Source organism: Microbacterium invictum (assembly GCF_014197265.1).
Classification (GTDB): Bacteria; Actinomycetota; Actinomycetes; order Actinomycetales; family Microbacteriaceae; genus Microbacterium; species Microbacterium invictum.
On the sequence record NZ_JACIFH010000001.1, the window covers coordinates 3,136,802 to 3,194,472 of the forward strand.

Annotated in this window: 46 protein-coding genes and 1 pseudogene (2 of these 47 running past the window's edge); 31 read left to right on the top strand and 16 right to left on the bottom strand. The window is 70.1% G+C overall.

The annotated features are described in order from the left end of the window. The 8 genes from BKA10_RS14550 to BKA10_RS14585 all read left to right on the top strand — a co-directional run. A protein-coding gene (locus BKA10_RS14550) for an FtsX-like permease family protein (RefSeq protein WP_183500626.1) crosses the window boundary here: on the top strand, positions 1–947 show its 3' portion. It extends 1,819 nt beyond the left edge of the window; only the last 947 of its 2,766 coding nucleotides appear in the window; its start codon lies off the left edge, out of view; it ends in the stop codon at positions 945–947. Next, positions 944–1,948: an ATP-binding cassette domain-containing protein gene (locus tag BKA10_RS14555; RefSeq protein WP_183500627.1), complete on the top strand. Its 1,005-nt coding sequence runs from the start codon at positions 944–946 to the stop codon at positions 1,946–1,948. Before BKA10_RS14550 ends, BKA10_RS14555 begins: the two co-directional genes overlap by 4 nt. Next, a complete protein-coding gene (locus tag BKA10_RS14560; RefSeq protein WP_183500628.1) occupies positions 1,945–2,859 on the top strand; it encodes an ABC transporter ATP-binding protein in 915 nt (304 codons plus the stop codon). Before BKA10_RS14555 ends, BKA10_RS14560 begins: the two co-directional genes overlap by 4 nt. A 105-nt stretch (positions 2,860–2,964) precedes the next feature. Then, on the top strand, positions 2,965–3,594 hold the full coding sequence (locus tag BKA10_RS14565; protein ID WP_183500629.1) for a GntR family transcriptional regulator: 630 nt from the start codon (positions 2,965–2,967) through the stop codon (positions 3,592–3,594). Next, on the top strand, positions 3,591–5,117 hold the full coding sequence (locus BKA10_RS14570; protein ID WP_183500630.1) for an MmgE/PrpD family protein: 1,527 nt from the start codon (positions 3,591–3,593) through the stop codon (positions 5,115–5,117). The genes BKA10_RS14565 and BKA10_RS14570 overlap by 4 nt, the downstream gene beginning before the upstream one ends. Positions 5,118–5,231: 114 nt before the next feature. After that, entirely contained in the window at positions 5,232–6,134 is a 903-nt protein-coding gene (prpB, locus tag BKA10_RS14575) for a methylisocitrate lyase (RefSeq protein ID WP_183500631.1), read from the top strand. Between the two features lie 3 nt (positions 6,135–6,137). Then, complete coding sequence (locus BKA10_RS14580; RefSeq protein WP_183500632.1) at positions 6,138–7,328, top strand: bifunctional 2-methylcitrate synthase/citrate synthase; 1,191 nt, start codon at positions 6,138–6,140, stop codon at positions 7,326–7,328. Positions 7,329–7,565: 237 nt separating this feature from the next. Then, positions 7,566–8,747: an acetyl-CoA C-acyltransferase gene (locus BKA10_RS14585; RefSeq protein ID WP_183500633.1), complete on the top strand. Its 1,182-nt coding sequence runs from the start codon at positions 7,566–7,568 to the stop codon at positions 8,745–8,747. 122 nt (positions 8,748–8,869) lie between these two features. On the opposite strand, the gene BKA10_RS14590 is transcribed toward BKA10_RS14585, so the two are convergent. Both BKA10_RS14590 and glsA read right to left on the bottom strand, forming a co-directional pair. Next, entirely contained in the window at positions 8,870–12,541 is a 3,672-nt protein-coding gene (locus BKA10_RS14590; RefSeq protein ID WP_183500634.1) for a choice-of-anchor I family protein, read from the bottom strand. A 112-nt stretch (positions 12,542–12,653) separates the two neighbouring features. Then, positions 12,654–13,667: a glutaminase A gene (glsA, locus tag BKA10_RS14595; protein WP_183500635.1), complete on the bottom strand. Its 1,014-nt coding sequence runs from the start codon at positions 13,665–13,667 to the stop codon at positions 12,654–12,656. A 132-nt stretch (positions 13,668–13,799) separates the two neighbouring features. Between glsA and BKA10_RS14600 the strand changes: the two genes are divergently transcribed. Both BKA10_RS14600 and BKA10_RS14605 read left to right on the top strand, forming a co-directional pair. Further along, positions 13,800–14,954 (top strand): acyl-CoA dehydrogenase family protein, encoded by a 1,155-nt coding sequence (locus tag BKA10_RS14600; RefSeq protein ID WP_183500636.1) that lies wholly within the window; start codon positions 13,800–13,802, stop codon positions 14,952–14,954. 4 nt (positions 14,955–14,958) lie between these two features. Beyond that, a complete protein-coding gene (locus BKA10_RS14605) occupies positions 14,959–15,735 on the top strand; it encodes an enoyl-CoA hydratase (RefSeq protein WP_183500637.1) in 777 nt (258 codons plus the stop codon). Between the two features lie 170 nt (positions 15,736–15,905). Here the strand turns inward: BKA10_RS14605 and BKA10_RS14610 are convergent, their stop codons facing one another. After that, complete coding sequence (locus BKA10_RS14610) at positions 15,906–16,430, bottom strand: MarR family winged helix-turn-helix transcriptional regulator (RefSeq protein WP_372491435.1); 525 nt, start codon at positions 16,428–16,430, stop codon at positions 15,906–15,908. 256 nt (positions 16,431–16,686) lie between these two features. On the opposite strand from BKA10_RS14610, the gene BKA10_RS14615 reads away from it, so the two are divergent. Genes BKA10_RS14615 through panC form a run of 5 tightly spaced genes read left to right on the top strand, consistent with a single transcriptional unit; the run spans position 16,687 to position 22,218 of the window. Then, positions 16,687–17,463 carry an electron transfer flavoprotein subunit beta/FixA family protein gene (locus tag BKA10_RS14615; RefSeq protein ID WP_183500638.1) on the top strand — a complete coding sequence of 259 codons (777 nt, stop codon included), beginning with the start codon at positions 16,687–16,689 and terminating at the stop codon, positions 17,461–17,463. 10 nt (positions 17,464–17,473) lie between these two features. Continuing rightward, positions 17,474–18,466, top strand: coding sequence for an electron transfer flavoprotein subunit alpha/FixB family protein (locus BKA10_RS14620; protein WP_183500639.1), 993 nt, complete (start codon positions 17,474–17,476; stop codon positions 18,464–18,466). Continuing rightward, positions 18,466–20,430, top strand: coding sequence for a cytochrome b/b6 domain-containing protein (locus tag BKA10_RS14625; RefSeq protein WP_183500640.1), 1,965 nt, complete (start codon positions 18,466–18,468; stop codon positions 20,428–20,430). The genes BKA10_RS14620 and BKA10_RS14625 overlap by 1 nt, the downstream gene beginning before the upstream one ends. Positions 20,431–20,434: 4 nt before the next feature. Continuing rightward, entirely contained in the window at positions 20,435–21,352 is a 918-nt protein-coding gene (locus BKA10_RS14630; RefSeq protein ID WP_183500641.1) for an MBL fold metallo-hydrolase, read from the top strand. After that, positions 21,349–22,218 carry a pantoate--beta-alanine ligase gene (gene panC / locus BKA10_RS14635; RefSeq protein ID WP_183500642.1) on the top strand — a complete coding sequence of 290 codons (870 nt, stop codon included), beginning with the start codon at positions 21,349–21,351 and terminating at the stop codon, positions 22,216–22,218. The genes BKA10_RS14630 and panC overlap by 4 nt, the downstream gene beginning before the upstream one ends. 130 nt (positions 22,219–22,348) lie before the next feature. Here panC and BKA10_RS14640 read toward each other — a convergent pair whose 3' ends face one another. The 3 genes from BKA10_RS14640 to BKA10_RS14650 form a co-directional block, all read right to left on the bottom strand. Beyond that, positions 22,349–23,128 (bottom strand): SDR family oxidoreductase, encoded by a 780-nt coding sequence (locus tag BKA10_RS14640; protein ID WP_206686704.1) that lies wholly within the window; start codon positions 23,126–23,128, stop codon positions 22,349–22,351. Then, positions 23,125–24,048 (bottom strand): 3-methyl-2-oxobutanoate hydroxymethyltransferase, encoded by a 924-nt coding sequence (gene panB / locus BKA10_RS14645; protein WP_248199204.1) that lies wholly within the window; start codon positions 24,046–24,048, stop codon positions 23,125–23,127. Before panB ends, BKA10_RS14640 begins: the two co-directional genes overlap by 4 nt. A 105-nt stretch (positions 24,049–24,153) precedes the next feature. Next, complete coding sequence (locus BKA10_RS14650; protein WP_183500643.1) at positions 24,154–25,134, bottom strand: aldo/keto reductase; 981 nt, start codon at positions 25,132–25,134, stop codon at positions 24,154–24,156. A 309-nt stretch (positions 25,135–25,443) separates the two neighbouring features. Between BKA10_RS14650 and BKA10_RS14655 the strand changes: the two genes are divergently transcribed. Further along, positions 25,444–26,301: a pyruvate, water dikinase regulatory protein gene (locus BKA10_RS14655; RefSeq protein WP_183500644.1), complete on the top strand. Its 858-nt coding sequence runs from the start codon at positions 25,444–25,446 to the stop codon at positions 26,299–26,301. Positions 26,302–26,335: 34 nt separating this feature from the next. Then, positions 26,336–28,720 carry a phosphoenolpyruvate synthase gene (ppsA, locus tag BKA10_RS14660; protein WP_183500645.1) on the top strand — a complete coding sequence of 795 codons (2,385 nt, stop codon included), beginning with the start codon at positions 26,336–26,338 and terminating at the stop codon, positions 28,718–28,720. Positions 28,721–28,771: 51 nt separating this feature from the next. Here ppsA and BKA10_RS14665 read toward each other — a convergent pair whose 3' ends face one another. Next, positions 28,772–29,614 (bottom strand): SDR family NAD(P)-dependent oxidoreductase, encoded by an 843-nt coding sequence (locus BKA10_RS14665; RefSeq protein WP_183501233.1) that lies wholly within the window; start codon positions 29,612–29,614, stop codon positions 28,772–28,774. A gap of 59 nt (positions 29,615–29,673) precedes the next feature. Continuing rightward, a complete protein-coding gene (locus BKA10_RS14670) occupies positions 29,674–30,180 on the bottom strand; it encodes a GNAT family N-acetyltransferase (protein WP_183500646.1) in 507 nt (168 codons plus the stop codon). Between the two features lie 263 nt (positions 30,181–30,443). On the opposite strand from BKA10_RS14670, the gene BKA10_RS14675 reads away from it, so the two are divergent. The 3 genes from BKA10_RS14675 to BKA10_RS14685 all read left to right on the top strand — a co-directional run bounded on the left by BKA10_RS14675 (position 30,444) and on the right by BKA10_RS14685 (position 33,956). Beyond that, positions 30,444–31,856, top strand: coding sequence for an HNH endonuclease signature motif containing protein (locus tag BKA10_RS14675; RefSeq protein ID WP_183500647.1), 1,413 nt, complete (start codon positions 30,444–30,446; stop codon positions 31,854–31,856). A gap of 41 nt (positions 31,857–31,897) precedes the next feature. Continuing rightward, positions 31,898–32,458, top strand: coding sequence for a thioesterase family protein (locus tag BKA10_RS14680; protein ID WP_183500648.1), 561 nt, complete (start codon positions 31,898–31,900; stop codon positions 32,456–32,458). Between the two features lie 109 nt (positions 32,459–32,567). Further along, positions 32,568–33,956, top strand: coding sequence for a hypothetical protein (locus BKA10_RS14685; protein WP_372491438.1), 1,389 nt, complete (start codon positions 32,568–32,570; stop codon positions 33,954–33,956). Between the two features lie 386 nt (positions 33,957–34,342). On the opposite strand, the gene BKA10_RS14690 is transcribed toward BKA10_RS14685, so the two are convergent. Continuing rightward, the gene (locus BKA10_RS14690; protein WP_183500650.1) at positions 34,343–34,981 is read right to left on the bottom strand and encodes a hypothetical protein; all 639 of its coding nucleotides are present in this window, start codon (positions 34,979–34,981) and stop codon (positions 34,343–34,345) included. After that, positions 34,956–35,696 (bottom strand): hypothetical protein, encoded by a 741-nt coding sequence (locus BKA10_RS14695; protein WP_248199199.1) that lies wholly within the window; start codon positions 35,694–35,696, stop codon positions 34,956–34,958. Before BKA10_RS14695 ends, BKA10_RS14690 begins: the two co-directional genes overlap by 26 nt. A gap of 36 nt (positions 35,697–35,732) precedes the next feature. Between BKA10_RS14695 and BKA10_RS14700 the strand changes: the two genes are divergently transcribed. From BKA10_RS14700 to BKA10_RS14735, 8 genes and pseudogenes are all read left to right on the top strand, one after another. Next, the gene (locus BKA10_RS14700; protein WP_183500651.1) at positions 35,733–39,449 is read left to right on the top strand and encodes a proline dehydrogenase family protein; all 3,717 of its coding nucleotides are present in this window, start codon (positions 35,733–35,735) and stop codon (positions 39,447–39,449) included. Positions 39,450–39,753: 304 nt separating this feature from the next. Further along, positions 39,754–41,088 carry an ABC transporter substrate-binding protein gene (locus tag BKA10_RS14705; RefSeq protein WP_183500652.1) on the top strand — a complete coding sequence of 445 codons (1,335 nt, stop codon included), beginning with the start codon at positions 39,754–39,756 and terminating at the stop codon, positions 41,086–41,088. A gap of 10 nt (positions 41,089–41,098) precedes the next feature. Beyond that, positions 41,099–42,070 (top strand): carbohydrate ABC transporter permease, encoded by a 972-nt coding sequence (locus tag BKA10_RS14710; protein WP_206686705.1) that lies wholly within the window; start codon positions 41,099–41,101, stop codon positions 42,068–42,070. 8 nt (positions 42,071–42,078) lie between these two features. Then, complete coding sequence (locus tag BKA10_RS14715) at positions 42,079–43,035, top strand: carbohydrate ABC transporter permease (RefSeq protein WP_183500653.1); 957 nt, start codon at positions 42,079–42,081, stop codon at positions 43,033–43,035. Further along, positions 43,032–44,330: an arabinan endo-1,5-alpha-L-arabinosidase gene (locus BKA10_RS14720; protein ID WP_183500654.1), complete on the top strand. Its 1,299-nt coding sequence runs from the start codon at positions 43,032–43,034 to the stop codon at positions 44,328–44,330. The genes BKA10_RS14715 and BKA10_RS14720 overlap by 4 nt, the downstream gene beginning before the upstream one ends. Next, on the top strand, positions 44,327–44,989 hold the full coding sequence (locus BKA10_RS14725) for a YesL family protein (protein WP_183500655.1): 663 nt from the start codon (positions 44,327–44,329) through the stop codon (positions 44,987–44,989). The genes BKA10_RS14720 and BKA10_RS14725 overlap by 4 nt, the downstream gene beginning before the upstream one ends. Positions 44,990–45,066: 77 nt before the next feature. Then, positions 45,067–46,567, top strand: a pseudogene (gene arfA, locus BKA10_RS14730) (arabinosylfuranosidase ArfA). A 44-nt stretch (positions 46,568–46,611) separates the two neighbouring features. Further along, positions 46,612–47,607, top strand: coding sequence for an arabinan endo-1,5-alpha-L-arabinosidase (locus BKA10_RS14735; RefSeq protein ID WP_183500656.1), 996 nt, complete (start codon positions 46,612–46,614; stop codon positions 47,605–47,607). A gap of 190 nt (positions 47,608–47,797) precedes the next feature. Here the strand turns inward: BKA10_RS14735 and BKA10_RS14740 are convergent, their stop codons facing one another. Next, complete coding sequence (locus tag BKA10_RS14740; protein WP_183500657.1) at positions 47,798–48,811, bottom strand: LacI family DNA-binding transcriptional regulator; 1,014 nt, start codon at positions 48,809–48,811, stop codon at positions 47,798–47,800. Positions 48,812–48,962: 151 nt separating this feature from the next. Between BKA10_RS14740 and BKA10_RS14745 the strand changes: the two genes are divergently transcribed. Next, on the top strand, positions 48,963–50,204 hold the full coding sequence (locus tag BKA10_RS14745) for an FAD-binding protein (protein ID WP_183500658.1): 1,242 nt from the start codon (positions 48,963–48,965) through the stop codon (positions 50,202–50,204). Positions 50,205–50,429: 225 nt separating this feature from the next. Here BKA10_RS14745 and BKA10_RS14750 read toward each other — a convergent pair whose 3' ends face one another. After that, the gene (locus BKA10_RS14750) at positions 50,430–51,167 is read right to left on the bottom strand and encodes a hypothetical protein (RefSeq protein WP_183500659.1); all 738 of its coding nucleotides are present in this window, start codon (positions 51,165–51,167) and stop codon (positions 50,430–50,432) included. 173 nt (positions 51,168–51,340) lie between these two features. On the opposite strand from BKA10_RS14750, the gene ddaH reads away from it, so the two are divergent. Both ddaH and rocD read left to right on the top strand, forming a co-directional pair. Beyond that, positions 51,341–52,210, top strand: coding sequence for a dimethylargininase (gene ddaH, locus BKA10_RS14755; protein ID WP_183500660.1), 870 nt, complete (start codon positions 51,341–51,343; stop codon positions 52,208–52,210). Further along, entirely contained in the window at positions 52,207–53,427 is a 1,221-nt protein-coding gene (gene rocD / locus BKA10_RS14760) for an ornithine--oxo-acid transaminase (RefSeq protein WP_183500661.1), read from the top strand. The genes ddaH and rocD overlap by 4 nt, the downstream gene beginning before the upstream one ends. Before the next feature lie 122 nt (positions 53,428–53,549). Here the strand turns inward: rocD and BKA10_RS14765 are convergent, their stop codons facing one another. From BKA10_RS14765 to BKA10_RS14780, 4 genes are all read right to left on the bottom strand, one after another. Next, complete coding sequence (locus BKA10_RS14765; RefSeq protein WP_183500662.1) at positions 53,550–55,160, bottom strand: molybdopterin-dependent oxidoreductase; 1,611 nt, start codon at positions 55,158–55,160, stop codon at positions 53,550–53,552. 47 nt (positions 55,161–55,207) lie between these two features. Then, a complete protein-coding gene (locus BKA10_RS14770; protein ID WP_183500663.1) occupies positions 55,208–55,348 on the bottom strand; it encodes a hypothetical protein in 141 nt (46 codons plus the stop codon). A gap of 49 nt (positions 55,349–55,397) precedes the next feature. After that, positions 55,398–56,720, bottom strand: coding sequence for an MFS transporter (locus tag BKA10_RS14775; RefSeq protein WP_183501236.1), 1,323 nt, complete (start codon positions 56,718–56,720; stop codon positions 55,398–55,400). Between the two features lie 74 nt (positions 56,721–56,794). Next, a protein-coding gene (locus BKA10_RS14780) for an NAD(P)H-dependent flavin oxidoreductase (protein WP_183500664.1) crosses the window boundary here: on the bottom strand, positions 56,795–57,671 show its 3' portion. Its footprint extends 158 nt past the window's final position; only the last 877 of its 1,035 coding nucleotides appear in the window; its start codon lies beyond the right edge, outside the window; its stop codon occupies positions 56,795–56,797.

The following is a 57,671-nucleotide window of genomic DNA, read 5'->3' on the forward strand; positions in this document are numbered from 1 at the left end:
TGACCGCTGTCGACGGCGTCGCCGCTGTCGCGCCCGTGTCCGTGCTGCCGGCGTCGGAACTCGAGGTGGATCAGCGCCGCGCGAGAGTGAACCTGTACCTGGCCGATCCGCAGCTGCTCGGCGACGCGCAGCGCGGATACCCGGCATCCATCCCCGACGATGTCGACCTCAGGTCCGTCGACGGCGTGCCCCGCCTGCTGTTCGCGCAGACCGTCGCCGATCGCGAGCGGGTCGAGGCGGACTCGGCGATCGAGATCATCGGCGCCCCGGCCCAGGCCGCGGGTGCCGCCCCGGGCACCGCGGCATTCGCGATCAGCAGCAACTGGGTGCTCACCGACATCGCCTCGCTCGAGCAGATCACCGACCGGGTGCCCACCGCCACGCATCTGTTCATCCGGATCGACGCCGATTCATCGGTGGATGCCGTGGTCGCCGGCATCCGGGACATCCTCGGGCACACGGTGACCGTGACCACCGCCGCCGACGCCCTCGCGCAGATCGACAGCGACCCCGCGGTGACCGGGCTGCGCGCCGTGCTGCTGGCCGGCATCGCCATCTCGGCGCTGCTCAGCGCCGTCGCGGTCGTGGTCACCCTGGTGCTCGGATCGCGTGCCCGCCAGCGCATTCTGGCGCTGCTGCAGACACTCGGAGCACCGCCGCGCACCGGCTCGCGCCTGCTCGCGTGGGAGCTGGTGCCCGCGGGGCTCGCCGCTCTCGTGGTCGGCGGGGTGTTCGGGGCGCTGCTGCCGCTGCTGCTGAGCGCCGTGATCGACCTGCGCTCCTTCACCACCGGCGACGTCGCACCGGCGTACCGGGTGGATCCGCTCATCCTGCTGCTGACGGTCGGCGGCTTCATCGCCGTCACCGCCGGCGCCACCCTGGCAGCTCTCGCGATCGCACGCCGCGCCCGCGCCGCCGCCATTCTGCGTACCGTGGAGGACACGTGACCGACACCGCTGGCATCCACAACCCCCCGGACATCGTCTGCTCCGACCTCGTGCGCATCTTCGCGACCGAGGGCGTCGAGGTGCAGGCGCTGCAGGGTCTCAGCCTCGTCGTCCAACGCGGGGAGCTCGTCGCCGTCGTCGGCGCCTCGGGGTCGGGCAAGTCGACCCTGCTGGCGATCCTGTCGGGCATGGACACTCCGACGGCCGGTGTGGCCCGCGTCGCCGACCGCGATCTGCTGACCATGTCGCGCCGCGACCGCGTCGCGTTCCGGCGGGAGTGCGTGGGCTTCGTGTGGCAGCAGACCTCCCGCAACCTGCTGCCGTATCTGACCGCCGCCGAGAACGTCGCCGCGGTGCTCGCGATCACCGGCACGGTGAAGTCGCGCGCGCGCGCCGAGCGCGCCCGCGACCTGCTCGACCTGCTCGGCATCGGCTACGGTGCCGATCGCCGCCCCGATCAGCTCTCCGGCGGCGAGCAGCAGCGGGTCGCGATCGCCGTCGGCATCGCCAACGAGCCCCGGGTCCTGCTCGCCGACGAGCCGACCGGCGAGCTTGATGACGACACGAGCGCCGAAGTGCTCGAGGCGATGCGGTCGGTCAACCGTGAGCTCGGCGTGACCACGCTGATCGTCACGCACGACCCGTCGGTGTCGGAGCATGTGGCCCGCACGGTGCAGATCCGCGACGGACGCACCGCCACCGAGGTGCTGCGTTCGACGCACACCGATGAGCACGGCGCCGAGCAGCACGTCGCGGAGGAGTACGCCGTGCTCGACAAGGTGGGCCGGCTTCAGCTGCCCGACGAGTTCGTCACCTCGCTCGACCTGCGCGAGCGGGTGCGACTTGCGCTCGAACCCGATCACGTCGGGGTGTGGCCGGGGGCACGGCCCCGCAACGAACCGGCGGCGTCCCCGGTGTCCACGCCACCGGCATCCCCACCAGCCGCGTCCCCGCCACCGGCTTCCACACCCCCGGCATCCACTTCGGAGGAGGCATCATGACCATCGCCCTGCGCGCCGAAGCACTGGTGCGGGTCTTCCCCTCGCCGGGCGGTGACGTGCACGCCTGCGACGGCATCGACCTCGCTCTGCATCCGGGCGAGATGCTCGTCGTCCGCGGCCGCTCCGGCGCCGGCAAGACCACGCTGCTCAATCTGCTGGGCCTGCTCGACCGGCCGACATCGGGCCGCGTCGTGATCGGCGACACCGAGACCACGGGCATGTCCGAGGCGCAGCTGGCGGGCATCCGGCGCGACCGGCTCGGCTTCATCTTCCAGTCGTTCGGGCTCGTTCCGGTGCTGTCGGCCCGTGAGAACGTCGAACTGCCGCTGCGGATCGCCGAGGTCGACCCGGCCGAACGAGACCGGCGGGTGGCTGAGGCGCTCGACCGGGTCGGCCTGGGCGGGCACGGCGAGCAGCGACCGGCCGAGCTGTCGGGCGGGCAGCAGCAGCGCGTGGGCATCGCCCGGGCGATCGTGGCGGATGCGCCCATCCTCATCGCGGACGAACCGACGGGACAGCTGGACTCGCAGACGGCGGCGACCATCATGGACCTGCTCGGCGAGCTCGCCCACGATCGGGGCCTCGCCGCGATCGTCTCCACGCACGACCCGTTGCTCGTCGCCCGCGCCGATCGGGTGCTCGAGCTGCACGACGGGCGCATCGTGGACGGCGGCTCCGGCGCGACGACTCCGGGTTCGGGGGCCGATGCGACCGTGGCCGTCGCACGCGGGGCTGCTCCGGCTTCGGGCGCCGACGCGCCCGGCACCGTCGCACGCGGAGCTGCTCCGGCTTCGGGCGCCGACGCGCCCGCCGCTGATGCGCCCGCCGCTGATGCCCCCGGCGTTGACGCCCCCGGCGCTGATGCGACGCTGACCCGCGCTGAGTTGCGACGTCGGCGCGAAGGGCGCTGACCAGAGGCCTTCTGTATACCGGATCGGGCGATCTTTCGCTCAATTTGCCCAAAATCGGCCCGTATGTATACACTAGCGGCATCCGATCATCGGGGAAGGGATGCCATGCGGGCCAGCGATCGCGCATACGACACCCTGCTCGAAGAGATCCAGTCGGGTGATCTCGGCCCCGGCACCGTTCTCGCCGAAGTCGAGCAGGCCACCCGCCTCGGGGTGAGCCGCACCCCGCTGCGCGAAGCACTCGGCCGCCTCGCCGCCGACGGCCTGGTCATGCAGGCCTCGCCCCGCGTCACCGTCGTCAGCGACATCGACGCCGACGACATCCGCGAGCTGTTCGAAGTGCGTCGCGCTCTCGAAGAGACCGCCGCCCGCCTGGCGGCCGTCCGCGCCGACACCGCCACGTTCGCCGCACTCGCCGCCGAATTCGGGCGCGCCGACACCGCGACCGACGCCGACGCGTACTACCGCCTCATCGCCCGCTTCGACGCGGCCCTGGACGGTGCTGTCACCAACGACTACCTGACCACCGCGCTGAAGAACGTGCGCACCCACCTCGTGCGCGTGCGGCGCCTTGCCCGCGACAACCCCGGGCGCCTGGCTGCATCGTCCGGCGAGCACCGCATCATCGCCGCAGCCATCGCCGCCCGCGACGCGGACCTCGCCGCACACGCCACCCATGTCCACCTGTACAACGCACTGACTTCGATCCTCGAGTCCCTGGAGGCCCAGCCATGACCGTCACCCATCACGTCCGCGTGTACCGCAGCGAAGAAGAGCTGCTCCGCGAAGACCAGCTCGCCTACAAGATCGCGCAGGTCGCCGTCGACCCGGTCGCCGTCGACCCCGAGGTCGTCGACATGATCATCAACCGCATCATCGACAATGCGTCCGTCGCCGCGGCATCCATCACCCGCGCTCCCGTCAGCGCGGCACGCCAGCAGGCGCTCGACCACGCCGTGTCGATCGGCGGAGTGGGCGCCACGGTGTTCGGCTGCGCGCTCGATCGCCGCTCCAGCCCGGAGTGGGCGGCCTGGGCGAACGGCGTCGCCGTGCGCGAGCTCGACTACCACGACACCTTCCTCGCTGCCGAGTACTCGCACCCCGGCGACAACATCCCGCCGATCCTCGCGGTCGCCCAGCACACCGGCGCCGACGGCGCCGCTCTCGTGAGGGGACTGGCCACCGGCTACGAGATCCAGGTCGACCTCGTGAAGGCCATCAGCCTGCACAAGCACAAAATCGACCACGTCGCCCACCTCGGCCCGTCGGCCGCGGCCGGCATCGGCACGCTGCTGGGCCTCGACGTCGACACGATCTACCAGGCCGTCGGCCAGGCGCTGCACACCACGACCGCAACCCGCCAGTCGCGCAAGGGCGAGATCTCCTCCTGGAAGGCCCACGCCCCCGCCTTCGCCGGCAAGATGGCCGTCGAAGCGGTCGACCGGGCGATGCGCGGCGAGACGTCTCCCAGCCCGATCTACGAAGGCGAAGACGGGGTGATCGCCTGGCTGCTCGACGGCAAGGATGCGGCCTACGATGTGCCGCTTCCGGATGCCGGAGAGCCCAAGCGCGGCATCCTCGACACCTACACGAAGGAGCACTCGGCCGAGTACCAGGCCCAGGCATGGATCGACCTGGCACGCAAGCTGCACGGCTCGAACCCCGAGCTGGCCGATCCGGCGAACGTCGAATCCATCGTGCTGCACACGTCGCACCACACGCACTACGTGATCGGCTCGGGTGCGAACGACCCGCAGAAGTACGATCCGACCGCCTCGCGCGAGACGCTCGACCATTCGATCCCGTACATCTTCGCCGTCGCGCTGCAGGACGGCGGCTGGCACCACGTCGACTCGTACGCGCCCGAGCGCGCGGCGCGTGAGGACACGGTCGCACTGTGGCACAAGATCACCACCGCCGAAGACGCGGAGTGGACGCGCCGCTACCACTCCGAAGACCCGAATGAGAAGGCGTTCGGCGGCCGCGTGGAGATCACGCTGACCGACGGATCGACCGTGGTCGACGAGATCGCCGTGGCCGACGCCCACCCGCTCGGCGCGCGGCCGTTCGCGCGCGAGAACTACATAGCCAAGTTCCGGCTGCTCGCCGAGCCCGTGCTCACCCCCGACGAGATCGAGCGGTTCCTCGACCTGGCCCAGCGGCTGCCCGAGCTCACCGCCGCCGAGGTCGCGCAGCTGACGATCGTGGCCAAGCCCGGCGTGCTGGCCGCGGCACCCGCCCCGAAGGGACTGTTCTGACATGCCGATTCGCGTAACTCCTTCGATCTGCCACGATTTCGGGCCGCACCACGCCATATCGGCCGCTGCGGCACCGGATCGAAGGAGTTACGTCGCCACCGAGGGAGAGAACTGATGCTGTACGCCACCACGCCGGCCGCCGAGAAGCGCCGCCTGCTGCGCGAACGCCTCGCCACCGGTGAGCTGCTGCGGTTTCCGGGCGCGTTCAACCCGCTGTCGGCCCGGCTCATCGAGCAGAAGGGGTTCGAGGGCGTCTACATCTCGGGCGCTGTGCTCTCGGCCGACCTCGGGCTGCCCGACATCGGCCTGACGACGCTGACCGAGGTGGCCGACCGGGGCCAGCAGATCGCGCGGATGACCGATCTGCCGGCGATCATCGACGCCGACACCGGCTTCGGCGAGCCGATGAACGTGGCGCGCACGATCCAGACCCTCGAAGACGCCGGGATCGCCGGCACCCACATCGAGGATCAGATCAACCCGAAGCGATGCGGCCACCTCGACGGCAAGGCCGTCGTCGACGCCGACACCGCGATCAAGCGCATCCGCGCCGCGGCCGACGCCCGCCGCGATCCGAACTTCCTGATCATGGCGCGCACCGACATCCGCGCGGTGGAGGGGATGGATGCCGCGGTCGACCGCGCGAAGGCACTCGTCGATGCGGGGGCGGACGCCATCTTCCCCGAGGCGATGCGCACGCTCGAGGAGTTCGCCGCGGTGCGGGCCGCGGTCGACGTGCCGATCCTGGCCAACATGACCGAGTTCGGCAAGAGCGACCTGTTCTCCGTCGACCAGCTGCGGGACGTCGGGGTGAACATCGTGATCTGGCCGGTGTCGCTGCTGCGCATCGCGATGGGCGCGGCCGGCCGGGCCCTCGATACGCTGATCGACGAGGGGCATCTCACCAGCAAGCTCGGCGAGATGCAGCACCGCGCCGACCTCTACGAACTGATCGACTACGAGCAGTACAACAGCTTCGACACCAGCATCTTCAACTTCACCATCACGAAGGACTGAACCATGACTGACACTGAGATCAAGAAGGGCCTCGCCGGCGTCGTCGTCGACTACACGGCCGTCTCGAAGGTCAACCCCGAGACGAACTCGCTGCTGTACCGCGGGTATCCCGTGCAGGAGCTGGCGGCGACGCAGTCGTTCGAGGCAGTGGCATACCTGCTGTGGCACGGCGAGCTGCCGACCGACGTGCAGCTCGCGCAGCTGCGCGCGACCGAGCGTCAGTATCGCGCGCTCTCGCCCGACGTGCGCGCCGTGATCGATCACGTGCCGCTCGACGCCCACCCGATGGACGAGGTGCGCACCGCGGTCTCGCTCATCGGTGCCAAGGATCTGGCGGGTTCGGGTTCGGTGATGGATGCCGGGGGCACGGCCGACGAGAACCTGGCGCGCAGCATCCGGCTGTTCGCCGCGCTGCCGGCCATCGTCGCGTACGGTCAGCGCCGCCGCCGAGGTCTCGAGCCGGTCGAGTCGCGGGACGACCTCGACTACGCCGCCAACTTCCTGTGGCTGACGTTCGGCAAGGAGGCCGACGAGGTCGTCGTCGATGCGTTCAACCGGTCGATGATCCTGTACGCGGAGCACTCGTTCAACGCGTCGACCTTCACGGCGCGCGTCGTGACCTCGACGCTGAGCGACCTGTACTCGGCCGTCGTCGCGGCCATCGGTGCACTGAAGGGCCCGCTGCACGGTGGCGCGAACGAGGCCGTGCTGCACATCTTCGACGAGATCGGCACTGCGTCGAATGTGGTGCCGTGGCTGGATACCGCCCTGGCCGAGAAGCGGAAGATCATGGGCTTCGGCCACCGGGTGTACAAGCGCGGCGACTCGCGCGTGCCGACCATGAAGGCCGCACTCGACACGCTCGTCGAGCACTACGACCGGCCCGAGGTCGCCGAGTTGTACGACACGCTCGAGTCGGAGTTCGTGTCGCGCAAGGGCATCTACCCGAACCTCGATTACCCGTCGGGTCCGGCATACAACCTGATCGGGTTCGACACCCTCACCTTCACGCCGCTGTTCGTGGCCGCGCGGGTGACGGGCTGGACCGCGCACATCATGGAGCAGGCGTCCGCGAACGCGCTGATCCGCCCGCTGTCCGAGTACAACGGCCCGGATGAGCGGCACATCGACGGGTATGTGCCCGATGAGGCCGTGCTCGCGGCCGCGGAACGGGCTGAGGAAGCGGCCGGCTGATCCGCCCGCCGGTCACCCGTGTTGCGGTCCTGATCCCTGCGCGAACTCGGCGCGCTCGCTCGCCCGCGCCGCATCGATCGCGTCGGCCCGCTGTTCACGGCGCCGGAGGGCAGCGGCCCCGGATTCTGAGCGCACACGATCCGGGTGGCGGTGTCGCACCGCCCGGGGAGCGGGCTGAACGATCGGTCGGGAACGATACGCTGGCGGTGACGTCCACCACTGAGCAAGGAGGCTGCCGTGCGCACTGCCGTGATCGTCGATGTCGTCCGCACCCCGTCGGGACGCGGCAAGCCCGGAGGTGCGCTGAGCGGCGTGCATCCGGTCGACCTGGCGGCGGCCACCCTGACCGCGCTGCTCGACCGCAGCGGACTCGAGTCGACGCAGATCGACGACGTCCTCATGGGCTGCGTGAGTCAGATCGGCGACCAGGCGATGAACATCGGCCGGCTGGCCGCGCTCGCCGCCGGATTCGACGAGAGCGTGCCCGCCGCGACCATCGACCGCCAGTGCGGCTCCAGTCAGCAGGCAGCCCACTTCGCCGCGCAGGGCGTGATCGCCGGCGCCTACGACATCGTCATCGCCGCGGGCGTCGAGTCGATGAGCCGGGTGCCGCTGGGCTCATCGCGGCAGGGCGGATCGACAGCGCCCGGCATCGCCGCGCGTTACCCGGACGGCCTCGTCAACCAAGGGGTGTCGGCCGAGCTCATCGCGCACAAGTGGGGCTTCTCGCGCGCCGAGCTCGACGGGTTCTCGGCACTGTCGCACCAGCGTGCGGCCGCAGCGTGGACGGCGGGCAGGTTCGACTCGCAGGTCATCCCGGTGCTGACGCCCGATCAGCCCGACGCCGTCGCCTTCGACGAGACCGTGCGCGCGGGCACCACCGCCGAGGGACTGTCGGGCCTGCCGACCGTCTTCCGGACCGACGAGATGGCCGCCCGGTTCCCCGAGATCGACTTCAAGATCACCCCCGGCAGCTCCTCTCCGCTGACGGATGCCGCGTCTGCCGCCCTCATCATGAGTGAAGACAGGGCGCGCGAGCTCGGGCTCACCCCGCGGGCGCGGTTCCACGCGTTCGCCGTGGTCGGCGACGATCCGCTCTTCATGCTGACCGGACCGATCCCGGCCACCCGGCGCATCCTCGAGCGCAGCGGCCTGTCGATCGACGACATCGACGCCTACGAGGTGAACGAAGCATTCGCCCCGGTGCCGCTGGCCTGGCTGCGCGAATTCGACGCCGACGCCGCCAAGCTCAACCCCTGGGGCGGTGCGATCGCGCTCGGCCACGCCGTGGGCGCCTCGGGGACCCGCCTGCTCGGCACGCTGCTCTCGTATCTCGAGGCGACCGGCGGACGTTACGGGCTGCAGACCATGTGCGAAGGCGGCGGCATGGCCAACGCCACCATCATCGAGCGCCTCTGACGCGCTGAGCAGGTCACGCTGCGGTCGGCTCGCCCACCCGCGCTCGATCAGCACGGTGAATGCCAGGACGCGACACGGCCCCGGAAGCCGAAGCTCCCGGGGCCGCCCGATGGATGCCGCTGTTACAGCGCGGCAGCCCGTCGACGCGTCGCGATCAGCACCGCTCCGCCGATCGCCGTCATCACGGCCAGCACCGTCACGAACCCGATCGGGAAGCTGCCGCCGGTCGCGGCCAGCTGACCGGCGGCGAGCACCTCGATGCTCACCGAGATCGGCTCCAGCCCGTCGGACTCGAGCACGAGCGTGTGCGCGCCGACCTCGAGATCCGCGGGGATCTGCACGGTGAACGCGGTGGCGCCCGCGGCATCCGCCGCCGGAATGCCCTCGATCACGATCGGGTCGCTGAACAGCGTCGCCGCGATCTGCTGGCCGGGGTTCAGCCCCGAGACGGCGACGGGCAGCGAACCGCCCTGCTCGACGCGTCCCGACCCGACGTCGATGGTTGCCCAGTCGGCGCCCGGCTCCGGCGAAGGCGTCGGCTCCGGCGTCGGGGTCGGCTCGGGCGTCGGAGTCGGCTCGGGCGTCGAGCCGCCGGCGACGACCGCGCGACCCAGCGGTGCCGGGTCGACGACGTCGTGCGCGGCGAAGTACGCCACCGTCGCGGTCAGGTCGGCCTGGCCGGTGTCGGCCCGGTCGGTGCCGGCTGCGAACGTGACGAAGTTGTCGCCGCCGGCCGCGACGAACGAGTTCGTCACGACCGTGAACTCGTCCGACGCGCCGACGGCCGCGCCGTTCAGCGCCATCGACACGATGCGCTCACCGCGCGCCGCGTCCGCGTCGTACTCGTAGGTGAACCCGTCCGAGATGCCCAGGTGCAGCTTCGGCCGCGACGAGCCGTCGGGCTGCCACTGCTCCTCGAGCACGTCCTTCAACTGGGCACCCGTGAGGGTCACCGTGACCAGGGTGTTGGCGAACGGCTGCACGTTCGCCACGTCGCGGTAGGTCATCGTGCCGTCGGTGCCGTACAGCAGGTCGGCGCGCAGGCCACCGGGGTTCATGATCCCGATCTCGGCGGGCGTGCCCGCGTAATCCGCGTTCGAGGTCGCCCACAGGTAGACATCGGCGACCAGGTTGCCCAGCGACGACTCCACACCGCGGTCATCGCCCGGGGGCGTCCCGCCGCGCACGATGTCGCCGCTGACCGCACCGACCTCGACCGACCCCTCGACCTCGGCAACCGCCACCGCGTCGGCGACGATCTCGGCGACCTCGGGCGCGTCGGCGTAGACCGCGGCGCCGTCGACGACCAGCGGAACCACCGAGCCGTCGATCGACACGAGCTGGTTCGTCGCGGCATCCACGGAGATGTCGAGCTTGCCCAGCGCCTTGCCGTACTCCTGCGCCTGGATCACCGGGCGGCCGTCGATCTCGCACGCGTAGTTCTGGTGCGTGTGTCCCGACACGATCGCGTCGATCTCGTCGGACGCGCCGTGGATCAGCTCACCGTACGCGGTCCCATCGGCGGCGATGTCTGCGCAGACATCACCCTCCGGGCCCTCGTGGGTGAGCAGCACGATCACATCGGCCAGGTCGCCCGTGACGATCTCGCCGGCCACGCGGTTCGCCGCCTCGAGCTGATCGCCGAACTCGATGTCGGCGATGCCGTCGGGGCTGACCATGGCCGCGGTTTGCGCGGTCACCGTGCCGATGAACGCGACGCGCACACCGTCGACGGTCTCGACCGCGTACTCCGGCAGCGCGGGGGTCTCGGTGCCCTTCAGGTACACGTTCGCACCCAGCCCGAACACGTCCGAGCCGTAGCGCGGCAGGACGCGATCGGTGAGGTCTGCGAACCCGGCGTCGAACTCGTGGTTTCCGACGGCGCTGACATCGAGTCCGGCGGCGACGAGTGCGTCGATCGTGGGGTTGTCCTGCTGGATGAACGACGTGAACGTCGAGGCGCCGATGTTGTCGCCGGCCGAGACGAACAGCGTGTTCGGGTTGACGGTCTCGAACGCGTCGACCGCACCGGCGAGGCTCGCAGCCCCCGCTTCGCCGTTGCCGATGTTCTGCTCGAGACGACCGTGGAAGTCGTTGATCGTCAGGACCTGGACATCCTTGGTCGCCGGCGCCAGGGCATCGTCGATCGCGAAGACGGTCGTGGTGCCCGACACTTCGTTGCCGACCGCGATCAGCGGAGCGCCGGTGGGTGAGTCAGCCGCCGCGATGAATGCGATCGACTCGGGCCCGAGGTCACCGGCCTGCGCGAGGTCGCCGCCGTCTTCGACGGACTGCGAGAAGTCGCGGTTGTTGATGTAGGTGACGAAGGTGGATGCCGCCGGCTCGGTCACGTCGTAGACCGCGATGCCCCCCACGCGCTCGAAGCCGACGAACGCGTAGGTCCGGCCGCTCAGCTCGCCGATGACGACCGACTCGGCCTCGGGACCCTTGTCCTCGCTGCGCCCCTCGAAGTTCGACTCGGAGTGGTTCGAGTTGAAGAACTCGGGCGCCGCGGCGTAGGTGATCTCCTCGAACGAGCTGCCCGAGTCCCAGACCAGGTCGCCGGTGGTCGTCCAGATCGAGAACGAGCGGGCGCCGAAGGCGTACAGCTCGGTGTAGCACTCGGCAGCGGCGTCGAACCCGTTCTCGATGGTGACGTTGAGGCGGCCGAGGTCGGCGTCGCCCAGCTTGCCGGCGAGCGGGCTGTCGGCGCAGACGGGGCCGTAGCCGTCGTCTTCGAGGTCCTTGACGCGCGACGGCTCGACGTAGTCGCCCCACTCGCGGGCATCGCCCTCGTTCGCGGTGACGAGGTAGGTCGTGCCGTCCGCGGTGTACGAGTCGATGGCGTCGGGCATGTACACGCCGTACAGGCCCTCGTAGGTGCGCAGGTCGAATCCGCTGTCGCGGTCGCTCGGGTCGAGGGCGTTCGCTTCGAGGCCGTGGTCTTTGAAGCCGAGCGGCTCGATGCCGGTGACCGTCGCCGAGTCGAGGTCGACGACCGCGATGGCGTTCGCCTCTTGCAGCGTCGCGTACGCGGTGCCGCCGTCGACGGTGATGTACTCGGGCTCGAGGTTGCGGCTGACCGGGAAGTCGGAGCCGACCGTCGGGCCGAACACGCGGACGTCCTCGGGCAGCGCCCCATCGGCCTCGAAGGCGTGGAAATCGGCGATGCGCACGTCGCCCTGCGCGGGGGCGGCCAGGCCGCTGGGCAATGCCACCACGGCGATCGAACCCTCGGGGTCGACAGTGAAGTCGTCGTCGGGCTCGCCCTCGTTCGCGACGACCGCGTAAGCGCCGTCGGCCGAGATGGTCACCATGTCGGGGAGCGCGCCGACGGTGACCGTGCCGAGGCGTGCGGCCCCGGCATCCATCGCATTCGCGTCGAAGAACACCAGGTGCCCGGCATCGGTCTTCGTCGGCGCCTCGACGGCGATGACGCCGAGGCCGTCGGCGCGGATGGCGACCGAGTTGGCCACGCCCTCGGACGTGATCGAGAACAGCTTCGTGATCGCAGTCGGGTCGGAGTAGTCGAGCACGTCGACCGACCCGGTCTGTGCGTTGACGACGAACAGACGGTCGCCGAAGGCCTGCACGATCTCGGCGGCCGACTCGTCGAACACGCCGGTCTCGAAGGTGCCGACAGGGGTCAGTGCCAGCGCGGCGTCATCTGCGGAGTAGGTGATCGGTGTCGCCACGACCTGCGCGGACGCGGCGACCGGGGCCAGTGCGAGAGTGCACAGGACCGCGGCGGCCGCGCCGAGCGCAACCGGACGGCGGAAGGATGGCAAGGGCATGGATATCCTCGTCGATTCGGGATCGGGAACGCGCGAATCTGCGCTCCTCAGTCCTAACGACGTCCGGTGTCCGGAACATGAACGGCGGGCGACGCGGAGGTTCCTCCATCGCTCACGCTTCTTCGCCGACGCGGGGCTCCGAGGCGAAGAGATTCAACCCGAGCGCGCGTGTGAGGTAGGCCGTCGCGATCTGGCCGCGCACGCTGTTGCCGGCGCTGTCCAGGGGAGGGGAGTAGGCGCCGAGTCCGCCCTTGCCGGGTGCGACGGTCACGATTCCTCCGGAGACACCCGATTTGCCGGGCAGGCCGATGTCGAACAGCCACTCGCCCGAGCGCTCGTACAGACCGCTCGCCGCCAGCACCGCGAGCGCATCGCGGCAGACGTCGGCCGACACCACCCGCTCGCCGGTCACCGGGTTCACCCCGCCGTGGGCGAGGGTCGCGCCCATGACGGCGAGGTCGCGGGCGTCGACGAGCAGCGAGCACTGGCGCGTGTACACGTCCAGCGCGGCGAGCGGGTCGCCCTCGATGCGTCCGTAGCTGCTGAGCAGCTCGGCGATCGCCCGATTGCGCTCGTTCGTCGCGGACTCGGATCGATACACCTCGTCGTCGACGATGAGGTCGCGGCCCGCGAAGCGCGAGAGACCGGTCTGCACGAGATGCCAGTTGGCCTCGGTGGTGGCGCCGGGGAGCATGGCGGTGGTGGCGATCGCGCCGGCGTTGACCATGGGGTTCATCGGGTGGCCGCGGTTGAGCTCGATCGCGATGACGGAGTTGAAGGCGGAGCCGGTGTTGTTGACGCCGACGACTTCGAGTGCACGTTGACGACCGATCGCGTCGCACAGCAGCGCGTACACGAACACCTTCGAGATGGACTGGATCGAGAACGGGATGCGGGTGTCGCCGACCTCGTGCAGCCGCCCGTCTCCCTGGGCGACGCACAGCCCGAACGCGTGCGCGTCGGCCCGCGCGAGGATGGGGATGTAGTCGGCGACCGCGCCCTCGTCGTGCCGGCGGGCGCGCTCGTAGGCTCCGGCCAGTGCCGCATCGATCCGGTCGCTGTCGGGGATGCTGCCCGTGCCCGCGCGCTGGGCGATGTCGCCGACGTCGAACTCATCTCCTCGCATCTGCTCAGCGTAGGGGCCGACGGTGCTGATCGAGCTTTCGGCTTTTCGAGCAGATAGTAGGACGTCCATGTAAAATGGAGCGTCGCCTCACCCCCGGCGCCGAATCGCACCTCTCACAAGGACGTGAATCCCATGAGCCTGACCCTCACACCCCCGCTCTCGCGCGAAGAGCGCGCCGCCATCCTCGACGCCGTGCGTGCTTTCGCCCAGCACGAGCTCGCGCCACATGCGCTGGAGTGGGACGAGCGGCAGCACTTCCCCAAGGATGTGCTCGCGGTCGGCGGCGAACTGGGTCTCGGTGGCATCTACGTGCGCGAGGACGTCGGCGGATCGGCGCTGAGCCGTCAGGATGCCGCCGCGATCTTCGAAGAGCTCGCCATGGGCGACACGACGATCGCCGCCTACATCTCGATTCACAACATGGTCGCGTGGATGATCGATTCGTACGGCACCGACGCGCAGCGGCAGGAGTGGCTGCCGACGCTCGTGGCGATGAGCCGGCTCGGCGCCTACTGCCTGACCGAGCCCGGTGCCGGATCGGATGCCGCCGCCATCACCACGACGGCGATCGCCGACGGCGACGAGTATGTGCTCACCGGTGTCAAGCAGTTCATCTCCGGCGCCGGTGACGCCGCCGTCTACGTGGTGATGGCGCGCACCGGCGAGCCCGGGTCGCGGGGGATCACCGCGTTCCTCGTGCCGGGGGATGCCGCGGGCCTGAGCTTCGGGGTGAACGAGAAGAAGATGGGGTGGAAGGCCCAGCCCACCCGGCAGGTGATCTTCGACGAGGTGCGCGTACCGGCATCCGCTGTCCTCGGCGAGATCGGCGGCGGGTTCAAGCTGGCCATGAGCGGGCTCAACGGCGGACGCATCAACATCGCGGCGTGCTCGCTCGGCGGTGCCCGATGGGCACTCGACCGCGCCACGCAGTATGTGCAGGAGCGGTTCACGTTCGGTGAGGCGCTCGCCGAACGGCAGTCCGTGGTGTTCGCGCTCGCCGACATGGCGACCCAGTTGCAGGCGGCGCGGGCCTTGGTGCGCGATGCCGCACGCGCCGTCGACGAGCACGCCGAGGATGCCGTGATGCAGTGTGCGATGGCCAAGCGATTCGCGACCGACGCCGCGTTCGACGTCGCCAACCAGGCGCTGCAGCTGCACGGCGGGTACGGCTACCTGCACGAGTACGGCATCGAGAAGGTCGTGCGCGATCTGCGGGTGCACCAGATCCTCGAGGGCACCAACGAGATCATGCGCGTGATCATCGGCCGCAGCGTTCTGGGAACATGAGGGCATGACTTCCTACGAGACGATCCTCACCGAGACGCGCGGACGCGTCGGCTGGATCACGCTGAACCGACCCGAAGCCCTCAACGCCCTGAACTCCCAGGTCATGCACGACGTCGTGACCGCCGCCGAGGCGTTCGACGCCGACGAGGGCATCGGCGCCATCGTCGTCACCGGCAGCGAGCGTGCGTTCGCGGCCGGCGCCGACATCAAGGAGATGAGCGACAAGACCGGGCTCGACATGCTGATGGGCGATCACTTCGGCGCGTGGGGACGGTTCGCCGCGGTGCGCACGCCCGTGATCGCCGCAGTGTCGGGCTATGCGCTGGGCGGCGGGTGCGAACTGGCGATGATGTGCGACATCATCCTCGCCGCCGACACCGCCCAGTTCGGTCAGCCAGAGATCAACCTCGCCGTGATCCCCGGGATGGGCGGCACGCAGCGCCTCATCCGCGCAGTCGGCTACTACAAGGCCGCCGAACTCGTGCTGACCGGGCGCACGATGCCCGCCGAAGAGGCGGAGCGCGCTGGGCTCGTGTCGCGCGTCGTCCCGGCCGCGGAGCTGCTGGACGAGGCGGGCAAGGTCGCCGACACGATCGCGTCGAAGTCGCTGCCGTCGGTGTTCGCAGCCAAGGCGGCGCTGGATGCCGCGATGGAGACCTCGCTCGCCGAAGGCCTGCGGTTCGAGCGGCAGGCCTTCGCCTCGCTGTTCGACACGGCAGACCAGAAGGAGGGCATGGCCGCCTTCCGCGAGAAGCGGAAGCCCGACTTCACCGGGCGCTGAACGGATGCCGGGTCAGCGCCGCCCCGGGATGCGGTCCACGAGCGGGGCGCTCATGCGCATCCACTCCGCCGAGATCGGCAACCTCGCCCCGGAGGCACGGCGTCGGCTGCGGTCGCCGCAGCGTGCGCGCATCGCCGCGTGTCTCTCGCGTCGAGTGCGCTGAGAACCGGTCAGCTGGTGGGGGCATCGACGTGATCGCCCGCATGCTGACGCAGGCGCGCGACGATCCGCACGAGATCGTCTGCATCGGTCGCGTCGATGCCCGGCTGTTCGAACACGTCGGCGTTCAGCGCCGCGGTCGCCCGGGCCGCGAGCGTGCGTCCGGCATCGGTGAGCGCAACCAGACGGCCGCGGCCGTCGGACGGATGCGCCTCGCGCCGCACGAGTCCGGCGGTCTCCAGTCGGTCGACGGTGTTCGTGACGCTCGTCGGATGCACCTGGAGTCGTGCCGAGGCGGACGACATCGGCATCCGGCCCTCGCGAGTGAAGCTCAGCAGGGTGAGCAGCTCGTAGCGTGCGAACGTGAGGCCGAACGGCTTCAATGCGTCGTCGACGCGCGCGAGCAGCAGCTGCTGCGCCCGCATGATCGAGGTGACCACGGTCATGCCGGTCGCGGCATCCATCCACCCGTGCGCCGTCCATTGGCGGCGGGCCTCGGCGATCGGGTCGATCGCGGGGCGTTCGTGGTGAGCCACAACCGGCCTCCTGTCATCGCTGAACACGGTAGTCGGCTTTCTCCTGGTGATTTCCGCGTGCCGACATCGGTCTGGTGCGCTTGTATTGGAGATGGGCGTACCCGCGTGCGGAGGTGGCCGCCCGGCCGAGGGTCGTGGTTCACGGCAGAGTGTATACATAGAGCCGCTTGACGAGGGCGGTGACGCGAGATATGACGCTGATTGGCTACATTCCCCCGGCCGACAGTAGACTCGCCGCAGGCGTGAGGAGTTGTCGATGAAGATCGTCGTGCTGGTCAAAGAGGTCCCCGATACGTATGGGGATCGCAAGTTGGATCTCGAGACCGGTCTGGCCGACCGAGACGCTTCCGAGCGCGTGCTCGACGAGATCGGGGAACGCGCCCTCGAGGTCGCGCTGTCGTACGCCGACAAGAACGCCGGGACCGAGGTCGTCGTCGCGTCGATGGCGCCGGAGGCGTCGGCCGCGACGATCCGCAAGGGCCTGGCGATGGGCGCCGCCTCGGCGCTGCAGGTCGTGGACCCGGCGCTCGCGGGTGCCGACCTCGGCGTCACCGCGAAGGTGCTCGCCGCCGCGGTGCAGCGGGCCGGGTTCGACCTGGTCATCACCGGCAACCTGTCCACCGACGGCTCGGGCGGTGTGATCCCGGCGATGCTGGCCGAGCACCTGGGCGTGCCGCACGCCACCGCGCTGGCGGAGGTTGAGATCTCCGAGACCGGTGTTTCGGGCACGCGGGCGACGGATGCCGGACAGGCGAAGGTCTCCACGGCTCTGCCGGCGGTCATCTCGATCACCGAGGCACTGCCCGACGCGCGCTTCCCGAACTTCAAGGGCATCATGGCCGCGAAGAAGAAGCCGTTCGAGACGGTGTCGCTGGCTGACCTCGGCGTCGACATCGACCCGGCGACGGCGCCGCAGTCGATCATGACGACGGTGAGTGAGAAGCCGCCGCGCGGCGCGGGCGTGAAGATCGTCGACGAAGGCGACGCCGGCGACAAGCTCGCCGCGTTCCTCATCGAGAACCGACTGGCATAAGGGGACTGTGATGACCGATTTCGCTGCGGACTCGATTCTCGTTCTGCTGGATGTGACCCCCGAGGGGGAGCTGGCCAAGTCGTCGGCGGGCCTGCTGGGTGCGGCCGCGCAGGTCGGCACCCCGGTGGCGCTGGTGGTCGCCGGTGACGATGCGCACGCCGCATTCGTGACGGCCGCGGGCCAGCTCGGTGCCGGAACCGTGCTGACGGCCGGGCTCGGCGGTGCCGACACGGCGCTGACCGCCCCTCTCGTAGACGCGCTCCAGGCCGCGGCCGCCCTCGTGCAGCCCGACGCCGTGCTCATCTCGAACTCGATCGAAGGCCGCGACATCGCCGGCCGCTACGCGGTGCGCTCGAACTCGGCCCTGTCGGTCGATGCGGTCGGCCTCGTCCGCGACGACGAGGGCATCATCGCCCAGCACTCCGTGTACGGCGGCGCCTTCAACGTCACCAGCGCCGCGACGTTCGGCGCCCCCGTGATCACGGTCCGGCAGGGTGCGGTCGACGCGCGCGCCGAAGTCGTGGCGACCCCCGAGGTCGTGGCGGTGGAGGCCCCGGCATCCAGTTCTCCGGCGGCGACCATCGAGTCGTTCGAAGCCGAGGTTTCCGCCTCGTCGCGCCCCGAGCTGCGTGGCGCGGCGAAGGTCGTCTCGGGCGGTCGCGGTCTGGGCTCCGAGGAGAAGTTCGTGCTCGTCGAGCAGCTCGCCGATGCGCTCGGCGCTGCGGTGGGCGCCTCTCGTGCCGCGGTGGATGCCGGATACATCCCCTACTCGCACCAGGTCGGCCAGACGGGTGTCTCGGTCTCGCCGCAGCTGTACGTGGCGCTGGGCATCTCCGGCGCGATCCAGCACAAGGCGGGCATGCAGACGGCAAAGACCATCGTCGCGATCAACAAGGACGGCGACGCCCCGATCTTCGACGTGGCCGACTTCGGCGTCGTCGGCGACCTGTTCACCGTGGTGCCGCAGCTGATCGCGGCGCTCGAGGCGAACAAGGCCAAGTAATGGCGACCTACGGCCGGACGCTCCGCCGCGGGCTCCCGCGTGTCACCGGTGGCGACGCGTGGCCGGCGGCCGGCGACGCTCCCGACGGCGTGGGGGTGGATGCCGGTGTGGCGCAGGCCGCAGGGTCGGAGGCGTCCGCTGCGCAGGTGGCTTCGGCTGAAGCCGGCACGTCCGCTGCGACGACGGCCGCCGCATCGGCGGCCGTCGCGGTCGCGCACGAGTCAGTCGCCGCTGCGAGCGAGTCGGTAGCCGGGGCGCACGAGTCGGTCGCCGGCGCGCGTGAGTCCGCGGACGCCGCGAGCGCCTCCGCCGTCGCCGCTGCGGGCGCGGCAGCGGTCGTGACGTCGATCCGTCGCGGGCTGCCGCGCGTGACCGGCGGCGAGCCCTGGCCCCCGGCATCCGTGACCCCGGTTCAGCAGTCAGTTGAGGCGGGTGTGGATGCCGGTGACCGTGCCCAAGCGACTGCTGCAGCGGTCGCGTCGGCTGGCGCTCCGGTTCAGCAGTCGGTTGAGGTGGGTGCCGGCGCTGACGACTATGCCCAAGCGACTGTCGAAACAGCCGCGACCGGCGCGGCGCACCCGACCGCAGCCACTGCGACTGCACACCCGGCCGACGGCGCCGTCGCGCGTCGCGGCCTGCCGCGCACGCCCGGTGGTGAGCCGTGGCCGCCATCCGGCACCGTCGCCCGCCTCACGGCCATCGCAACCGCATCCGCAGGGGTGCAGAGCTCCGCCGCATCCGCCGACGGCGCCATTTCCCTGCAATCGCGCCAAGAATCTCAGGCGCCGTTGCCGGAAAGTGGCGCGCCCGCAGCCGCTGAGCCCGCCGCGACGCTGCCCGCCGCGTCGCCGACCGCCCCCGGGGCCCCCGCGCAGACCGCGGGCGTCGCGGCACCGGCGCAGACCGCGGGCGTCGCGGCACCGGCATCCACCGCCATCGCAACGGCACCCGAAGGCCCGAAGCCGCCGCTGCCGTTCACGCCGTCGGTGTGGCCGGGCCGCTCTGCGACCCACCGCCCGAAGGCGAAGCCCGAACCCGAGCGCATCGGTCCGTTCACGAAGGTCCAGTGGGCGGGCGCCGTCATCGTCGGCGGTCTGGTCCTGCTGATCCTCGCGGGCATGGCGGTCGCGCTGGTGCGTGTGCTGCTGTCGAGCGCGTGGGGTCAGGACTTCCTGGCCGCGTTCCCCGGGGAGTACCACCTGCCCGAGGGCGCCCCGGTCGGGTTCCCGGGGTGGCTGGGCTGGCAGCACTTCTTCAACGTCTTCCTGATGGTGCTGATCATCCGGTCGGGGCTGACGATCCGCACCGAGAAGCGGCCCACCGCGTTCTGGACGCCGCGCGGCAACCCCAAGGGCAAGACGAGCCTGACGATCTGGTTCCACCAGTCGCTCGACGTCCTGTGGCTGGTCAACGGTGTCGTGTTCGTCGTGCTGCTGTTCGTGACCGGGCAGTGGATGCGGGTGATCCCCACCAGCTGGGAGGTCATCCCCAACGCGCTGAGCGCCGCCCTGCAGTACGTGTCGCTGGACTGGCCGACCGAGAACGGGTGGGTCAACTACAACTCGCTGCAGCAGATCGCGTACTTCACGACCATCTTCATCGCCGCTCCGCTGGCCGCGATCACCGGGGCGCGCATGAGCCTGATGTGGCCGAAAGACGCCAAGAGGCTCAACGCGGCCTACCCGATCGAGTGGGCACGCACGCTCCACTTCCCGGTGATGCTGTACTTCGTGGTGTTCATCGCCATCCACGTGTTCCTGGTGTTCGCGACCGGCGCGTTGCGCAACCTGAACCACATGTACGCCGCGCAGGGATCGGTCGACGGCGTCGCCTACGCCGACAACTGGACCGGCTTCTGGATGTTCGTCGCCTCGCTCGTGGTCATCGCCGCCGCCTGGGTCGCGGCCCGCCCGCTGGTGCTTGCCCCGATCGCGCGCCTGTTCGGCACGGTCAGCGGACGGTGAGCGGATGCCGGTGACCGAACGCTGGACGACGCTGGTCACCCGGGTGCTGGCGCCCAATGCCGGCCCGATGACCCTCGACGGCACCAACTCGCTCGTCGTCCGCGCGCCGGGCAGTCCCGCGGCGGTCGTGATCGACCCGGGGCCTGACGATGATGCGCACATGGAGGCACTCACTGCCGCCGGGGACGTCGAGCTGATCCTGCTCACACACCACCACCACGACCACACCGAGGCGGCGGCACGGTTCGCGCAGCTGACGGGTGCGCCGGTGCGCGCGTATGACCCGCGGCTGTGCATCGACGGGCCTCCGCTGGACGACGGTGAGGTCATCACCGCGGGCGGCGCCCGCATCGAGGTCGTCTTCACTCCCGGTCACACCGCCGACTCCGTCTCGCTGCATCTGCCGGAGGACGAGCCCCTGGCGTCCGATGCGACTTCCGCCCCCGCCGAAGCGCCCGCCCCCGCCGAGTCGCCGACGTCTGCCGCGCCCCCCGGTTCGACTGAGCCGACTGGTACCGCCGAGCCCCCGGCATCCACTCGCCGCGGATCGATGATCACCGGCGACACGATCCTCGGCCGGGGGACCACGATCATCGCGCACCCCGACGGATCGCTGGGCAGCTACCTGCGCTCGCTCGACCGGCTGAAGGCCTACGGGGCGATCACGGTGCTCCCCGCGCACGGGCCGATGCTCGGCAGCCTCGCCGACATCTGCCGCACCTACACCTCGCACCGGCGTATGCGGCTCGACCAGGTCCGCGCCACGCTCACCGACCTTGGGCTCGAGCCGTCGGGCGACCCCGCGGTCGTGAAGGCCGTCGCCGACACGGTGTACGCCGACATCGACACCTCGGTGCGCTTCGCTGCGGAGGCATCGGTGCGCGCGCAGCTCGAACATCTCGTGACCGGTCCGCTGGCGTGAAGGTCATCCGCACGATCCCCGAGCTCCGCGCATTCGTCGCGGACTCGCGGGCCCGGTCGCGTCGCGTCGGGTTCGTACCCACGATGGGTGCGCTGCACGAAGGGCACCTGTCGCTGATCCGATCGGCATCGGGCGCCTGCGACGACGTCATCGTCTCGGTCTTCGTCAACCCGACGCAGTTCAACGACGCGGGCGATCTGCAGGCGTATCCGCGCGACGAAGAGCACGACATCCGGCTGGCATCCGACGCCGGAGCCGACGTCGCGTTCGTGCCGGATCGCGCAGAGATGTATCCGCCGGGATTCGCGACCTCGATCCACGTCGGCGGTGTCAGCGAGCGCTGGGAGGGCGAAAGCCGCGGCGCCTCGCACTTCGACGGCGTCGCGGTGGTCGTCAGCAAACTGCTGCTCATGGTCATGCCCGACGCGGCATGGTTCGGTCAGAAGGATGCGCAGCAGGTCGCCGTCGTGCGGCGTCTCGTGAGCGACTTGAACGTCGACAGCGAGATCTTCGCCGGGCCGACGGTGCGCGACTCGGATGGCCTCGCCCTGTCCAGCCGCAACACCCGGCTGTCAGCCGAGGAGCGGGTCACGGCACTCGGCATCAGCCGCAGCCTGCGCAGCGTCGTCGCTCGCGCAGATGACGGCGAAGTGGATGCCGGGGTCCTTGCCGATCACGGCCGCGCCATCGCGCAGGATGCCGGCGTCGACGTCGAGTACTGGGCGATCGTGGATCCCGCGACGTTCGAGCCGGTCGAGCGGGTGGGCGAGAAGGTTGCCCTGGCGATCGTGGCCGGACGCGTGGGCTCGGTCCGCCTCATCGACAACATGACGATCCCCGCGGTGGGCGCCGCCGGGCGGGAGTGAAGGAGGGTCATGCAGCGGCGTGAGCGCATAGCCGACCGGGACACGGCCGCAGCCGGCTGGTGAGAGCACCTCCCGGCGGCGCGGACCGCCGTCGGTCCCGGGCACAGGCCGTCCCGAACGCGCGCAGCGGTCAGAACAGGACCGAGAGCCCGCCGTCGACCAGGACCGTCTGCCCCGTGATGAACGACGCGTCATCGGACGCGAGGAAGACCACGAGCGCCGCCACCTCGTCCGGACGTCCCCAGCGGCCCAGCGCGGTGCGGGTGCGGACGACATCGGAGATCCGTGCGTCCTTGATGAGCTCGGCGTTGGCATCGGTGACGATGGTGCCGGGGGCGACGGAGTTGACCCGGTATCCGCGCGGGCCGAGCTCCGCGGCGAGCGACCGGGTCATGCCATCGAGCCCGGCCTTCGCCGCGGCGTAGGCGACGTCGCCGGCCCGCCCGCGCAGCGCCGCGACCGACGATACGGTCACGATGCTCCCGGCTGACTCGACCGGGACCTCGTCATCGGCGTGCAGCGCCAGGAACTCCCGGATCACGTCGTAGACGCCGACGAGGCCGGCGCGGAGGTGGGTGTCGAAGCTCGCCGTGTCCATCTCGCCGACGCCGCGCCGATCGCGGATGCCCACGCTGTTCACGAGGATCCGCGGCACCAGCCCCGCGTCGCGCACGCGGGCGAATGCGGCGCCCACGGCATCGGAATCGGTGACGTCGGCGACGAACGGGTCGGCGCGCAGCCCCGCGGCGCGGAAGTCCGCGATCACCGGCTCGAGGGTCTGGGCATGGCGTCCGCCGACGAGCACGTGCGCGCCGCGTTCGGCGAGACGTCGTGAGATCGCCAGGCCGATCCCGGTGCGGCCGCCCATGATGAGGGCGGTGCGGCCGGCGAACTCGCCCGAGAATCTCACGCGTGTCCGTCCAGCGTCTCGCCGTCCAGCGTCTCGCCGTCCCGTGCATCGCCGTCCGGGTGATCGCCGTCGCTGTCGCCCGATCCGTCACCGAGGGCGCGCGCGAGCTCACCGGCATCCATCGTGCTGCTGTTCTCGGCCGTGGGAAAGGCGCCCTCGCGCACGTCGCCCGCGTACTGATCGAGGGCCGCGACCGCGTCGTCGGCGAAGGTGCGCAGCCGGTGCGCATGACGCGGCACGAACTCGTCGTACAGCCCGAGCAGGTCATGCCACACCTGCACCTGGCCGCTGCAGTCCGGGCCGGCGCCGATGCCGATGGTGGGGATCTCAAGCCGTTCGGTGATCGCGGCGGCGAGCGGCGCCGGTATCAGCTCCAGCACGACGGCCCAGGCCCCGGCATCCTGAACGGCGAGCGCATCCTCCAGCACACGACGCGCCTGATCCGCTTGGCGCCCCTGGGTGCGCATGCCGATCGCGTGCACGGACTGCGGGGTGAACCCGACATGGGCCATCACCGGGATGCCGGCATCGACCAGCCGGCGGATCGTCGGCGCGATCTGTGCACCGCCCTCGAGCTTGACCGCCTGGCTGCCACCCTCGGCCATCACCCGCGTCGCGGCCCGGATGGCATCGTCTTCGATCGTGTAGCTGCCGAACGGCAGATCGGTCACGACGAGCGGCCGATGCGCCCCGCGCATCACCATGCGCGTGTGGTAGATCATGTCGTCGACGGTCACCGGCAGGGTGCTGTCATGGCCCTGCATGACCATGCCCAGCGAATCGCCGACGAGGATCAGCTCCACCTCGCTGCGGTCGACGATGCGCGCGCTGGTGAAGTCGTATGCGGTCACCATCGTGAATCTCTCGCCGGCGGCGTGAAGCTTCGCGATCGTGTCCACGGTGAAGCGTCTCTGGTTCACGGGCTGCCCTCCGTCTCTCCGAGCGTATCGCGGCGCGCGCTCGCCCGGGCCCGGGCCGCGATACGCCCTCGGTGAGGCCGAACGCCTCCGGGTAGGGCCACCGGCTCAGACGAACGCCTCGGGGTGGCGCGGGGTGTACGGAGCTTCGATCCGCTCGACCTCGTCGGGGCTCAGGCGCAGCTGCGCAGCCGCGATCGCGTCGGCGATGTGGCCGGGACGCGTCGCACCGACGATGGGTGCGGTCACGGCCGGCTTCGTGAACTGCCAGGCCAGCGTCACCTGCGCGCGCGTCACGCCGCGAGCCTCGGCGATCTCGCCGATGGCGGCCGAGATCGCCCGGTCGGCGTCCTCATCCTGACGGTAGAGCCGCCGACCCGTCTCGTCGAGATCGCGCCGTGCGCTCGACTGGCCGTACGGTCGGGAGAGGTGCCCGCGGGCGAGGGGGCTCCACGTGAGCACCCCGACCCCGGTGTCCAGGCACAGCGGGTGCATCTCGCGCTCCTCTTCGCGCATGATGGGGTTGTACTGGTCCTGCATCGAGACGAACCGGGTCCACCCGTTCAGCGCGGCGGCGTGCTGCATGGCCTGGAACTGCCGTGCCCACATCGACGACGCCCCGATGTACCGGGCCTTGCCGGCGGTCACGACGTCGTGCAGCGCGGCCATCGTCTCCTCGATCGGCGTGTGCGGGTCGAACCGGTGGATCTGGTACAGGTCGACGTAGTCGGTGCCCAGGCGCTTCAGCGAGGCGTCGATCTGGGTCATGATCGCCCCGCGGGACAGCCCGCGGTCGTTCGGACCGGACCCCATCGACATGGCGAGCTTCGTGGCGATGACCACCTGGTCGCGCGTCGTGAATTCGCGGAGCATCCGGCCGGTGATCTCCTCGCTCGAGCCCAGGGAGTACACGTTCGCGGTGTCGAAGGTGGTGATTCCGGCCTCGACGGCCTCGCGGAAGAACGGCCGCGACTGGTCTTCGGGCAGCGACCACCCGTGCCCGCCCCGCGCCGGCTCGCCGTAGCTCATGCATCCGAGCACGATGCGTGAGACGGTCAGTCCGCTCGAGCCGAGACGCGTGTATTCCATGTGTTCTCCTCCGACGGGATCCAGCGGGTGAAGGCGCTCAGGCCGGTGATCGGCACGACCGACGATCAGCGAGTTCATCTCGTGGGTGCCCTCATAGGTGTATACCGCTCCGGCGTCGGCGAGGCGACGCGCGCGGTAACAATCGACACGGGCCGTCCGGTCAGGACCGCGACGACGAGAATTCTGTCATCACCGCAAGATTCGAGATTCTTGAACGGATGATCCGCTGAAGGAGTGCGGAATCAGCACATAGATTCAACCCATGACGGGATCTTCCGACCACTCTCACGCCAGCGAGGACGCGTCGGCATGATCGACCGCGACGTCCCGATCGCGACCGGCGCCATACCGGCGCAGACGGCGAAGCGACACGTCTACTTCGTGTCGGACAGCACCGGCATCACCGCCGAGACCGTGGGCAACGCGCTGCTGGCGAACTTCCCCGCCGTCGGGTTCATCCGGCGGACGATCCCGTTCATCGACACCGTCGAAGGAGCGCACAACGTCGTCCGCGAGATCGACGGCGTCAGCGCCGCGAACGGCCGGCCGATCGTCTTCACGACGGTCAAGGCTGCGGCACTGCGCGAGGTGATCGCGGGGGCGGATGCCGAGATCATCGATCTGCTCGCCGGGCACCTCATCGAGCTCGAGCGCGCGCTGGGGCTGACCGCCTCGGAGCAGCTCGGTCAGTTCCACAGCGTCGGCAACGTCGAACGGTACTTCGCCCGCATGCGCGCGGTCGAGTACGCCATCGAGCACGACGACGGCCAGAGCCGCCGCGCCCTCGACATCGCGGACGTCGTCATCATCGCGCCCAGCCGCTGCGGCAAGACCCCGACCACGATGTACCTGGCGCTGCAGTACGGCCTGCTCGTGGCGAACTACCCGCTCACCGATGAGGACTTCCCCACCGACGGCCTGCCGAAGTGGGTCGCCCCCTACGCGAACCGGTGCTTCGGGCTGACGACCACTCCGCTGCGCCTGAGCCAGGTGCGACATGAACGGCGCCCGAACTCGACGTACTCGAGCCTCGAGCAGTGCACGCTCGAGCTGCGCCGCGCCGAAGACCTCTACCGGCGCAACCGCGTCCCCTTCCTGAACTCCTCGACGAAAAGCGTCGAGGAGATGTCCGCGGTCATCCTGCAGGCCATGCGCCCGCGGGCATGACTCACACTCCACACCACGAGCGAGGTATCACACGATGAGCAGCATTGCATGGTTCGACGAGATCGGCATGGACGACCTCGCACAGGTCGGCGGCAAGAACGCCTCGCTCGGCGAGATGGTGTCGCACCTGTCCGATCTGGGCGTCCGGGTGCCCGGCGGCTTCGCGACCACGGCAGACGCGTACCGGTCGTTCCTGGCGGCAGACGGCCTGTACGACCGGATCAAGGAGGCCGTCGAGCAGGTCGACACCGACGACGTGACCGAGCTCGCCCGGGTCGGCTCGCTCGCGCGCACCTGGATCGAGCAGCAGCCGTTCCCGGCCGACCTCGAGACCGACATCCGCACGGCGTACGCGAGGCTGCTCGAGAACGACCCCGACCCCGAGGCGGTGACCTGGGCGGTCCGCTCGAGCGCGACGGCGGAGGACCTGCCCGACGCGAGCTTCGCCGGCCAGCAGGAGACCTTCCTCAATATCGGCGGCATCGACTCCATCCTGGGTGCGATCCGCAGCGTCTTCGCCTCGCTCTACAACGACCGCGCGATCGCCTACCGCGTGCACCACGGCTTCGAGCACCACGACGTGGCCCTGTCGGCCGGTGTGCAGCGCATGGTGCGGTCGGACGTCGGCGCCTCCGGCGTGATGTTCACCGTCGACACCGAGTCCGGCTTCGAGCGCGCCGTGTTCATCACGAGTTCGTACGGACTCGGTGAAGCGGTCGTGCAAGGTGCCGTGAACCCCGACGAGTTCTACGTCCACAAGCCCTCACTGCGCGACGGCAGACCGGCGATCCTGAAGCGCTCGATCGGCGAGAAGGCGATCGCGATGCGGTATGCCGAGAACACCGACGTCGGCGGCAGCACCGTCTTCCGCGATGTGGATGCCGCAGATCGCGCCCTGTTCAGCATCACCGACGCGGAGGTCGAGGAGCTCGGCCGCCAGGCGCTGACCATCGAGGAGCACTACGGACGCCCGATGGACATCGAATGGGGCAAGGACGGCATCGACGGGCAGCTCTACATCCTCCAGGCGCGACCGGAGACGGTCGTCTCGCGCGACGACGGCAACGTCATGCGCCGCTTCGTGCTCGAAGAGCACAGCGAGGTCGTCGCCACGGGCCGCGCGATCGGGCAGAAGATCGGCGCCGGCCCGGTGCGCGTGCTGACCTCGATCGACCAGATGCGCGACTTCCAGACCGGTGACGTGCTGGTGGCCGATATGACCGATCCCGACTGGGAGCCGATCATGAAGCGCGCGGCCGCCATCGTCACCGACCGCGGCGGCCGCACCTGCCACGCGGCGATCATCGCGCGCGAACTGGGCATTCCCGCCGTCGTCGGCACCGGCGACGCGACGCACTCGCTCGCCAACGGCCAGGAGGTCACCGTCTCGTGCGCCGAGGGCGACGAGGGGATCGTCTACGCCGGGCGGCTCGCGTTCGAGCAGAAGGAGACCCATCTGGATCGGATGCCGGAAGCTCCCGTCAAGATCATGATGAACGTCGGGACCCCCGACCAGGCCTTCGCGTTCGCGAAGCTGCCGCACAGGGGCGTCGGGCTCGCGCGGCTCGAGTTCATCATCAACCGGCAGATCGGCATCCATCCCCGCGCTCTGCTGGAATTCGACACGCTCCCCGCGGAGCTGAAGGGCGAGGTGGCCGAGCGCATCGCCGCCTACCCCTCGCCGCGCGACTACTTCGTGAAGCGCGTCGCCGAAGGCGTGTCGATGATCGCCGCCGCCTTCGCCCCCGAACCGGTGATCGTGCGGCTCAGCGACTTCAAGTCGAACGAGTACGCCAACCTCATCGGCGGCGACCTGTACGAGCCGCGCGAGGAGAATCCGATGCTCGGCTACCGCGGAGCGAGCCGGTACGTCTCGGCGGACTTCCGCGAGTGCTTCGACATGGAATGCGAGGCGCTGCGGTTCGTGCGCGACGAGATGGGGCTGACGAACGTCCAGATCATGGTGCCGTTCGTCCGCACCGTCGGCGAGGCGCGGGCGGTGATCGAGCTGCTCGCCGAGAACGGGCTGAGCCGCGGAGAGAACGGGCTCAAGGTCATCATGATGTGCGAGCTGCCCAGCAACGCGGTGCTCGCGGACGACTTCCTCGAGCACTTCGACGGCTTCTCGATCGGGTCGAACGACATGACCCAGCTCACGCTCGGCCTCGACCGCGACTCGTCGCTGGTCGCCGGCACATTCGACGAGCGCGACCCCGCCGTGCTGCGCATGCTCTCGATGGCGATCGAGGCCTGCCGCCGGCAGGGCAAGTACGTGGGCATCTGCGGCCAGGGGCCGAGCGATCACCCCGACCTCGCTGAGTGGCTCGTCGAGCAGGGGATCGAGTCGATGTCGTTGAACCCCGACACGGTGGTCGAGACCTGGCTGCGCCTGGCGAAGCTGCAGCCGGCTCGCGCGTAGCCGGCCGGTGGATGCCGCGGGCGCGAGGCCCCGGCATCCCCTCGTCCGGATTCAGTCAGCCGGGCGCCCGGTGAACTCGTCCATCGACGAGTAGACCTTGAACACGCGGTCGGCGACGAGGTCCCACACGCGCGTGGGCAGCACGCCCCGCAGCGCCATCGCGAGCTTCACCGTCCACGGGCGCAGCACCATCGGGGTGCCGCGCAGCATGCCGTGCCACGCCGCTCTGGTGGCCGCGCGCGGCGTCATGATCGGGGTCAGCAGGGGACCGCGCGCGCCGGCGAACATCCCCGTCGAGATGTACGAGGGGCAGAAGGTCGTGACGGCGATGTGCCGGTGACCGGATGCCACCAGCTCGAGCCGCAGGGAATCGCTCCAGCCGATGAGTGCCCACTTCGATGCCGCGTAGACGCTCATGTTCGGGTTCGCGAGGGTGCCGGCGGCGGACGCGATGTTGAGGATGCGGTGCGGGCGACCGGCATCCGCCATCATGTCGGGCAGGAACTGCCGGGTCAGCCACATCGCGGCGAGGGCGTTCACCCGCATCGTGCCCTCGATGTCGCGGACGTCGTCGTGCTCCCAGAACGGGGCGCCGCGGACGATGCCGGCATTGTTGATGAGGATCTGTGGTGCGCCGAGCTCTTCGCGCACCCGCGCGGCGCCGGCGCGGATCTCCTCGAGCTGCGAGATGTCGACGCGGTAGCCGCGCACATCGGCGCCCGATGCCCGCAGCTCGGTGACCTGCTCGTCGAGCGCGGCCTGGTCGATGTCCCACAGGGCGAGCGCGCGAGCGCCGGCGGCCAGCGCGCGGCGGGCGTAGAGTGCGCCCATGCCGCGGGCGGCGCCGGTGATCAGGACGGTCGCTCCCGCGACGGGGTTCCGGGTGGCCACGATGATGCTCCTCGCGAACAGACGGGGGCGGGTGCCCCGGCATCCACCCCGATCAGGACGGCTCAGCGGACGAAACGGACCTCGGTCAGCGTCTCGCCCAGGAACGGCTCGGTGTGGCTGGCGCCGTCGAGCGTGAAGCCGTTGCGCTCGTAGAAGCGGTGCGCCCGCGGGTTGTCCTCGGCGACCCAGAGGTAGATCGGCTCGCCCTCGTCGACCGCGGCATCGAAGAGCTGCTTGCCCAGCCCGGTGCCGTGGTACGCGTCGAGAAGGTAGATGAAGTAGAGCTCACGATGACGGGGGGCGTCGCGGTCACGCGCCGGGCCGGAGCCCACGAACCCGACGATCTCACCGCCTGCGAGCGCGGCGGACATCTTGAACTCGGGTCCCTGGACGGCCCAGTGGGTCCAGAGCTCGGCGAGGCGCTTGGGTGAAACCTTCTCCAGCGCCGCCGTGCTGATCAGGTGGTCATATGTCTCGTGCCAGCACGTCGCGTGCACGCGTCCGAGGGCCTCGGCGTCCACGTCGCGAACGGGACGGACGACGATGTCGGTCTGCAGTTCGGCTTCCATGGGGCCGACTCTACGTCCGGCTTTTCGAAACGCGAAATCGAGGGTGGATGCCGGTGATTCCGGGTCTTTCGCGTGCCCGTCGGCGGCTCCGCAACCGGATTGAGGCGGCGACGACTCAGATGTGTTGTGGTGACCGCGCGAAGTCGTGCACAGCCTCCTCCCCAGTTGCCTCGCATTCGCCGGAACCCAGAGTTCTCCACAGCGTGGTTTTCTGTGTTGATCTGGCCTTATCGATGTCGGAGGCTGCAGGCACAATCGAAGACATGAACGACATCGTGGCAGAGCTTCAGGGCGTGGAACGCGCCTTGGCTGCTGTCGCCTGCGACGCGGTGGCGGGCGACGCACTGCGTGCCCTGCGCGACGATGATCTGCTGCGCGTGATGTCTGCGGCCGGGGACGTGCTGCGCCGTGCCGAGGCCGTGCTGATCGCCTCGACCGCGCACACCGAAGAGCGCTCCGAGGCCGGCGTCGAGATCAAGCTGACGACGCGGTATGGATGTCGGAACACGAACGAGCTGGTCCAGCGCGCGACACTGGTATCGGCACAGCGAGCCGCCGAGGTCGTCAGATCCGCGCACGCCGTGCAGCAGCACACGATCTTCAGCAGCGGCGAGCTCGCGCCGGCGCAGTTCCCCCATCTCCGCGAGGCGCTGTCCGCGGGCGTGATCGGGCTTGACGGGATGTCCGCGATCGTGAGCACTCTGCGGGGTCCCGCAGCCGTGGCCGGGCACGAGGCCACGCTCGCCGCCGACATCGAGCTGGCTGCGGCGGCGCGCGGCGACGGCGATCGGCCGAAGCAGACCGCCGAAGAGCTCCGCATCATGGCCAAGGTCTGGTCCGCCTTCCTCGACCCCGACGGCGTCGAGCCGACCGAGACGCGGGCGCTGCGCCGGCGTGGTCTCCGGATCGGGCGCCTGCGCGACGGTCTCGTTCCGACGGACGGGAACCTGCTGCCCGAGGTCGCTGCGCAGTTCCTGGTCATCCTGGACAGCATCAACAACCCCCGGGCCGATGTACCCGGGCCGCGCTTCAGCGAGCCCGGTTCGGACGAGCACGCCGCCGACGTCGGCGACCGCCGCACGGCCGCCCAGAAGCGGCACGATGCGTTGGCGACTCTGTTGAACAAGGCAGCCGAGTTCGGGGGTTTCCCCGACGTCGGCGGCACGCCGCCCACCCTCGTGGTCTCGGTCCGCGAAGAAGACCTCGTGGCGGGCACGGGGCACGCGTTCGTGCGCATCGGTGACGCTGAAGAGCCGGTGCCGATCGGAGTCGCCCGTCATTACGCGTGCATCGGCAACATCCAGCGCACGGTGTTCGACGGCGCCGGGCGCATCGTCGGACTGAGTATCACAGGTCGCATCTTCAACGCAGTCCAGCGCCGCGCGATCATCGCGCGCGATGGCACCTGCATCATCCCCGGCTGCAACGTCCCGGCCTGCTGGGCCGAGATCCATCACGTGGTGCCCGCCGCCGAGGGGGGTCCGACCGACACGTGCAACGGCGTCCCGATCTGTTGGTGGCACCACCGCCATATCGATGACGGTCAGTGGCAGATCCGCATGCGCGACGGCGTGCCCGAGGTCCGGGGACCCTCTTGGTGGGATCCGCACCGACTCTGGAGACGGGCGTCGAAGTCATCTCTCCGCCTACGCGATCAGGTCGTGATGCAGCAGTAGGGCACCGCCGATGGCGGGAAGAGAGAGTATCATCGCCGCTCGTGAATGTATGGTGGCGGACCCTGCTGACGATCATGCGCGCCAAGGTCATGCTGCGGCGCCGAGGGCCTGTGCCACCGACCTCGGTGGGACGGATTCGACTGCGCACCCTGCCGACCGACATCGACCTGCTGCGCCACATGAACAACGGCCGCTATGCGTCGCTGTTCGACCTCGGCAGGTTCGATCTGCTGATCCGCACCGGCATCTGGGATGCCATGAACGCGAAGGGCTGGTACGCGGTCGTCGCCACCGAGACGGTCACGTTCCGCAAGTCGCTGCAGCTGTGGCAGCGCTTCACCGTCGAGTCACGGCTCTACGGTCATGACGACAAGGCGGTCTACCAGATCCACCGCGCCGTCGTCGACGGTGAGGTCTACGCCGAGATGATCGTGCGCGCGCGGTTCCTGCGCCGCAGCGGCGGGGTGGTCCCGATGGAGGAGCTGTTCGAGGCGCTCCACCGTCCCGACGACCTCCCGCCCCTGCCGGAGTGGATCGCAACGTGGGTCGAAGGCTCGTCGCTGCCGTCGACGAAGGCACCCGCGCCCAGCCTCTGGGAATAGACCTCGGGGAATCCACCCGTCGGACGACACTCGTCGGATGACGTCCCTGGGATGAGACCGCCGGGATGAGGTCGCTGGCGTATCGCGCTACGGTGAAGCCGTGATCGCCATGCTGACGCGGACGGGCCGGGTCCTCGCCGCGCACTGGCCGGCGCTGGCGGCGTGGTTCCTGGCCGGCATCGTGGCCCGCTACATCGTGATCCAGATCGCCGGCTATGTCGGGGCGTACACCGCGATCGGCGGCCTGCTCCTCCTGCCGCTCGCGGTCCTGGCACGGCTCATCTCGTTCGTCGCGATGTTCCTGGTCGTCCGCGATGGGCTGACCGAGCTCCAGTCGATCGCCCCCAGGCCCGTGGATGCCGCGGCGCGGCGTCGCTCGTTCCTCGACGCGCTGCTTGCCGGCATCCTGCCCTTCTTCGCCTTCTATGCCGCGTGGAAGCTGCTCAATCAAGACGTCATCGCCTACATGGCGCGCGGCCTCGAAGTGCAGCAGGGGATCATCTGGGAGACGGTCCTCAGCGGTGGGGAGTTCGTCCGGGACGGCACGATCGACGACCTCACGCTGGGTCCCGTCACGATCATCATGATCGTGGTCGCCTTCGCGGGACGCACCGCCTATCGCAAGTACCAGGCCCGGTTGCCCAAGGTGCTGGGCCTGGTGGCGGTGTACCTGGAGACCGTCTGGGTGTTCCTGTCGGTGATCGTGATCTCGCAGTTCTTCGGCAGCATCGAAGGGTGGGTGAACCAGCGACAGGCGATGGTCTGGCTGGGCGACCTGCGCGAAGGGATCTCGAGCGCTGTGGCGCCGCTCGGCATCCTCTGGGACGGCATCGAATGGCTGCTCGGGGAGGCGGGCGGCATCATCCTGCTGCCGGTCGCGTGGCTCACGATCGCCGGCGTGATCTACGGACAGGCGGTCGCGGCCCAGGCACCGCGACTGACCGGACGGCTCGTGGACCGGGCGCGCAACCGCTACACGACCACACCCGGGTGGCTGCGGCGCCGGATGAACGACATCGGCAGGGAACTGACCGGGCGCCTGCGCCCCATCGGCAACGCCGTCGTGCTGATGTGGCGGGCGGGTCCGCTGCTGATCGCCACGTACGTCCTGCTCTACACCGTCCTGCTCGGACTCGAGTCGGTCCTCAGCATCGGTCTGACGCGTCTCGTCGGACCGCGGGACCTCGAGACGTTCTGGGCGATCCTGACCCCGGTGATCATGCTCGCCGTGCCGCTGGTGCTCGAACCGATCCGGATGTCGCTCGTGGCCTCCGCCTATGACGTGACGCTCCAGTCGCTGCCCCGCGGGGAGGCGATCGAAGTGATCGCCGAAGCGGCCGAGGCCGCGGAAGGCGCCGAGCCGGTCGCGTCAGTCGAGATGCACACGCAGGAAACGCGGGGCCTCGCCGACGACGAACAGGTCGACGAAGAACGGACCGGTCGCGTCGTCGGGGACGAGGAACGGGGTCGCGATGGTGTACGGCCCGGTGGCCAGTGAATCGCATCCGCTCGGGCGATCGCGGTCATACCAGCGCAGGGATGCGTCCACACTCCACTCGCGCTGAGCGCCGCCCTGCTCATGGAGACTCAACGGCAGGCACGACGGCGGCGTCGTCGTCGTCGGCGCGACCTCGACGGTGACCAGGAACGCGCGCGCTCCCTCCGGAACTTCGAGCCCCTCGGCTGTCAGAGGCGCGATGTCCGCACCCCCGAACTCCGCTCCCGCATAGGTCGTGCGCTCGCCCGACGCGACCTCGACGGGCATGGAGGCCCGAAAGCCGTAGTACTCCCGCCACTCATTGCCACCGACCACGAGCACCGTTACGGGCACGAGCACCACAAGTGCGGCCAGCGCCGCGGCGTTGCGGCGCCACCACCCGCGCCTCACGGCCGGCTCCAGTCCGGCTCGGCGATCTCAGCATCGGACTCATGGGGGAGTGTGGTCAGATCGAGCTGGAGTTCGATGACCGAGTCGAGCCGGTCATCGTCGGACAGCCCGAGTCGCAGGCGAGCGGTGGCCGCGCCGGCATCGTCGAGGATGTCTTCGGGCAGCTCGTACGCGAGACCACCGGACTGATCGAGCCCGGTCGCCAGACCGATGCGGCGCATGGACACCGGACGGTCGCTGGCCGAGAACGTGCGCTCACCGACCACGAGATCGACGAGGTTCAGGTGCACCCCCGTGTCGGAGTCGAGCGAGCGCGCCTCGAGGTCGACCACCAGCCAGGTGCCCTCGGCCGACCACAGCGCGCGGCTCTGCGCCGCCGAGCGACCGGTCGCACCCTCGGACATCCGGGGGTTCGTCACCGTCAGCGCCATGTTGCGGCCGGTCGCCTCCGAGCCGAGCGTCGCCGCCACCGGAAACGGTGCGGACGCGGCGTCGTCCGGCGGTGTGATCGCGGCGACACCCCAGGCCGCGACGAGCATCGCGCCCGCTGCGGTCCATGCCGCCCAGCGCTTCACGGCGACACCCCGGCGCGTCGCGGCATCCGCCGTCTCACGAGTCCACCCCGGCGCCGACATCGGTGGCGACCACGGTCACCGTCGCCCCGACCACCGGGTCGTCCCAGTAGCGGCCGGCCAGAACGGTGGAGCCGGTGAACATCGTCTGGTCCGTCAGCACGACCGTGATCTCATCGCCTTCGTGATAGGCGCCGGCATCCACCCGCCACGCGATCGCCAGCTGCGCCGGAACGCCCGGCTGCAGTCGGGGCCCGTAGGTCTGATCGTCCATCCGGGCGATACCGGACGGGGCAGCCACATCCAGGCCGTCGATGGTGATGAGTTCGGCCAGCGAGTCCGTGCCGTTCGTGCCCTGCGGCTGATCCCACGTGTTCGTCGCCGTCGCGATGACCACGAGCGCACGCGTGCCTTCCTCGGCCGAGACACCCGCTTCGCTCAGGTCGTCGATGAGCACGACCCGCTCGACGGTCACGGCGAACTGCGGGCTCGTGTGGGTGTCGCCGGCGACGAGCCGCGGAGGCTCGACGACCTCCTCCGCAACCGCGTTGAGCCCACCGAACGCCGCCGTCACAGCGAGGAACAGGCCCGTGCCGATCGCGGCGAACCACTTCGTCGGCACGCGATCCGAAGCCTTGCGCAGCCTGCCGAACACGTTGCGTCGTGCGGCGCCCGGCCCCGAACCGACAGGCGGGGTGCCGTCGGCGCGCGGTGAGGTGTCCGTCGCCGCTGAGATCGACGTCGCCGCGGCGGCGGGGGCCTTCTCGGGCGTGCTCACCCGCCCAGCCTATGAGGCCGGTCGTAGGCTTGTCGCATGTCGGACCCCTCGCACGACGTGGACCTGCCCGAACGCGCCGTGGAACTCGCCCGCCGCTGGGTCGAAGAGTCCGCCGACGCCGAAGTCGACCCGGCCGCCGAGCGCCTCGCGGGCGTGCTCAAGGATCCGAACGGGCTGCCGTTCACGATCGGGTTCGTCGACGGCGTCATGCGACCCGAGAGTCTCGCAGCCGCGGCATCCACTCTCCATCGCATCAGTGCGATCACCCCCGATTTCCTCCCGGCCCCACTGCGGGCCGCCGTGCGCGCCGGGGGAGCGATCGCCCCGGTCCTGCCCGCCCCGACCGTCCCGATCGCCCGCCGCGCGCTGCGCCACATGGTCGGTCACCTCATCGTCGATGCGCGCCCCGAGAAGCTCGGTCCCGCTCTGGCGAAGATTCGCGAGTCGGGCGCTCGCCTGAATCTGAACCTCCTCGGCGAAGCCGTGCTCGGCGAGAGCGAGGCACTGCGGCGACTCGAGGGCATCCACGATCTCATCCGCCGCGACGATGTCGACTACGTCTCGGTCAAGGTCTCGGCGATCGTCAGCCGCATCTCGATGTGGGCGTTCGACGAGCTCGTCGACACCGTCGTCGAGCGCCTGGTTCCGCTGTACCTGACGGCCTCAGAGCGGGGTGTGTTCGTCAACCTCGACATGGAGGAGTATCGCGATCTCGACCTGACGATCGCCGTGTTCACCCGGCTGCTCGACGATCCGCGCCTGCAGGGTCTCGAGGCCGGCATCGTGCTGCAGGCCTATCTACCCGACGCCCTGCCGGCACTGCGCGAGCTCACCGCGTGGGCGACCGGCCGCGTCGCTGCCGGCGGTGCCCGCATCAAGGTGCGGCTCGTCAAGGGCGCGAATCTGGCGATGGAGCGAGTGGATGCCGTGATGCACGGCTGGCCGGTCGCGACGCACGCCACGAAGCTCGACGCCGACGCCGGCTACCTGCGCTGCCTCGACGAGGCGCTGCGGCCCGAGCACACCGCGGCGGTGCGGATCGGCGTCGCCGGGCACAACCTGTTCGACATCGCCTACGCCTGGCTGCTCGCCGGCGAGCGCGCGGTGCAGGGCGACATCGACGTCGAGATGCTGCTCGGCATGGCGCAGGGGCAGGTTCAGGCGGTCTCACGCGAGGTGGGCCCGGTGCTGCTGTACGTGCCGGTCGTGCGGCCCGAAGAGTTCGACGTGGCCATCGGCTACCTCGTCCGCCGGCTCGAGGAGAACGCGTCGAGCGAGAACTTCCTCGCTGCCGCCTTCGAGCTCGCCGGCAACCCCGAGTTGTTCGCCCGGGAGCGCGAACGGTTCCTGTCGTCGGTGAACCGGGCGAAGGACTCCGCGCTCCCGTCCCTGCCGAACCGCACGCAGGACCGGGCGGCCGAGGCCGCCGACGACGCCGACCCGGATGCTCCCGCCGACGGACGCCGCTCGCGGCTGACCCGCACCGCCGCCGTACCGCCCGAAGACCTCACCCAGGCCGTGCTGGGCATCGCCCGTGCCGCCCACACCGACACCGACGAGGTGGTCATCGCCGCCGCAGAGCGGTTCGGCGGCGACGTTTTCGTCGAGACGGCCGTGTTCGCACGGCGCGAGGGCGGCGCGCGCGCCGTGGGCGCCCCCGGGTTCGCGAATGCGCCCGACTCCGATCCGGCACTGCCCGCGAATCGCGGGTGGGCCCGCGACATCTTCGCGCGCATCGAGACCTCGCACGCGGGGGATGCCGTGATCGACGCGGCGCACGTCGAGAACGCCGAGGTCCTCGAACAGGTCATCGTGCGCGTCCGTACCGCAGCTGAGAGCTGGGGCGCACGTCCCGCCGCCGAGCGCGCGACGGTGCTCATCGCGGCCGGCCATGCCCTGGCCCAGCGCCGCGCCGAGCTCATCGAGGTCGCCGCCGCGGAGACCGGCAAGCCCTTCGCCGAAGCCGACATCGAGGTCAGCGAGCTCGTCGACTTCGCGCACTACTACGCCGCGACCGCGCGCGAACTCGACCGGGTCAGCGGTGCGGTGTTCGTGCCGTCTCGGGTCACCGTCGTCACGCCGCCGTGGAACTTTCCCCTCGCGATCCCCGGGGGCGGCGTGCTCGCCGCGCTCGCCGCCGGCTCGGGCGTCGTGTTCAAGCCGGCGCACCAGGCGCGGCGGTGCGCCGCGGTGATCGCCGAGGCGCTGTGGGATGCCGGTGTTCCCCGCGACCTGCTCGCCCTGGTCGATCTGGGCGAGCGCGCGCTCGGCGAGACGCTCGTCTCGCATCCGGACGTCGACCGTGTCATCCTCACCGGATCGTGGGACACAGCGGCGCTGTTCCGCTCGTGGCGGCCCGATCTGCCGCTGCTGGCCGAGACCAGCGGCAAGAACGCCATCATCGTGACCCCCAGCGCCGACCTCGATCTCGCGGCATCCGACCTCGTCCGCAGCGCGTTCGGGCACGCCGGGCAGAAATGCTCCGCCGCATCGCTCGCGATCCTGGTCGGTCCGGTCGGCCGGTCGCGGCGCTTCGCACGCCAGCTCGTCGACGCGACGCGGTCGCTGCGGGTGGGACCGCCGTCCGATCCGCGCAGTGAGGTCGGGCCCGTGATCGACCCACCCCGCGGCAAGCTCGCCTGGGCACTGACCACCCTCGACGAGGGGGAGCAGTGGCTCGTGCCACCGCGCCTGATGGACAGTCCGCCCGAGTACGCCGGGCGGATGTGGAGTCCCGGCATCCGCGTCGGTGTCCGCGCCGGATCGCGGACCCACCTCGAGGAGTTCTTCGGCCCGATGCTCGGCATCATGCACGCGCCGTCGCTGGCCCACGCGATCGAGCTGCAGAACGCGGTGGCCTACGGGCTCACCGCGGGCCTGCACACACAGGACCCCGACGACCTCGCCCGCTGGCTCGACACTGTCCAGGCCGGCAATCTCTACGTCAACCGCGGCATCACGGGGGCGATCGTGCAGCGTCAGCCCTTCGGCGGCTGGAAGCGCTCGGCCGTCGGCGCCGGGGCCAAGGCCGGCGGGCCGAACTATCTCATCGGGCTCGGGTCGTGGCGCGCCTCGGGCGGTGCGGGCTCGTCGTCGACCCTGCACCTGCGCGGCCTCGACACCCGCATCACGAGTGTCATCGAAGCGGCCCAGCCGACGCTGGGCTACGAGTCGTTCGAGTGGCTGCGCCGCGCCGCGCTGTCGGACGCCATCGCCTGGGACCGCGAGTTCAGCCAGGTCAAAGACGTGTCGCACCTCGCCGTCGAACGCAACCTCTTCCGCTATCGGCCCGTGCCGGTCGGCATCCGCGCGACCGGCGGGGCGCAGTGGCAGGCGGTCCTGCGCGTCGTCGTCGCGGGCGTCCGGGCCGGGTCGGACCTGACCCTCAGCGCCCCGGTCGGACTGCCGGCCACCGTCCGGCGTGCCCTCGGCGAACTCGATGTGCCCGTCTTCGTCGAGACCGATGAGGAGTGGCTCCAGCGCATGACCGTCGGCACCCCCGCGGCCGACGACGTCATCGAGCCCGCCCGGCGCTCCGATCGGGTGCGTCTGGTGGGGCCGGCCGATGCCGTCCGCGCGTTGCACGCCACCCTGGCACGCGCCGTCGACGGCGACCCCGACCTCGCGGTCTACGCGAATGAGGTCACCACGGCAGGGCGGCTCGAGCTGCTGCCGTTCCTGCACGAGCAGGCCATCGCCATCACCGCGCACCGGTTCGGCAACCCCGACCCCTGGAGCGAAGCGGTCATCTGAGCGGCAGACGGCGCGAGGGGAGCCGTTGCGGGCTGCGGGTTCGTCTCGCAGGAGATTCTCGCGATCCCGGGCGAGTCGACCCCCTGAACGTGGATGCCGGGGCGAAAGTCCTGCGACACGAACGCACCGGCGCAGGACGTCCCGAGACTACAACGTTGTAAATTTCTGGTCTCGAAGGCTTGACAGTGGCTCGACCGGCGATCCAGACTGTTCACCACAACGCGTTTCCAACGTTGTAATTCATTCGGTCGGAGCAGACAGAACACCCGTGCGCCGACCACACAGCACACGAGAGGACCACGTGATGAAGAAGTCACGGAAGCTGGTCGGTGCCGCCGCGATGCTCGCGGTGGGCGGCATGCTCCTGGCCGGCTGCGCCGGCGGGGGCGATGAGGGCGACGGAACCGCGCAACTCACGTTCATGTTCCGCGGCAGCGATGCCGAGAAGGCGGCGTACACGAAGGCCATCGAAGAATTCGAGAGCACGCGCGACGTCGACGTCAAGATCATCATGACGACGGCCGATGAGTACGCGACCAAGCTCAAGGCGGCCATCGCCGGCAAGCAGGTGCCCGACGTGTTCTACATCGACCCGGGCAGCGTGCAGGCGTTCGTGAAGACCGGCGTCGTGGCCGACATCACCGAGGCGGTCGAATCATCCGACGTGGTCGACCTCGACAACGTGTGGGCCTACGGCGTGGACAGCTACCGGTTCGACGGCACCACCCAGGGCAAGGGCGCCATCTACGCCCTGCCCAAGGACGTCGGGCCGTTCTCCTTCGGCTACAACAAGACGATGTTCGAGGAAGCCGGCATCCCGCTGCCCGACGTCGACGAGCCCTACACGTGGGACGAGTTCGTCGAGGTGTCGAAGCAGCTGACGAAGGACCTCGACGGCGACGGCAAGGTCGACCAGTGGGGCACCGGCCTGAACGTCGTCTGGAACCTGCAGCCGTTCGTGTGGTCCAACGGCGGCGACTGGCTCAACGACGACCGCACGAAGGTCACCGTCACCGACCCGGAGTTCGTCGAGGCGCTGCAGTGGTTCGCCGACCTGTCGAACGTCGACCAGGTCACCCCCTCGGCGGGCGACGCCCAGACGCTCGACACCTACCAGCGCTGGATGCAGGGCCAGATCGGGTTCTTCCCGGTCGGTCCCTGGGATGTCCCCACCTACCAGACGCTCGAATTCGACTGGGATCTGATTCCCTACCCGGTGGGCGCCACCGGTGAGACCGCGACCTGGACGGGCACGCTCGGCATCGCCGTGTCGAACTCGACCAAGCACAGCGACCTCGCCGCCGAGCTGGCGACGTACCTCAGCGCCGACCCGACGGCCCAGCAGATGCTCGTCGACGCGGGCGTGCAGATCCCGAACCTCATCGACATGGCCGACGAGTGGGTCGCCTCCTCGACCCTCCCGCCGGACAACAAGCAGGAGTTCCTCGACATCGTCAACGACTACGGTCGTGCGCTGCCGGCGAACAACACCTACAGCGCCGAGTGGTACGACGAGCTGTTCAAGAACATCCAGCCCGTGCTGGACGGTGAGCAGACCGCCGAGGACTACCTCGCCGACGTCGAGCCGCGCATGCAGGACCTGCTCGACAAGGCCAACGCCGACGCCGGAATCGGCTGACCGTGGATGGATGCCGGTGTCGCCCGGCACCGGCATCCACCCCCGCCCCCTCCACTTCGACACCAAGGTCACGCACATGACGACGACGTCCGCCCCTCGCCGGTCCCGGCTCCACCGCAAGGAGCATCGGGCCGCCCTCGCCTTCGTGGCGCTGCCCGTCATCGGGTTCCTCGCCTTCGTGGGCTACCCGCTCGTGTTCTCGCTGTTCACGTCTTTCACGAAGTGGAACGGCCTCAGCGATCCAGTGCCCAACGGCATCGACAACTTCATGGAGATGGCCGGCGACCGCTACTTCTGGCAGTCGATGGGAAACACGGTCTTCTACATGATCGGCATCCCGATCGGACTGGTGCTCGCACTCCTGCTGGCGCTCGCGCTCAACCGCAAGATGCGTGGCACGACCTTCTTCCGCACCGTCTACTACGTGCCGGTCGTCTCGTCGCTGGCCGCCGTCGCGATCCTGTGGCAGTGGGCCTACAACGGCGACTTCGGCCTGGTGAACCAGGTTCTCGCGGTCTTCGGCATCGACGGCCCCAACTGGCTGCAGAACGCCGACACCGCCAAGCCCGCGATCATCATCATGGCCGTGTGGAAGGGCCTCGGCTATTCGATGCTCCTCTACCTCGCCGCACTCCAGTCGGTGCCGCCGCACCTGTTCGAGGCCGCTTCGCTCGACGGTGCCGGGGTCTTCCAGAAGTTCCGGCACATCACCTTCCCGATGCTCAACCCGGTCACCTTCTTCCTCGTTGTCACCAACATCATCGGCGGCGCCCAGATCTTCATCGAGATCAACATCATGACGCCCACCGGCGGCCCGGAATTCTCGACCGCCTCGATCGTCTGGTACATCTGGCAGAAGGCCTTCAACTATCTGCAGATGGGCTACGCGACGGCCATGGCGCTCGTCCTCGGCGTGCTGGTGTTCATCGTCACCGCCATCCAGTTCCGGCTCAACCGCCGCTTCCAGTTCGCGATCGACTGAGGCCCGCCATGTCCCATCCCCTCACGACCAACGCCCCCGCCGTGCTCGGCACGGCCGTCATCGACGAAGAGACCGGCAGGCGACTGCTGCCGACCCGCCGCCGCAAGGCTCGCGCACCCCGCACCCGGCAGGCGAAGTCCTACCGCATCGCCAATGTGATCGTCACGATCGTGCTGGCCATCGGCGGGATCATCATGATCGCGCCGCTGCTGTGGACTTTCAGCACGTCGCTCAAGACCCGAGAGGCCGTGTTCGCCCTGCCGCCGCAGTGGATCCCCGACCCGATGGTCTGGGAGAACTACATCCGCGTGTGGACCGCCGCGCCGCTGGCCACCGGCATCCTGAACAGCATCATCGTGTCGGCCAGCGTCACGATCCTCGGCACGATCGCCTCGATGCTCGCGGCGTTCGCGTTCGCGAAGATGCGCCTCCCGTTCAAGAACGTCCTGTTCCTGGTGCTGCTGGCCGCGATCATGATCCCGTTCCCCACGATCATGATCCCGCAGTTCTCGATGTTCGCCTCAGCGGGCCTCGTCGACACCCTGTGGCCGCTGATCCTGCCCGGCGTGTTCGGCAACATCGTGATGGTCTTCTTCATCCGGCAGTATCTGGCGTCGGTGCCGGACTCGATCATCGAGGCCGCCAAGATCGACGGCGCCGGCTACCTGCGCATCTTCTTCACGCTGATCTTCCCGGCCATCCGGCCCGCGATCGCGGCGCAGTTCATCCTGTGGTTCATGGCGGTGTGGAACGACTACCTCGCCCCGATCATCTACCTGAACTCGCCCGAGAAGCAGACCCTGCAGCTGGTCATCGCGAGCCTGAACATGACCTACGCGAGCCAGACCGACTATCCGCTCATCATGGCCGGATCGTTCATCGCGCTGATTCCCGTGTTCATCGTGTTCGTCCTCTTCCAGCGTCAGATCATCGAGTCGGTCGCCCTCACGGGAGCCAAAGGATGACCGCCCCGACGTCCAGCGCCGACCCCGCCACGTGGGGGGCGCGCAACGCCCACGACCCGACGATCGTGCGCGGCGACGACGGCATCTGGTACATGTTCTCCACCGACGCCGCCGCGCACCTGGACGACATCCCCGCCGGTGCCCACGTGCGCACCTCGCCCGACCTGGTCGACTGGACGTTCGTGGGGACGGCGCTGGACGGGGTTCCGGATGCCGCGCGCGAGCACACCGGAGCGGTCGGCCTGTGGGCGCCCGAAGTGGTGCGCTGGCCGGAGGCCGATGATGCCCGTCGCTGGCACATGTACTACTCGGCGTCGTCGTTCGGGTCGCGCACCTCGGCGATCGGGCTGGCCACCGCACCGCAGCCGCGGGGACCGTGGACCGACGAGGGCATCGTCGTGGCCACCGCACACGATCACGACGGTCACAACGCGATCGACGCGGCCGTCGTCTTCGACCGCGAGGGCGCGCCGTGGCTCACCTACGGGTCGTTCTTCGGGGGAATCCACACGCTGCGTCTCGACCCGGCCACCGGGCGGGCGGCGAGCACCGCAGACCCCGGCACCCTGATCGCCCGTCGTCCCTCCGCCGTCGACGGCGCGGTCGAGGGCGCGTACATCGACTACGACGCGGCGACCGGGCGGTATGTGCTCTACGTCTCGTACGACTCGCTGTTCGACACGTACAGCATGCGGGTCGGCGTCGCTGCGCAGATCGAGGGCCCGTACGTCGACGCCACCGGGCTGCCGCTGCTCGACCCGGATGCCGGCGACGCCGCGCGCGCGGGCACGAAGATCCTCGGCGGGCACCGGTTCCCGGGCGGCGCCGCGTGGATCGCCCCGGGGCACAACTCGGTCTTCCGCGACGGTGAAGCCCGCTTCGTCGTCCACCACGTCCGCCGCGCCGACGATCCGTTCCAGCACGAGGCGCAGATCCGGCGGGTGCACGTCACGGCGTCCGGCTGGCCGGTCGTGTCGCCGCACCCGTTCGCCGGCTACGACGCCGAGGCGCTCGACGCGCCTCGCGCGGTGACGGGCCGGTGGCAGGTCATCCGGTTCGCCCCCGAGCAGGCCGGAGTCATCGACGCACGCCCGTTCGAGGTCACCGGTGCGCTGCGGTCTGCGGGTGAGGCCGTCGCCGGCGAGATCGTCGTGCACACCGGCGACGGTGAGGTGCGAATGGATGCCGTGGTCTTCGGCGCCCACGACCCGGCGGCCGGCTGCGCGGTCCTCGCCTTCGGCGGGCTCGATGCCGACGGCGTGGTCTGGATCGGGTCGCAGGAGGTGGTCTCGTGAACGCCGAGTACGGCGGCTGGGCCGGCCGCATCATGGTGTGGCTGCGCGTCGTCTCGGCGCTGATCGTCGTCAACCTGCTCTTCGCGGCCGGCGTGATCGCGGGCCTCGTCGTGCTCGGCACCCTGCCCGCGCTCGCCGCGACCACGGCATCCCTCACCCGGCTCCGGGACGGCGACAGCACCGGCATCGTCCGGTCCTTCGTCGCCGAGTACCGCCGGTCGTTCTGGCGGGCGAACCTGCTCGGAGTGCCCTTCGCCGCAGCTCTGCTGGTCGCAGTCGCCGATCTCGCGGTGCTGCCGCACCTGCCCGCCCAGTTCGGCGCGGCGCTGCTGGTCGTCTCGTGGGTCGTCCTCGCCTACGCCGCCGTCGCACTCGTGGCCGGGCTCGTCATCGAAGCGCGGTACCGTGACGGCATCCGCGCCACCAGGCGCTACGCCGTCTCGCTGCCCCTGGTCTCGCCCGCGATGACCGTCGCGCTCGTCGTCACCCTCGGGGTGGTGGCATTCGCGCTCTCCGTGCTGCCCATGCTCGTCCCGCTCATCGGCGTCTCCGTCCCGCTGTACGTCGCGGGGTGGTTCGTCGACCACCGGCTCGCCCAGCTCGACCCCGAGCATCCGCACGCTCTTCAGCGCCCGCCGGTGGTGTCACCGGCGCACTGACCGCGCGAACGCACCGGGCCTGCGCCCGCCCCTACCTGCGGTGCTGCCCGCACCCCGCCCATGAAAGAAGGAACACCGTGACCACCGCACGCATCACCGTCGACTCCGACGCCGTCGTCGCCCCCCTCAACCGGAGGATCTTCGGGTCGTTCGTGGAGCATCTCGGGCGCTGCGTCTACGACGGCATCTACGAGCCCGGCCACCCCACCGCGAACGAAGACGGCTTCCGCCTCGACGTCGTCGACCTGGTCCGCGAGCTCGGCTCGACCACCGTCCGCTACCCGGGCGGCAACTTCGTGTCCGGCTTCCGCTGGGAGGACAGCGTCGGGCCCCCGCGAGAAGCGCCCGGTCCGCCGTGACCTCGCGTGGCACGCGCTGGAGTCCAACCAGGTCGGCGTCGACGAGTTCGCCCGCTGGCTGAAGCTGACCGGCTCTGAGCTCATGATGGCCGTCAACCTCGGCACACGCGGAATCGAGGCGGCCCTCGACCTGCTCGAATACTGCAATCACCCGTCCGGTACCGCGCTGAGCGATCAGCGCATCGCGAACGGCACCGCAGAGCCGCACGACATCCGCATGTGGTGCCTCGGCAACGAGATGGACGGCCCGTGGCAGACCGGCTACATGACCGCCGACGACTACGGCAAGATCGCCGCCCGCACCGCGCAGGCCATGAAGACCGCCGACAAGACCCTGGAACTGGTCGTCTGCGGGTCGTCGGGATCGATGATGCCGACGTTCGGCGACTGGGAGCGCACCGTGCTCGAGCACGCGTACGACCATGTCGACTACATCTCGTGCCACGCGTACTACCAGGAGCGCGGCGGCGACCTCGATTCGTACCTCGCATCGTCGCTGGACATGCAGTACTTCATCGAGACGGTCGTGGCCACCGCCGATCACGTCGGCAACAAGCTGCGCAGCTCGAAGAAGATCAAGCTCTCCTTCGACGAGTGGAACATCTGGTACCTCGACGAGCACCGTGAGTCGGACGAGGTGAACGACCAGTGGCGTTACGCGCCGCGGCAACTCGAGGACGTGTATTCGGTGGCGGATGCCGTGGTGCTCGGCAACCTGCTGATCACACTGCTGCGCAACCACGATCGCGTCGCCAGCGCCTCGCTCGCGCAGCTGGTCAACGTCATCGCGCCGATCATGACCGAACCGGGCGGCGACGCCTGGCGGCAGACGACGTTCTTCCCGTTCTCGGTCACCTCGCGCCTGGCGCGCGGCACTGTGCTGCGGCCCCGGATCGATGTCGGCACCTATGCGACGGCCGTGTACGGCGACGCGCCGCTGGTCGACGCGGTCGTCACCGCGGACGACGAGGGCGGCGCCGTGTTCCTGGTGAACCGCAGCCGCACCGAGTCCATCGAGGTCTCGATCGACGTCACCGCACTCGGGGCGGGCGCCATCGCCGAGGCGACGACGCTGTGGGACGAGGACGTCTACGCCAGGAACACGCTCGAAGACCAGGAGCGGGTGGGCCTCAAGCCGCTCGAGGGCGCCTCGCTCGCGGACGGGGTGCTGACGGTCACGCTGCCCCCGGTGTCGTGGTCGGCCATCGCGCTGTCATGACCGGTGTGCGCCGTGGGCGGACAGGCCGCACAGCTCGCGGACGGATGGGTCGCGCCGCGCGCCCCCTGGCAGCCGGGGCGCTCGTCGTCGCGGTGCTGGGCGCGGCCGGCTGCGCGGCAGAGCCGGCGGCCGTGGAGCAGACCGGCGATGTGTACGTGCACGATCCGGCCTACGTGGCCGGGGCGGACGGCGAGCCGTCGTTCATCTACTCCACCGGCAACGGGCAGATCGCCGACGGCAACGTGCAGATCCGGCGCTCCGACGACGGCGCGTCGTGGGAGTACGTCGGGGAGGTCTGGGACACCAAGCCGGAGTGGCTCACTGAGGCGATCCCGGGCGTGGACAACCTGTGGGCGCCCGAGCTCTACGAGCACGACGGCACCTGGTACCTGTATTACTCGGCATCCACCTTCGGGAAGAACACGTCGCTCATCGCGCTGGCCACCAACACGACGCTCGATCCCGACGACCCCGACTACGTGTGGGTCGATCAGGGCCCGGTGATCGAGTCGGCCGGCACCGACTTCAATGCGATCGACCCCGGCATCGCCGTGGACGAGGACGGCGTGCCCTGGATGGCGTTCGGTTCGTTCTGGAGCGGCATCCGCATGGTCGAGCTGTCGTGGCCGAGCGGTCTGCGTGCCGACGATGCCGAGCCGCTGCGCATCGCCGATCGGGGCAGCGGCGCCAACGCGATCGAGGCGCCCTACATCGTCTCGCGCGACGGCTGGTACTACCTGTTCGTCTCGAAGGACTCCTGCTGCCGGGGCGTCGACAGCACCTACTGGATCACCGTCGGACGGTCGGAGTCGGTCACCGGTCCGTACGTCGACGAGCAGGGCACCCCTCTGCTCGAAGACGGCGGCACGCTCGTCCTGCAGACCGACGGGACGCGCATCGGCCCCGGCGGCCAGTCGGTCTCGGCCGATCGCCTCGCGTTCCACTTCTACGACGCCACGATGGACGGCCAGTTCCGGCTGGGGCTGCTGCCGATCCGGTGGGAGGACGGCTGGCCGCGCGTGGAGTGGCCGCCGGAGTGACCCGTTTCGGCCGGTTCGGCCGATTCGGCTGGGTCGGCCGGTTCGGCTGGTTTGGCTGGTTCGGCCGGCTCGCTGGGTCGGCTGGGTCGGCTGGTTCGGCTCGCAGGATGCTTTCGGGATCCCGGGCGTGTCTCGGTCAGAGGACGGATGCCGCGGCGAGATGTCCTGCGACACGAACGCCCGGTGATGCTCAGGCGGGCGGCGCCGACTCGCGCTCGAGGATCGTGAACTCGGCCAGCTTCAGCGTCGGGGGCTGGGTGTTGTCGATGCGCACGCGCTCGCGGAGGGTGTCGACGGCGGTGCGGGCGATCCAGTCGCGTCCGGGGTCGACCGTCGTCAGGGACGGGATCGAGTACTGCGCCTCGTCGAGCCCGTCGAAGCCCATCACGGCGACGTCGTCGGGAATCCGCAGTCCAGCCTCCTGCAGTGCCCGCATCGCGCCGAAGGCCAGCGTGTCGTTGAGGGCGAAGACGGCGTCGAACGGAACGCCCCGGGCGATCACGTCGGCCATCGAGTGGGCGCCGTTCGCGCGGTGCCATTCGATAGACGGCCCGATCAGTGCAGGGTCGAACGGGATGCCGTTCGCCGCCAGCGCCTCGCGATATCCCTGCATGCGCAGCGCCGACGAGCCGATCACTTCGTCTTCGTGCGCGCCCACGACCGCGATGCGGGTGCGGCCGGAGTGGATGAGGTACTCGGTCGCCGCCCGCGCGGCCTCGACGTTGCGCATCGTGACGTGGTCGGTGGGACCGTCGAAGATGCGCTCGCCCAGCAGCACGAGCGGGTACCCGACGTCGAGGTGGTCGACGTCCTCGGGCCCCATCTCGAGCGGGCTGAAGATGAGGCCGTCGGTCATCTTGCGCCGGGCGTTGGTGAGCACGCTGATCTCTCGGGCACGGTCGCCCGTGCCGGTCTGCTCGACGACGACGGAGAGTCCCGATGCCTCGGCGGCGGCGATGACGGCGGCGGTCAGCTCGGCGAAGTACGCCAGCGCCAGGTCGGGGACCGCCAGGCCGATGACGTTGGTGCGTCCTGAACGGAGGCTCCGTGCGGTGGGGTTCGGCGTGTATCCCAGCTCGGCGATCGCCTGCTCGACCTTCGTCCGGGTCGACGGGCGCACGTGCGGATAGTCGTTGACGACGTTCGAGACGGTTTTGATCGACACCCCCGCGAGGAGGGCCACATCGTGCAGTGTGGCAACCATGACCGTGTCCCGTCTCGCTGGATCTCCGTCCAGTCTAGGCGTCCATCCTGCGCTTGTATAACGTTGTAAACCGTGCGGCGCGCCCGCACCCGCCACAATGGAGACATCGCGCGAAGGCACCGCGACACCGCAGACGAAAGGGGGCGCCGGCATGCCGAGCCGTGAGCGCAACTGGGCCGGGAACACCGTCTACCGGGCCCGGGAGCTGCGGACCCCGGCATCCATCGACGAACTCGCCGGCATCGTGACGTCACAGCCTCGCGTCCGGGTCCTCGGCAGCCGGCACTCGTTCAACGACATCGCCGACACCGACGGCGTGCTCGTCTCACTGGTGTCGCTGCCGGGCGAGCCCGAGCTCGACGAGCCACACCGCCGCGTGCGCGTGCCCGGCGGCATCCGGTACGGCGAACTGGCGCCCTGGCTGCACGAGCGCGGCTTCGCGCTGGCGAACCTCGCGTCGCTGCCGCACATCTCGGTCGCCGGGGCCGTCGCGACCGGTACGCACGGCTCGGGGGAGCGGATCGGCTCGCTCGCGACGCAGATCGCGGGACTCGAGCTGCTCACTGCCGACGGCGCCCGGGTGCGGCTCGAGCGGGGCGATCCCGACTTCGACGGGGCGGTGGTGAGCCTCGGTGCCCTGGGCGTCGTCACCGCGCTCGAGCTCGATGTCGAGCCGGCATACGACATCGCCCAGACCGTGTTCGAGGGGGCGCGGTGGGATGCCGTGCTGGCAGACCTCGACACGCTCGAAGCCTCCGGTGACAGCGTCAGCCTGTTCACCACCTGGGGTGACGCCGATCGCATCGACCAGGTGTGGGTGAAATCGCGCGGCGCGGCGCCGGACCTCAGCGTGTTCGGAGCGGTGCCGGCGGACGGACCCCGGCATCCCATCCCCGGGATCGATGCCGAGCCGTGCACCGCCCAGCTCGGCGAGCCCGGCCCCTGGTTCGACCGGCTGCCGCACTTCCGGCTCGCCTTCACGCCGTCTGCCGGGGCCGAACTGCAGAGCGAGTACCTCGTGCCGCGCCGCGACGCCGTCGCCGCGGTCGAGGCGCTGCGCGGGCTGTCTTCCCGCATCGCGCCGCACCTGCTCGTGTGCGAGGTGCGCACGATCGCCGCCGACCGGCTCTGGCTGAGTGCGGCGTACGACACCGATGCGGTCGGCCTGCACTTCACCTGGCGCCTCGACGTGCCCGCGGTCACCGTCCTGCTGCCCGAGATCGAGCGGGCGCTGCCGGCGTCGGCGCGTCCGCACTGGGGCAAGCTGGCCACTCTCGACGGTGCCGCCGTCACGGCCCGCTACCCGCGCTGGAACGATTTCGCCCGGCTGCGCGACCGGCTCGATCCGCAGCGCCGATTCGGCAACGCATTCCTCGAGCGACTGGGCCTGTGAGCGCAGGCGCCTATCTGGACTCCATGCAGGATTCCGGCGTCAACGAGAAACAAGTTATCTTTCTGGCGAGCTGAAAGAGTGCGGTCCACTATGTCTGTGGGGGCGCAACTGGGGAAGCGTCTGTAGAGCCCGTTCCAGCCGGCGGCCGCTCGACGACACACCGGGGGGAGTGTCGCTCCGGGGTTGAGGGAGATTCGTCCTTCGACCCCGGAGGCCCCTTCCCCCTCAGGTGTCGGAGTTGTCGCTGTCCTGCGGCGCCTCGACCGGAGTCATGAACTCGTTGACGAGCGCGCGCACGCCGAGCGCGAACAGCGTCCACTCGCCCTGCGGAGCCTCGTGCGACGCGTCGAACCGGTACGTGGGGTGGTCGATGCCCTCGACGGCGCGCACCGCGAACCCTTCGCCCATCGCGGCCATCGCCTCGGTGAAATCGTGCAGGGTCAGCCCCGACTTCATCCGCAGGCCGTACGAGGCCATGAGATAGCCGTAGAACTCGGCGAACGCGTCGATCGACTCGCGATGCCGTTCGCGGCTGGCCTCCTTGAGCTCTGGCCAGGTGTCGGCGGCCGTGCGCAACGCGAGCGACACCAAGAACTGCTGCGCGTCGCGCGCGTCATCCGGATCGCTCTGATCGAGCGCTGCGGTGCGCACATGCGCCAGAGCGGCAGCACGGATCACGTCGTCGCCCGGGGCGCCCGAGTCGATCAGCTGCTGCACGGCCTCGCGCGCGTAGTCGGCCGGACTGCTCAGCCGCAGCCGCACCATCGCGACGGCGAGGTCACGCTGATAGTCGGTCTGATCGGCCCAAAGACGGTAGGCGGCACCCGTGGTCAGACCCGCCTTGCGCAGGACTTCCTGCAGGCGGATGTGCTGCACGCCCGCGCTCACCCCGCGCTCGAGCAGCATCTGCATCCCGACGCGCAGCAGCAGCGCCCGCGTCTCTTCTCCTGTACGTCGCCCCATGCTCTTCCGTCCAACTCTCCCCAGAGAAATAAATCTTCTCACTTCTCGGCGGAAATGGCGCGCGGATCGCTCTGGCCGCGTCTGGCAGAATGGATGCCGGCGTGCCCGAGTCGATGGCTCCCCAGCCCCGCCGGGCCTCTGGACAGCGTCCGCCGTCCCTCACGAGGAGCGATATGTCGACGCAGACCCTGCCGCAAGCCCACCCCCCGCGCATCCAGCAGCACCGCCGTTATCTCATGTGCCGTCCCGAGCACTTCACCGTCAGCTACCGGATCAATCCGTGGATGGAGCCGGAGCGCCCGACCGACACAGCCAAGGCGATCGCGCAATGGGAGAAGCTGTACGACGCCTATGTCGCGCTCGGCCACGAGGTCGAGCTGATCGACCCGGTGCCGGGCCTGCCCGACATGGTCTACACCGCCAACGGCGGCTTCGTCATCGACGGTCGCGCCCTGGGAGTGAAGTTCCGCGTCGGCGAGCGTCGTGGCGAGGAGCGGCCCTTCATGGACTGGTTCGCCGCGCAGGGCTTCGACGTCGTCGAGCCCTTCGAAGTGCAGGAGGGGGAGGGCGACTTCCTGCTCGTGGGCGAGACCATCCTCGCCGGCACCGGCTTCCGTTCGGCGGGCGACAGCCACCGCGAGGTCGCCGAGGTGTTCGACCGGGAGGTCGTCTCGCTGCGCCTGATCGATCCGCGGTTCTACCACCTGGACACCGCGATCGCCGTGCTCGACCCGGTCGAGGGCGCCGGCGGCGCCCTGCGGGCGAACATCGCCTACCTGCCCACCGCCTTCGACGACGCCTCGCAGCAGACGCTGGCCGAGCGCTTCCCCGACGCGATCCGTGTGTCGGATGCCGATGGCGCGGTCTTCGGGCTCAACGCGGCCAGCGACGGCCGCAATGTCTTCATCTCGCCGCGGGCCACCGGCTTCGACGCACAGCTGCGCGACCGCGGATACACCCCCGTCCACGTCGACCTGTCGGAGCTGCTGCTCGGCGGCGGTGGGATCAAATGCTGCACGCTCGAACTGAGAGGGACGCGATGACCACGCCCACGCTCGACACGACGACCATCCGCATCATCGACTCCGAAGATGCCCACGTCGCGCACAATTACTCGCCCCTGCCGGTGGTGGTCGCCCGTGGTGAGGGCTCGTGGGTCACCGACGTCGAGGGCAAGCGCTACCTCGACCTGCTGGCGGCGTACTCCGCCCTGAACTTCGGGCACCGGCATCCGGCCCTCATCGCCGCCGCCACCGAGCAGCTGGGCCGGCTCACGCTCACCAGCCGGGCGTTCCACAACGACAAGCTCGGCGATTTCGCCGCCGCGCTGGCCGAGCTGTGCGGCAAGGACCTCGTGCTGCCCATGAACACCGGCGCCGAGGCCGTCGAAACCGGCATCAAGGTCGCCCGGGCCTGGGCGTACCGCGTGAAGGGCGTCGCCGACGGCAAGGCGACCGTGATCGTCGCGGACGGCAACTTCCACGGCCGCACGACCACGATCGTGAGCTTCAGCGACGATCCGCAGGCCCGAGAGGACTTCGGCCCGTACACTCCCGGCTTCGTCTCGGTGCCCTACGCCGATGCGGCCGCCATCGAGGCCGCGATCGACGAGAACACCGCCGCGGTGCTGATCGAGCCGATCCAGGGCGAGGCGGGCGTCATCATCCCGCCCGAAGGCTACCTGCGCGCCGTCCGCGAGATCTGCGACCGGCACCGCGTGCTGTTCATCGCCGACGAGATCCAGTCCGGCCTCGGCCGCGTCGGCACCACGTTCGCGTGCGACCGCGAAGGCGTCGTGCCCGACATGTACCTGCTCGGCAAGGCGCTCGGCGGCGGCATCGTGCCGCTGTCGGCCGTCGTCGCCGACGAGGACGTGCTGGGCGTGCTGCGCCCCGGCGAGCACGGCTCGACCTTCGGCGGCAACCCCCTCGCCGCGGCCGTGGGCCGTCAGGTCGTCGACATGCTGGCCTCGGGAGAGTTCCAGACCCGCGCACAGGCGCTCGGGGAGCACCTGGCCGCGGGGCTCGAAGAGCTCGTCGGGCACGGCGTGACCGCGGTCCGCGTCGCGGGCCTGTGGGCCGGCGTCGACATCGACCCGAAGGTCGGAACCGGGCGCCAGGTCGCCGAGAAGCTCCTGGGTCGCGGGGTGCTCGTCAAAGATACGCACGGCCAGACCGTGCGTATCGCCCCGCCGCTGGTCGTGCGCGCCACCGAGCTGGACTGGGCCGTCGAGCAGCTGCGCCTCGTGCTCGCCGGCTGACGTCCCGGCATCGGCTCGTCGGCTCGCGTCGAACGGCGCGCAGGCCGGGGCGGTGACGGGCACAGGGTCGAGCGCCGCGAGGAGCGCCCATACCTCCCGGCGCTCAGCACCGCGGCGGGACATCAGGCGACGGTGACGCCGATCTGGTGCCACCCGGTCGCCCCGTCGGGCACGACCGGCGCGTGCTCTCCGGTCTGCGTCTGGCCGCGGGCGTTGATCGCGCGGCAGCGCACCGTGTGCGTTCCGGTCGTCGCCGTCCACGGCATGCTCCACTGCACCCACGTGTCGTCCGAGATCGCCGTGGCGAGAGTCGCCGGCATCCATTCGCCGTCATCGATCTGCACCTCGACCGCGGCGATCCCGACGTGCTGCTGCCACGCCACGCCCGCGACCACGGTGTCGCCGGCGGAGATCTGCCGGCCGCTGCGGGGCACGTCGATGCGCGACTGCAGCTTGATCGGCCCGCGCTCTGACCAGCCGCGATCGGTCCAGTACGCCCGCGCGGCGTCGAACCGCGTGACCTGCAGCTCGGTGACCCACTTCGTCGCCGACACGTAGCCGTAGAGGCCCGGGACGACCATGCGCACCGGGAATCCATGCTCGGCAGGAAGCGGTTCGCCGTTCATCCCGACCGCGAGGATCGCGTTGCGCTCGTCGGTGAGCGCTTCGAGCGGGGTGGATGCCGTGAATCCATCGACCGAACGCGACAGCACCATGTCGGCGCCGGAGTCCGGCCCGGCCTGTCGGAGCAGCTCGCGGATCGGATAGCCGAGCCACACCGCGTTGCCGATGAGGGTGCCGCCGACCTCGTTCGACACGCATGCGAGGGTCGTGACGCTCTCCTGCAGCGGCAGCGCGAGCAGTTCGTCCCACGTGATCACGACCTCGCGGGCGACCATGCCGTGGATGCGCAGCGACCAGGCGTGCGGGTCGACATCGGGCACCAGCAGGGCGGTGTCGATGCGGTAGAACTCGGCGTTGGGGGTGATGACCGGTGCGAGATCCGGGATGCCGAGGTCCGCAGTCGCCGGGATGGGAGCCGCCGTCTGTGCGGGGCGGGGCAGGGCGATCGCCTCCCGCACGGCCGAGGCCGCCTGTCGCCCGGCCTGCAGGGCCCAGCCGCCGAGCGCGGCGATGACCCCGGCGCCCGCCGCGACCCCCGACCAGAGGAGGAACCCGCGCCGGTCGAGTCCGGTGCCCCGCTCGGCTGAGGCCGGATCGGGCGCGGCCGGCGCTACGTCCGGGTTCCCATCCGCCGGGTCGGCCCGGACGAACGGCGCTGCGTGCGCGGCAGCCCGTGCGCACCGCCGCGCGAGCGGGCCGAGCGCGGCCGCCGCCACCACGCCTGCCACCGCCGACGGGATCCACGCCATGCCGGTCGCATCGGGGCGGGTCGAGGCGACGACCGCACCCACGAGGCCCAGCCCCACCACGAGCACGCGCCCCCACGGCGGCACCCGGACCTCGAGCAGCCCGGCGATCGCGGCGACCACGACGAGGACGACCACCACGCCGGCGATGAGCGCGAGCTTGTCAGCGGTGCCGAACAGGCCGATCGCGGCATCCTTCGCCCAGGGCGGGGCGAGGTCGATCAGTGCGGCGCCCATCGAGGCGATCGGGCTCGCGGTCGGCAGCGCGAGCGCCGCGACCAGTTCGCCCGCGCCCGCGCCGAGAGCGACCGCGGCCACCCCCGCCCAGGCGGAGGCGGCGACACTCGCAGACCTCGTCGCCACGGCCTCAGAGTACGCCCGCCGGTCGGCTGGCCCGCGGACGGGCGGCGTCAGGCCGGCGGCGCGTCAGGGTCGAGCGTCGCGAGGGTGTCCTGCTCGACGGCGTTGTCCGCGTCCAGTTCTTCCTCAGTGGTCTCGTCGCCACCCAGCGGGGCGTCGTCGTCGGCGTCGGACGGTCGGTGATCGCTCATGCGACCACGGTAGGCGCCGGGTACGCCGTGCGGTAGATGCGCGGGTGTCCTACCGGTCGCTCGGCACGCGGATCGGCGTCGTCGCCGCGATCTCGTCGCTGAACTCCTCGGGCGGGGTGCGCACGACCCAGATCGGCTGGGTCTCGTCGACGGTCAGCCGGAAGCGGTGTTCCGGATCGCGGTGCAGCCGGCCCGAGAACATGAGCCAGCCCAGCCCTATCGCGCAGGCGACCAGGCCTGCGACGCCCCCGAGCTGGATCGCCGCGCGCGGCCCGAATTGCTCGGCGACCCAACCGGCGATCGGCGCGCCGAACGGCGTCGACCCCATGATGACGGCCATGTAGACCGCCATGACGCGGCCGCGCACGGCGACGTCGGTGGTGGTCTGCACATATCCGTTGGCGGTGGTCATCATCGTCACGGTGAAGAAACCGACCGAGGTCAGCAGGAGCGCGTAGAGCAGGTAGGTGGGCATGACCGACGAGACGAGGGATGCCACGCCGAACCCGCCGGCGGCGAACATGATCACGCGCATCCGGGCGCGCTCACGGCGGGCGGCCAGCAGCGCACCGGCCAGCGATCCGATGGCCAGCACCGAGCTGAGCAGCCCGTAGCCGTCGGCATCCCGCCCGAACTCGAGCGCCATCGTCGATGCGAAGATCGGGAAGTTCATGCCGAACGCACCGACGATGAACACGATGACGAACGTCACCCGCAGGTCGGGCCGCCGCCAGACGTAGCGGAAGCCGTCGGCGATGCGCTGCGCCCCGGTGGCGCGCACGCGGGGGACGAGCTCGTCGGTGCGCATCATGAACAGGGCCACGAGCATCGCCAGGAACGTCGCGGCGTTGATGATGAACACCCAGCCGGTGCCGACGACGACGATCAGCACGCCGCCGACGGCCGGGCCGATCAGGCGGGCCATGTTGAAGGATGCCGAGTTGAGCGCGACGGCATTCGAGGCGTTCTCACGTGAGACGACGTCGGTCACGAATGCCTGGCGGGCCGGGCTGTCGAACGCGTTCGCAATGCCGAACAGCAGGGCGAACCCGAACATGAGCGGCAGCGTCATGACATCCATCAGCAGCAGCACGCCCACCGCGATGGCGAGCAGCAGCAGGACACCCTGGGTCGCGAACAGGATCTTTCGTCGGTCGAACCGGTCGGCGACCCAGCCTGTCGCACCTACCAGCACCAGCGGGGGACCGAACTGCAGCGCCATGGTCACACCCATCGCGGTCGCGTTGTTGTCGGTCAACTCGGTCAGCACGACCCAGTCCTGCGCGGTGGACTGCATCCACCCGCCGATGTTCGAGACGAGGGCGCCGATGAACCAGACGCGGTAGTTGAACAGGCCGAGCGAGCGGAACATCGCCTTCATGCAACAGCCTCCATACGGGGAGACAGTCTACCTCGTTAGCTTTGCTAAGTAAATTTCTCTTCGGTCTATCGAGGGATGCCGGCGGCCAGCTCCGCGAACACCTCGGCCGCCTCATCGAGCCGCGCCAGCGGTGCACCCTGCCCCGCCCACAGTGACTGCAGGTCACCGCGTCCGAGCCGGTTCGCCTCGGCGCGCAGCGCCCCGACGACCCAGCTCTGCGCGGGGAACGGCGCGATCGCGCCGCCGGACTCGATGGTCTCGATGAGGCGGTTGGCGACGCCGCGCGCGAGCCTTCCGGTCGCCGCGCGCGTGAGGACCGTGTCGTCTGCGGCGATGCGGCCGAGAGCTTCACGGTGGGCCGCGCTCGCGGCCGACTGCCGGGTGCGCAGGAAGGCGGTGCCGACCTGCACGCCCGCCGCGCCCAGCGCGAACGCCGCAGCGACGCCCCGCCGGTCGGCGATGCCGCCCGCGGCGATCACCGGCACGTCCACGGCGTCGACCACCTGCGGTACGAGCGCGAACGTCCCGACCAGCGAACGCTCGGCCTCGCCCAGGAAGCTGATGCGATGCCCGGCGGCCTCGAAGCCGCTCGCGACGACGGCGTCGGCGCCGGCGGCCTCGACCGCGCGCGCTTCGGCGACCGTGGTCGCACCGCCGACCACGCGGATCCCGCGGGCGTGCGCCGCGTCGACGACGTCAGGCCCCGGCATCCCGTACACGCAGCTGAGCACGGCCGGTCGCGCCTCGAGGATCGCCTCGAGATGTTCGTCGATGTCGACGAGGAACCGCTCGGGCTGCCCGGACGGCGCCGCGATGCCGAGCTCGTCGTACAGCGGCAGCGCCGCCTCGGCCGCTTGGGTCGTGTCGACCTGGCCGGGCCGTGCCTCATCGCCGATCGGGATCCACACGTTGAGCGCGAACGGCCGATCGGTCGCCGCCCGC

Coding starts and splice junctions, on each gene's coding strand:
- BKA10_RS14620 (WP_183500639.1), top strand. CDS start 17,474: ATGACCGATTTCGCTGCGGACTCGATTCTCGTTCTGCTGGATGTGACC.
- glsA (WP_183500635.1), bottom strand. CDS start 13,667: ATGCGAGGAGATGAGTTCGACGTCGGCGACATCGCCCAGCGCGCGGGC.
- BKA10_RS14745 (WP_183500658.1), top strand. CDS start 48,963: ATGCCGAGCCGTGAGCGCAACTGGGCCGGGAACACCGTCTACCGGGCC.
- BKA10_RS14770 (WP_183500663.1), bottom strand. CDS start 55,348: ATGAGCGATCACCGACCGTCCGACGCCGACGACGACGCCCCGCTGGGT.
- BKA10_RS14670 (WP_183500646.1), bottom strand. CDS start 30,180: ATGGAAGCCGAACTGCAGACCGACATCGTCGTCCGTCCCGTTCGCGAC.
- ppsA (WP_183500645.1), top strand. CDS start 26,336: ATGAGCAGCATTGCATGGTTCGACGAGATCGGCATGGACGACCTCGCA.
- BKA10_RS14710 (WP_206686705.1), top strand. CDS start 41,099: ATGCCGGTGTCGCCCGGCACCGGCATCCACCCCCGCCCCCTCCACTTC.
- BKA10_RS14750 (WP_183500659.1), bottom strand. CDS start 51,167: ATGGGGCGACGTACAGGAGAAGAGACGCGGGCGCTGCTGCTGCGCGTC.
- BKA10_RS14655 (WP_183500644.1), top strand. CDS start 25,444: ATGATCGACCGCGACGTCCCGATCGCGACCGGCGCCATACCGGCGCAG.
- BKA10_RS14570 (WP_183500630.1), top strand. CDS start 3,591: ATGACCGTCACCCATCACGTCCGCGTGTACCGCAGCGAAGAAGAGCTG.
- rocD (WP_183500661.1), top strand. CDS start 52,207: ATGACCACGCCCACGCTCGACACGACGACCATCCGCATCATCGACTCC.
- BKA10_RS14600 (WP_183500636.1), top strand. CDS start 13,800: ATGAGCCTGACCCTCACACCCCCGCTCTCGCGCGAAGAGCGCGCCGCC.
- prpB (WP_183500631.1), top strand. CDS start 5,232: ATGCTGTACGCCACCACGCCGGCCGCCGAGAAGCGCCGCCTGCTGCGC.
- BKA10_RS14605 (WP_183500637.1), top strand. CDS start 14,959: ATGACTTCCTACGAGACGATCCTCACCGAGACGCGCGGACGCGTCGGC.
- BKA10_RS14650 (WP_183500643.1), bottom strand. CDS start 25,134: ATGGAATACACGCGTCTCGGCTCGAGCGGACTGACCGTCTCACGCATC.
- BKA10_RS14775 (WP_183501236.1), bottom strand. CDS start 56,720: ATGTTCCGCTCGCTCGGCCTGTTCAACTACCGCGTCTGGTTCATCGGC.
- ddaH (WP_183500660.1), top strand. CDS start 51,341: ATGTCGACGCAGACCCTGCCGCAAGCCCACCCCCCGCGCATCCAGCAG.
- BKA10_RS14685 (WP_372491438.1), top strand. CDS start 32,568: ATGCTGACGCGGACGGGCCGGGTCCTCGCCGCGCACTGGCCGGCGCTG.
- BKA10_RS14735 (WP_183500656.1), top strand. CDS start 46,612: ATGGGTCGCGCCGCGCGCCCCCTGGCAGCCGGGGCGCTCGTCGTCGCG.
- BKA10_RS14740 (WP_183500657.1), bottom strand. CDS start 48,811: ATGGTTGCCACACTGCACGATGTGGCCCTCCTCGCGGGGGTGTCGATC.
- BKA10_RS14625 (WP_183500640.1), top strand. CDS start 18,466: ATGGCGACCTACGGCCGGACGCTCCGCCGCGGGCTCCCGCGTGTCACC.
- BKA10_RS14560 (WP_183500628.1), top strand. CDS start 1,945: ATGACCATCGCCCTGCGCGCCGAAGCACTGGTGCGGGTCTTCCCCTCG.
- BKA10_RS14630 (WP_183500641.1), top strand. CDS start 20,435: ATGCCGGTGACCGAACGCTGGACGACGCTGGTCACCCGGGTGCTGGCG.
- BKA10_RS14565 (WP_183500629.1), top strand. CDS start 2,965: ATGCGGGCCAGCGATCGCGCATACGACACCCTGCTCGAAGAGATCCAG.
- BKA10_RS14705 (WP_183500652.1), top strand. CDS start 39,754: ATGAAGAAGTCACGGAAGCTGGTCGGTGCCGCCGCGATGCTCGCGGTG.
- BKA10_RS14715 (WP_183500653.1), top strand. CDS start 42,079: ATGTCCCATCCCCTCACGACCAACGCCCCCGCCGTGCTCGGCACGGCC.
- BKA10_RS14580 (WP_183500632.1), top strand. CDS start 6,138: ATGACTGACACTGAGATCAAGAAGGGCCTCGCCGGCGTCGTCGTCGAC.
- BKA10_RS14690 (WP_183500650.1), bottom strand. CDS start 34,981: ATGTCGGCGCCGGGGTGGACTCGTGAGACGGCGGATGCCGCGACGCGC.
- BKA10_RS14700 (WP_183500651.1), top strand. CDS start 35,733: ATGTCGGACCCCTCGCACGACGTGGACCTGCCCGAACGCGCCGTGGAA.
- BKA10_RS14615 (WP_183500638.1), top strand. CDS start 16,687: ATGAAGATCGTCGTGCTGGTCAAAGAGGTCCCCGATACGTATGGGGAT.
- BKA10_RS14590 (WP_183500634.1), bottom strand. CDS start 12,541: ATGCCCTTGCCATCCTTCCGCCGTCCGGTTGCGCTCGGCGCGGCCGCC.
- BKA10_RS14675 (WP_183500647.1), top strand. CDS start 30,444: ATGAACGACATCGTGGCAGAGCTTCAGGGCGTGGAACGCGCCTTGGCT.
- BKA10_RS14720 (WP_183500654.1), top strand. CDS start 43,032: ATGACCGCCCCGACGTCCAGCGCCGACCCCGCCACGTGGGGGGCGCGC.